The following is a 57,671-nucleotide window of genomic DNA, read 5'->3' as shown; positions in this document are numbered from 1 at the left end:
ACGCCGCATCAGGCGCAGCAACCACCAGGGCGGCGACGCGTTTGGGCAAACGCGTCGCCGTTCAGCTCCTGTGAAGCAGGAGCGTCAGGATGGGGGCCAGGTACGCCACCATCGCGGTGGCGAACCTCCACTTCTCCAGCCTGACCTGGTGGCGCCGCTCGACACGACGCTCCTCCCGCTCGATCGCCCTCGCCAATCGCTCCGAGGGCTGTTCCGATCGGGACAATGCAGATTCCTCCGCTTCTACCAGTGGACCCGGACACCGATTGAGAGCCGGGGGCTGGGGCCGACGGCATGCTGGGTGACGGCACACCTATCGGTGGCGGTAGAGGAGAAAATCTTCACCAGGGACGAAGATTACCCAACTGACCCTCCGTTGGGGAAATGAAAGCGGCCTGAGGGCGGAAGAATCTGTAAGGGGCCCGGTCGGGCGGCCGAACCGCGCGCCCATCGATTGAGACCTCTTCAGAAGAATGGGCCGGCGGACCGGGGCGACGGTGGGCAGGGCCCCGGGCCTGACGGGCAGCCGGCGGACGGGGCGCACCCAAACCGGAGCGCGGGCCGGGCCGGCCGGACCAGGGCGACGTCCGCAGCAGCGGCCGACCAGCCTCGCTCACATCGAAGAGCACGCACCTGCGGGCCGCGGGCAGCGCCGCGCGAAGCCCAGCACCGGCGGGTGGACGCGGCGTCACGGCGGCCCGGCCCGGTAGTCCACCCCAGACCATCAGCCCAGCCCAGGCCCACTACGGAGGGTGGACCACCCACAACCCGGGACCGACCCCGCCCTGCCAGCCCCGCCCGACGAACCACCCCGCCCCAACCAACCCCAACAGCTCCTCCTCCCGGCCGTCCCTGCTCAGGCGGTCGCCCCGGGGCGCTTCAGGACGGGGCAGAGCTCCGCGTGCAGAACCAGAACCTCCCACCACGGGTCGTCCAGCTTCTTCTTGCCGAGCAGCTTCCATTCCTTCGCCGTGGGCAGCGGCAGCCACAGCGGACCGAGGTCCTCCTCCTCCCGGACAGCGGCGCAGGCCGGGCCCTGCGCGTCCCGCATCGGCGCCTGCTCCCGCAGCTCACCCTCGGAGCCGAACGGTCCGCCGAGCGGCCCCGTACACGTCCAGCACGGCGCTCGTGCGCGGCACGGGTCACCTCCAGCTGCTCCTGGTCCTCCCGGAGCGCCTGGGCCGCCTCGCGCTCCTGGTGGCAGGGGTGACAGGTCCCGCCCTTGCGGTCCGTCCAGTAGCCGTCGTCCTCGGTCCAGACTCGTTCCCGCTCCGGAACCGCGCCGCAGTCCACGCAGGAGTCCGACTCAGCGGGAGTGGGAGGCAAGGCTGAGCAGCAGGTGGGCGGATTCCGGGTGCTGGAAGTCGGAGTGGGCGCCGGAAGGGTTCAGCCGGGCAACAAGGCCACCCCGGTACACGTGGCTGGCGTCGACGTTGACGATCGGGTGGTCGAGTTCGACGTGCGGGTACGGCGCGTCAGCCGGGCGGAGCCGGGTGCTGAAGTGAGGGACCGGGGCGGAGCTGGTACCGGAGTGGCCGATGCCCGGCAGGCCCTCGGCGCGCAGGTGCCAGAAGCCGGTAGCACGGTCCCAACGGGAGTGGGTCAGAACCAGCGGGCCGCGTAGCGGGGCGCCGGCCCGGCCGGGGCCGAGGAACAGCCGGGGGAACAGCCGGGTGAAGGCGTCGCGGGGTGCAGCCATCTGGAAGACCAGGGCGCTATCGACGGTGAACGGACGGCTCAGGTCGCCGGGCCGGGAGGTCCAGCTCAGCACCGGGGGGCCGGCCGGACGATCGGCCGCGTACTGGACAGCCTCGCAGAGGAACCGGCCACCAAAGGAGTGCCCGAGCAGATGGAGGTACTGGCCGTGACGGTTGGCCAGGACGCGCGGGGCGTCTGGCCGGCCGCGGCCGGAGTCGAGGTAGCCCAGCAGGTGGCCGAGGATCCGCCCGGCCTGGCCGCGAGCGCTCATCGCGTGCGCGCGCTCCCGGATCCGCCGGTAGCCATGCAGGCTCGGCAGGCTGGAGGAAGGCCAGCGCACCACCACGCACCAGGGGCGGAACCCAGCGGTGAGCCCCGGGTAGGCGGACGGTGCGGCGTGGTGCAGCAGGGCGGCCCGGTTGATCAGCGCGGCGGCGGTCCGATCGGCGGCGTCGGGGTTGGTCTGCCAGCCGTGGACGTAGACGAACAGGTCGGTCGCCCACTCGGGGATCCGCAGGTGGCGGGCCAGGTGGTCGGCGACCCGCGCGTCCGGGACGGGCGTCGTCGTCCCGGGGACGAGTAGCCGGCCTTGCTCGTCCAGATCGACCGTTGATGGCCTTACGGAGGTAGGGGGAGTGGAGTTCACGGGTTGAGCTCCAGGATGCTGTCGATGCCGCAGTGGAGGGAGTATGCGAGCGCCAGCGGGTTGCGGTACTCGTAGGCGAACCAGCGCACCAGTTGCTGGGTGATCTCCCCGGCGGTGAACTCGCCGGTCAGGTAGTGGTCCAGGAAGGCGAAGGCGTACTCGGCGGCGAACTCCTGCGGGATCTGGAGTTGGGGCCCGAGTACCCCATCCGCGCCAAGGTCGATCAAGGCCCGACCGAGGTGGTCGAGTTCGGCCGCCGCTGACTGCCCGGTGTGGCAGGCATTCAGCAGCACGAACGGCCGGAAGACGGCATCTGGCCGGTCCTGGTGGCGTCGGCGGTGTCGGCGCACCAGCTCGGCGTCGATGTGCCGGTCATCGGAGAGCCGAACGGCGAGCTGCTCGTACGGGGAATCGTTGGCGACGAATTGGCCGTGGCACCAGAAGTACATGACGTCCTCGTCCAGCACGGCTGCGGACAGCGCCTCCAGGAGGAGGTCCGAGTCGGTGCGCACAGTGAGCTGGGAGCGATTCTCCAGCAGCTTGCGTACCTCCGGCGCCCGTCCGATGCCGGTGAGCTGGTCGTCGGTGTTGAGGCTGGTGACGGGCTTGGCGCGGGCGGAGTTGGGCGGCTGGATCGGCGGGTAGGCGGCGTTGGTCTGCTCGATCTGGTGGCGGTGGCCGAGGAAGTCAACCCAGGGGTCGGGCTGGCCAGTGTCCACAGCGAGCATCGGCCATGGCAGATGGAGGTCGGAGTCGAAGCTGATCCGCAGCGAGCCGTGTTCGGTGAGGGTGGCGGTGAGGTACTCCCGGAAGCGGACCAGGCTGCGGTCCGTCCCGTCGAACATGGTCTCCATGAAGTAGCGTCCCTCCTCGGCGAGTTCGGCAACCTTGCGCTCGGCGACGACAGCGTACGGAGTGAAGTCGACAGCGGTGGCGAAGGGGTACGGATCGAGCGGGTCAGGGTCGTAGCCGATCAGCCGGTCGCGCCAGACAGAGCGCAGCCGGGCGGCCTTGGCGAGCAGTGCCGACGCGGGAACGGTCAGTCGCGCCCGGTGCATGCGGGTGGCGGGGGTGCGCTCGCCCGGACGGAAGGCACTGATGTGCAGCTCGTCACCGTGGCGGCGGAGGGAGACAACGAGGTCCAGCGGCGCCATGCCCTTTGGTTGGCCGGTGTCGGCCGGGCCCGCCTGCTGAGGCAACCGGGTGTAGTCGGCAGAGGGGTTCTGCCGGACGAGGACATCGAGGTCCAGGGACACGTCGATTACTCCTGCTCCTGGAATGCGATGGAGGTGGGCTCATCCACGGTGGCTGATTGATCCGAGGCGACGGGGACGTCCAGGACGGCGGAGAGGTCCTGGAGGACGGCGCCGTGCCCCTGGTCGAAGACAGTGATCCGGACAGTGTGCGGCCCGGGCGCGGCGGGGGTGAGCGCGAACCGCGCGGGCTCGCCAGCGGGGGTGTAGTTCGTGGCGGATGGGTCGAGAGCCGCGTCCGGGGTCACTGCGGCGACTAGGTACAAATCCGGCAGGGCGACTGGGTCGGCGGTGGCGTCGGCAGATTCGAGGCGCAGCTCCAGGTGGGTGGTGGCACCCACGGCCGGATCGGTGGTGAGGGTCAGGCGCGGCTGCCAGGCCGGGTGGCGCAGCGTTGGTTCAACGGCGCGGTGCATCGCGCCGCGGGAGCGGCGGGGGCGCAGCGCGGCGGTCGGCGTGGGAGCGGTCTCGCTCGGAGCGAGCCGCAGGTGGTGGTCGGGCGGGGATCCACCGGGGAGCCCGCCCAGCACGCTACGGGCCTCGGCGGCCAGCGGGTGGCCGGCTCCCATCAGTGCCTCGCGGCCGACGCGGACCGCTTCCAGCAGCGTCCGGGCGGCATCCCGGCGGCCGGTGGCGGCGAGCGCCTGGGCCAGGTCGACGGCGAGGGTGGGATACAACGGCAGGGGTCCGGGGCGGATGGCGCCGACGCTGACGGTGAGGTCGTCGGCCTCCCGATGGCCAGCCAGCAGCGCGGTAATGGATGCGACCCCCACGACCGGAATCTGGTCGGTGATGATCCGCTCATACACCCGGACGGCCCCGTGGGGGTCCCCCGCGCTCAGCCTGGCGTGGGCGAGGGCCTGCCGGACCTTCAGGGTAAGGCTGCTGCGCGGTCCCCGGCTCCCGGAGCAGGTCTCCGCCAGTTCCTCCAGGCGGACGACGGCACGTAGCGGACGGGGGCCACCGGCCAGCAGGAGTGCCTGGGTGAGCCGGGCGGTGACCGTCGCGTGGTCCGGGTCGCCGAGAGCTTCGGCGGCAGTGGAGACCAAGTAGCCGGCCAGGGCCAGGGCCGCCTCCGGCTTTCCGCTCAGGTTCTGGGCGAAGGCGAGCAGGCAGCCGGCGTGGATCCGGTCCGGCAAGCCCACCGCGACCGGCTCGGCCGCGTCGTGCGTCATCGGAGACAGTTCGACGGCGGCGACGCCGGGGCGGCCGTCGAGGATCAGGGCCTTGGCGCGGTCACGCCGAATCCTCCGCACCAACTGATGATCGGGCGCGAGCACCTCGACAGCGAGGGCCAGTGTCTCGTCGTAGTACCTGACCGACTCAGTATGCTGGCCCGCCTCGAAGAGGTTGAGCGCGATGCTGTCCCGGACGTCGAGGGTGTCCGGGTGGCCGGCTCCCAGGATCCGGCTGCGGTCCGCGAGGACGGACCGGTAGAGCGAGTTCGCGCGCTCGTAGTCCCATCCGTGGCGGAGCGCGTGGCCGCTGCGCTCCTGGGCGGCGAGTGTGGCGGGGTGGCCGGGACCGTTAATCCGAATGTGGTCGGCGACGAGCGCCTGCCGTTCGGCGGCGTCCCGACGATGGCGGCCGCTGAGCCGGTGGGTGTAGGCGAGTTCGGACCGGTCATTGAGAGTGTCCGCATGGTCCGGGCCCTGGACCCGGGCCCGGACGGCGATCAGCTCGGTGAAAAGGCCAGCGGCCCGGTCGAGTTCACCAGTCGAGCGGATGTCCCGGGCCAGCCTGGAACGGGTGAGCAGGCTGTCGGGATGCTCCGGTCCGTAGATGCGGGCGTAGTCCGCCGCGAGCAGTTGCCAGTCGATGATGGCCTGAGGGAACAAGCCGGCAAACCCCCGGCTGGTGGCGAGAACGCTCCGGGCGGTGAGCACGCTCGGATGGTCGGGACCGAAGATCCGGGTGCGGTCGTGTACCAAGGCCTCGCTGAGGCGGATACTGAGCAGGTGGTTGCCCGAGCCCTGGTGGACCATCGCAAGGACTAGGCGGGCATCAAGGCTGTCTGCGTGATCGGGGCCCTGGATCCGATCCTGGTCAGCAACCAGGGCCTCGCCCAGGCGCAGCGCCTGCCGGAAGTCGCCGGCCAGTCGGCAGGAGGAGACCTGGCACGCCCGGGTGAACAGGGTGTCCGGGTGCTCGGCGCCGAGCACCCGTGTGCGGTCGGCCGCCAGGTCACCGAAGAGCTCGCTCGCAACGCCGTGATCACGGGCCGTGTCATGGGCCAGGGCGTGCCACCAGCGAGTGGTGAGAGTGGCGTGGTGGTTGGTGCCTTGAACCCTTGTACGGTCAGCGATCAGGCTCAGGAACGCCTCCGTGGCAAAACGGTGGTGGCCTGCCTGGGAGTGTGACCGTGCCAGCTCTTGGCGGATCTCCAGTGTCTGCTGGTGGTCCGCCCCATCAACGCGGGTGTGATCGGCCGCGAGGGAGGTGAACTCGGCGAGGGCCTGTGAGTGTTCGCCGGAAGCCTGCCGGATCGAGGCAAGCTCACGACGGCAGCGCAAGGTACTCGGATGGTCCGGCCCGAATACCCGGGTGTGATCGATGACGAGTTCCTCGATCAGCGCGGCGGCCCGGCGATGGTCACCGGCTAGCCGACAGGTGAACGCCTGCCAGACACCGACGTTGAGGGTGCCCGGATGGTTGGGGCCAAGGGCTCGTGCGAAGTCGTGACCGACTTCCTCCAGCATGGCTACCGCCTGCCGGTGGTCGCCGGCGTTCCGACGGGCGAGCGCGAGGTTTAGTCGAGCGAAGAGCGTGTGGGAGTGGTCGGGGCCCTGGATCCGGGCGCGGTCCGTGACGAGCGCTTCGAGCAGGCTGGCCGACCGACGGTGGTTGCGCGCGTCTCCGTGGGCGGTGGCCAGCCATTGGCGGGCGGTCAGGGAGTCGGGGTGCTCGGCGCCCAGGAGGCGGATCCGGTCGGCCACCAGGGACTCCGCCAGCTCGACGGCTCGCCGGTAGTGGCCAGCGCCCAGGCAGGCCGGCAGGCAGTTGAAGCGGGCATCTAGGGTGCCGGGGTGATCGGGCCCGTTGATCCGGACGTGGTCGGTAACCAGGGCTTCGTAGAGGTCCAGTGCACGGCGGTAGTCGCCCAGCACCTGATGGCTGTGACCGATCCAGAAGCGCGTGTTGAGGACATCGGGGTGGTCAGGCCCCTGGAGGCGGGTACGGTCAGCCAGCAGCGCCTCGAAGAGCGCCAGCGCCTCACGGTGTCGGCCGAGGTTCCGGTGGGCGGCCGCCAGCCACCAGCGCGTGTTGAGGACATCGGGGTGGTCAGGCCCCTGGAGGCGGGTACGGTCAGCCAGCAGCGCCTCGAAGAGCGCCAGCGCCTCGCCGTAGTCGCAGGCGTTGCTGTGGATCGAGGCCTGCCACCACCGGGTGGTGAGCACGTCCGAATGGTCCGGGCCGAGGACCCGCTGCCGGTCGACGACCAGCCGGTCGCACAGATCCGCCGCCCGCCGGTGTTCGCCCGCCTCGTCGACGGAGCGGGCTAACCACAGCCGGGCGTCGAAGGTCTCGAAATGCTCGGGACCGTTGACGCGCAGCCGGTCAGCGGCCAGTTGCTCCCGCGCGGCGAGGGCCTCGCGCGGGCGGCCAGCGGCGTGCATAGCGCGGGCCAGACCGGAGCGTTCCTCCAGGGTGTCGGGGTGGTCGGGGCCCTGGAGCCGGACCCGGTCGGCCACCAAGCGTTCCAGTTCCTCGACTTCGAGGGCGGGCAGTCCCGCGACGCGCAGCGCGAACCCCAGGAAGCTGCGCTCCTCCAGGGTGTCGGGGTGGGCCTCGCCCTGGACCCGGGTACGGTCACGGATCAGAGTCCGGTGCTGCTCGACCGCGAGGACGGGTGCGCCCGCCTCCCGGTGGGCGCGGGCCAGGCCGCTGCGCGCGTTGAAGGTGTGCGGATGATCGGGACCGAGCACCCGGCCGTAGGAGAGGACGACCTCCTCGAACTGGGCGACGGCGAGGGCAGGGCGGCCAGACTCGCGGTGAAGCAAAGCCAGTCGCTCGCGGGCGTAGAGCGTCTGTGGGTGGTCCGGCCCCTGCACCCGGGTGCAGTCCGCGACGAGGGCCTGGTAGGCGGCGATCGCCGCGAGGTGGTCGCCCGTGTCGGCGTGGGCGGCTGCCAGCCAACGGCGGCTGTTCAGGGTCTCCGGGTGGTCCGCGGCCAGCAGGCGGGTGCGGTCGGCGACCACCTGCTCGTACCGGGCGATCGCCAGCCCGTGCAGTCCCGCCGCGAGTTGCGCGAACGCGAGGCCGCTGCTGCGGGTCACCACCACCGGGTGGTCCGGCCCGAGCACCCGCTCTGTGTCCGCCACCAGCCGCTCGTACTCGGCGACGGCCTCCCGGTGCTGCCCCGCCATCTGGAGGGCGTACGCCAGGCTCGCCCGGCTGTGCAAAGTGTCGGCGTGGTCCGGCCCCAACACCCGGGCCCGGTCGGCGACAACACCCTGGAACTCCTCCACGGACAGGGCGTGTCGACCAGCCCGGCGGTAGCCCTGGGCGAGCGTGTGCCGGTCGGCAAGGGTGGCGGGGTGGTCCGCGCCCTGGGCCCGGGTGCGCCGGGCAACGACGGCCCGGCACAGCTCCACGGCCCGCACGGGATCGCCGGTCTTGGCCTGCAGCCGGCCGAGCCGCCCGAGGGAGGTGAGGGTGTCCGGGTGGTCCTCGCCGAGCAGCCGCCGCTGCCCGTCCGCCATCGCCTCCACCAGCCGGACGGCATACACCCGTTGCGTCTGGTCGGTGAGTTCGGCCGCTGCCAGGCCGTACAGGGCGATGCTCTCAGCGGTCGGCTTCGGCGACGGACCGCTGTCGGCCAGTTCCCGGACGTGCGGCAGCAGCGCCCGCCGCATCTCAGGACCGGCTTCCGGCCAAAGGCAAGATGCCACCCGCGCTAGGTGCTGCTCGGCGCGACCCCGGAACTCGGCCTCCCGCAGCACTGCCTGGAGCAGTCGGTGCACGGTGACGGTCTCACCGAGGGTGATCAGGTGGTAATCGGCGAGGAGCCGCAGCGCCCGGTCGACCTCGTCGGGCCGGCGCGAACCGAACGGGGTGAGCACCTCGCGCGGCAGTGCCTCGGGGGCATACCAAGCCAAGGTGCGCAGCAGCTCGACGGCGAAGGGGGCGGTGTGCTGGACGGTCCGCAGGGTGGTGTGCCACAGCCGGGCGACGGTGGACTCGGCACCGGGCCCCACCGGCCCGGTGGCGCGAAGCAGTTCGCGGTACGCGGCGAAGGAGGTGCCGGTCTGGTGGACGTAGGCGCCGGCCTGGGCGAGGGCGATCGGCAGGTGGCCGAGCTCGTCGGCGAGCACCCGGGCCTGGTCCCGTGCGGCCGGATCGACCGTCGAGTCGTGGTAGGCCGTCCCGCAGAGCAACTGGGCGGCCTCGGGGCCGTCAAGGACGTCGACGCGGACTGGGCGGATCCCCGGGTGCCAGCCGCTCGCCCGTCGGCTGGTGACCAACTGGTGTCCGCAGCCGAGCAGGCGGCCGACGTAGGGAGTGAGGTCGGCCGGATCCTCGGCGTTGTCGTAGACCAGCAGCCAGCGGTCGTGGGCGCGCAGCCAGGCAATGGCCCACTCGACCTGCTGGCTGGGCGGAGCGGTGAGGGCCCAGGAGGGGTGAAGGTGGACGGCGAGCCCGGCGAAGGCCTCGGCGAGCTGCTCGGCGGACTCGGCGGTGAGCCACCAGATCAGCCGGTAGTGACCGGCGTTGGCATAGGCGTGGTGCAGGGCAAGGCTGGTCTTACCGACACCGCCGAGGCCGTGCAGAGTGGTGGCCTGGGTGACCAGTCCGCCGCCGTCCGCATGGGCCAGGGCATCAGCGACGGCGCGCGCCTCGCGCTCCCGGCCGATGAGCCGGCCTGCGGCGCGAGGCGGCAGGTTGGGCGTCGGCGTGGTGGCCTCGACGGTCTGTGCGGCGCGCGCGGCCCCGGTCGGGAGGACTGCCGTGTGCGGGTCTCCATCGGCGGCCGAAGGTGAGCCGGGGCGGCGACGCTGTTCGTAGGGTTCAGGGTCGGGCATGCCACTCTCAGGGCGGACATGTCCCGTCACGGACATCGACACTACGCGCACTCCCGCCCCCGTGACCTGCTCTGCACGCCCACCGTAGTGGAGGCCCTGCACGGTGTCAGCGGTTCTCCACAGAGCGGGAGCAGAACCGGAACTCCTAGTAGATCGTCAAGCGGTCCGGAGAAGCGAGTTGCGGGTGGCTGATGAGCGGGTGCTGTGCTTGTAGACCTGACGGGCGATGGAGTGTGTACTCGGTCCGGTGGCGGCGACGTTGCCCTGCGCGAAGTCCAGGGTGTCGAACTCGATCCGGGCGACCGCGGCGGAGACCTGCTCGCGGTTATGGCCGGCGGAGGTCGGTCACCAAGGAGGCGCATGCGCCTCTCTCCTTCACGAAGCAGTGCAGGGCGTCCCGCGCCTCGGGCCGTCCCCGTGGGTGGTGGTGCTACTGGTCGCCTTCGCAGTCGTGGTCAGCCTCGACCCAGTCGCCGTCGGCGAACTGGGTCTCCAGGGACCAGCCGCAGGAACCGCATTCGGCGCGCCCCTCCCAGCCGATCTCGCCGCCGTGGTCCTCCTCGCAGTCGTGGTCGGCGTCGACCATGGTGCCGTCCTCGAAGAGCTCGTCCCCGCCGTCGCCGCAGCTGCACTCCCACTGTGCGTACCAGGTGGTGTGGGTGGTACTCACTCGTCTCCTTGGAAGAAGCGGGCCGCCCCAGCCGGGGCCAGGGACGGCGGGGCGTTGGGGTCAGCCGACAGCCAGTGCCGCAGAGGACTCCCCGGCGCCGAGGTAGGCACCGGTCACCTCGGCCAGATGCTGGGCGAGATCGTCCGCCCGCGCGCGGTCCGTCACCGGGTCCGGGTCGCTCTGGCCGTATGCGTCGGCGAGAGCGATTGAGGTGTCGAGGTCAGCGGCGTACTGCACCCAGGCAGTCGTACAGCCGGGCGGTGGTCTCCAGGTCCATCCGCACCTCGCCCCGCACCCGCCACAGCCGGAACGTCTCCGCGGTGTGGCGCAGCAGGGCGCTCACGTGGCTGGCCGGCATCATCAGCTCGCCGTCGGCGTGCCGGTAGTGCCCGAGCGGGAACCGCTCCTCGTGCTCGTCCATGGTGGGTCCCCTTCGGTCGTGTTCCTCGGCGGCGGTGCAGTGTTGGTCAGGTATGGAGGGCGTCGAGCAGGGCGGCCTGCTGGGAGCTGAGCTTGCCGTCGAGCTGGGCCTTGTCCTGCTTGCGCAGCCAGGCGCCGGGCCGGAAGGTCGGGTCGCCTTCGCCGCCGGTGCGGTTGGCGGGACCGGTGAGGGTGCCGCCGGCGGCGAGGTAGGCGAGCAGGCGGCGGTAGGAACGGTTCCAGTCCGGGTCGATGCGCCACATCGCGTCCAGCGCGGTGAGCTTGGCGTCCTGGGCGGCTGTGAGCTTGGTGTTCTTGCGCTGGCGTCCGATCCAGGCGCCCACGGCGTGGCCGTCGAGCTTCTCGGCGGCCGGGATCGCCAGGTGCCCGTGCGTCTGGGCCCAGGCGCGGGCGTGGGCGTAGCCGTGGTCCCAGGAGCGGGCATGCTTGTCCCAGATCATGCCGAGCTGGTCGAGTTCGTGGATGCGGACCGGGGCGAGCAGGCCGGCACCGTGGAGGTAGCGCTGGCGGTCGAGCCAGGAGATCAGCGCGCCGTCGCGGGTCTTGTCGGTGGGGTCGAGGTGGTGGTGCCCGGTGTGGAACGCGGCGGCCAGTTGATACATGCGCTGCCACTCGGTGGCGCGCGGGTTGAACGCCCGCAGCTTCACCGTCTGGAGGATCTGCGCGGCGTGCTTGCGGGCGTTGATCCGCAGCCACTCCACCGGCGACTCCTGGGCCGGCTGCTCGGCATCCGCGGCCTCGCCGGACTCCTCGTCCACCTCCGACTCGGTGACGTCGTCGTTCTCCCCCACCCGCTTGGTACGCAGCTCGGTGATCCGGCCGACTGCCCGGGCGTCGTGGGCCGCCAGGGCCCGCAGGACGCGCCAGATGGTGCGGAACGAGCTGGCCTCGATCTCGTCGTCGGCCTCCGCCTTCACGGCCTCGCCCGCGTCCTGGATCTCGGCCGGGTCGGCGGCCGTCGAGTCGTCGCCGATCTCGGGGGTGGGCAGGTAGACGGGGATGATGACCCAGGACACCTTGCCCTGCCGGTAGGACTGGCGCAGGGCCCGGCCGACGGCCTGGACGACGTCGATGACGCTCGACTTCGGGTCCGCGAAGACGATGGCGTCCACGGCGGCCACGTCGATGCCCTCGTTCAGGAGCCGGCTGTTGCAGATGATGCAGCACTCCTCACCCTCCTCCCCGGGCCGCTCGCCGGTGGAGGCCGAGAAGGTCGCGAACGCCGCACGGCGCTCCGAGAGGCGGTCCGAGCCGGCCACCGCGAGCGCGGTCACCCGCTCCGGCCGGTCCTTGTCGGGGAGCAGTTCCGCTGTGGCGTTCATGGTCGTGGCGAACTCCCGCGCCGCGGCGACCCGGGAGTGAAAGGTGATGACCCGGCGCAGCTGCAGGTCGGCGACGGCGCGCAGCACCGCGATCTGCAGCGCGAGCCTGAGGAGTTCCTCGTTGGTGCGCTGGGATCGGAGGTCGGCGACGGCGGGCAGGTTGAGGAGTTCGCGCAGGTCCTCGTCGGTGACGACGGGTACCAGGACGCGGTAGTCGGCGAGGTAGCCGTGTTCGATGCCCTGTTGCAGTGTCCAGGTGTAGACGGTCTCGCCGTAGATCGAGGTGTCCGTCATGGAGCAGAGCGCGGGCAGCTGCTCCGCGCCCTGGCCGTCGGTGTCGGCGGTGAGGTCGGCCAAGCCGGCCTTCGCGCGGATGTCGTCGGCGATCTTCGGGGTGGCGGTGAAGTACAGCCGCCGCTGCGCGGGGACCTTCTCGTCCGCGTGGACCGCCGCCCACGCCTTACCTTCGGAGCCCGCGGTCCGGTGGGCCTCGTCGATGATCACGACGTCCCAGACGGGCAGGCCGAAGTCGCGGTGGGCCTGGACGATGCGCTCCAGAGAGGCGTAGGTCGCGTAGACGGTGACCGGCTCGCCCGCCTTCTCCTGGGCGACCAGGTCCGCGATCCGGGCGGCCTGCGTGGTCACCTGGGCCTCCACGCGGCCGCCGGCCTCCGCGCTCTCCAGCGCCTCCGCCCGCGAGCACGCCGCCACGGCCAGGCCCCGACGGCCGCCCTTGAGCGGCCAGGCGGCGGCGGTCTGCTCCAGCAACTCGATCGTCGGCACCAGCACCAGCACCCGCCCCTTCGCCGCGAGGCGGCGGGCGCAGCCGGCGGCGATCAGGGTCTTGCCGGAGCCGGTGGCGGCGACGACGGTGGCGCGGCCGCCGTTCTTGACGGCCTTCACCGCGGCCGCGACGGCGTCCTTCTGGAACCAGTGCAGCGGCAACGGGTTGACCAGGACGGGCGGCTCGGGCTGGGCGGGCAGCGAAACCGGGCCGCGCAGGCCGGCCGGGACGTCCTCGATGGCAGTGGTGGTGGTCGTGGTGTCCACGGCGCGGGGTTCTCCCTCGGATGCTGAGACGGCTCGTCTGGGTGGGTGAGTGATGTGGCAGGGTCCGGGGTGGGCGGCCTCTCCCCGGGGCCAGGTCATGGTTGGGGAGAGGCCGACCGGGGACTACTGCTCGGGGGGCACCCAGCCGCGGACTTCCAGGTACGCGATGTCGGCGTCCTCCACCGCGCGGCCGGTCTCCACCAGCCACTCCTTCATGGCCTCGGTGACGTCGCCGTGGTGCTCGGCGACGCGCTGGGACCACTCGGCCGCGTCGAAGCCGCCGGACGAACTGGAGCCGTAGGTGCGCTCCTCGGTGCCGTCGGAGCGCGGGATGAACCCCCGGCGCAGCCCCGGCGAGTCCTTCTCCGAGCCCGCGCTGTAGACGTACTGGTCGGCCTTCATTCGGACGGTGAAGGCCAGGCGGCCGCCGGCCTGGCCGGTCTCGTGCACCACCGGGGCGAGGTGGGAGGCGCCGGACTTGATGGCCTGCTTTCCGGCCCGGCCAGCCATCGAGCCGCCCGCCTCGCCGACGACGTCCTTGCCCCGCACCCGCGCCTTCTGCCCGGTCTTGGTCCGGCGGCGGGTGGTGTTCGCCTCGGCGATCCCGGACAGGGCCTCCTCGTCACGCTCGCCGCCGCGCACCGCCCGGACGACCTGGCACAGCGCGCTGACGAACGCCTTACCCTTGCCCTTGGTGAAGAACTGCGAGACCAGGGACGCGTCGCGGCCCAGCATCTTGGCCACCTGGCGCTTGGTGTAGCCCTCGTCAATGAGCTGCTGGGTGAGGCGCGCGGCCTCGTTCGGCTGGTTCGGATCGGCGGGGCTCACTGGTCAGCGCCCTTCTCAGCGGCGGCGAGTTCGGCACGGCCCTGGCCGCGCAGCTGCAGGTACTGCTCCTGGCTGGTGGGGTGTGGAACTGGTCCGGTGAGGTGGCCCTTGAGGAGGTAGTCGCCGGGCTCGCCCCGGTAGGGCCACATCTGGCGCTCGGTCAGGGCGATGCCGTCGGTGCCGAAGTAGACGACCGTGCCGGGCTCGGCGTGGAGGGCGCCGGCGTGGCCGATGACCTCCTTGCCCTGCCGGTACTTCATGTCCAGCAGCGCCGCCCGCGCCCCGGACCACACGTAGGCGGCCCACTCCGGGTGGGCGTAGGGGTCGCGGGAGAAGCCGGCCTGCCGCTGCCAGGTGACGACCTGGTCGTCGTGGCCGAGGATCTCCACCCCGGCCGGGAGCGCCTCGCCGAGCGGGGTGGTGCCGGAGACCAGGCGCGGGCGCTGCGCGAAGCCCCCCAGGCCGAACAGCAGCACCGACCGGACCGCGCGGGAGGCGAGGTAGGCCGCCTGGCGCTGGCGCTCGTCGCCGTGCAGCTTCGACAGGTTGGTCAGGTCCGCCCACGCGGCCTTCAACCGCTTGCCCCACTCGTCCAAGGGCTTGCCGTCCTCGAACAGCAGGCCGCCGAGGATCTCGACCTTCCACGGCATCAGGTGGTTGGACAGCGCCAGGTGGATCTGACCCAGGCGCGCTCACCGGTCACCGGCGCGGGCAGCAGGCCGACGTGGTTCCAGCCGGCCGGGACGGTGACCCGGACGTTCCAGTGCGAGCAGGACATCAGCGCCTTCGTCTGCTCAGCCTCGGTCATCGCGGCGAACGCCTGCGCGGTGATCCGGCGCGGGGTGCCCACCGGGGACTTCCACACGTGCTTGGCGTAGGCGAAGGTGCGGTCGTACTCCACCAGCGCGGGCAGCTGCTCCGGCACGCGCGGCGGCAGGATCAGCTCGGTACGGCCCTGGCCACCGGTCGCGTGCAGCAGGCCGCGCAGCTCCTCCGACAGCACCGGGTAACCCCCGGCCCACTTGCCGGTCGTGGGGGTGGTGCGCGACCACAGGTCCCGGCCCGTCTGGCTGGGGGAGCCCATCAGCACCGCGTCGTCCCAGTGCCGGCGCAGTGCCTGCCACAGCAGCCGGAAGGCGTCCCGGCAGGTGACGACGTCGGCATCTGCCGGGTCGAACCACTCCCCCATGCTGCGGATCTCCGTACTGCCGCTGTCGGGAGCGGCGGCGGGGGCGTAGCAGCCGACCGGCTGGCGCTGGTGGACGAAGTGCCCGGCCAACTTGTCCCGGCCCGACCCGACAGCGGTCGTCCACCGGGGCGACGGGGTGTTCAGCCAGGCCGCGACCGCGTCCTTGAGCGTGGAGTAGCGCTCGGCGCCGTCGTGCCACGGGGCGCCGGCCGTGATGTAGATCCGCTCGGTGCCGGGCGCGGTGGCCAGGACGGCGTCCAGGATCTCGCCCGGGGTGCGGGCGCCGAGGTCGAGGCGCACCACGCGGTCGCGCACGGCCAGCACACCGGCCGCCGCGTCCAGGAACACCGTCGAGCGGGCCTGCTGCGTGAAGTTCGGACGCTTGGAGACCAGGCCCGTGGTCACCGCCTCGAACCGGGCACCCGCCGGTCCCTCCGGGACGGTCGGCAGCTCACGCGGACCGACCGCCTGGGCCACCGGACGCACCGGGGCGGCGACCGCAGCGGCCGCATCCTGCCCGGTGGCTCTGGTGATCGACGCGGTGGTGGGGTCCGAGGTGGCCTGTACGCCGGGTTCTGTCTCCCCGGCGACCGGGACGACCTGCGCAGCACGAGCGGGCTCGGCCGGGGCGGGCTGCTCGGCGACGACCTGGTGGTCCTCGACCGGGGCCGGGACCGGCTGCGCGAGGACGGGGGCGGGGCGGGTCAGCGCCGGGGCGACCGCGACGGCGGGCTCGTCGACCGGCTCGGTCTCTGAGGCCGGGGCCGGGGCGGTGGCGGCCTGGTCCTCGACCTTGGCGGCGCGGACGGCGACCGGAGTCGGGTCCAGCAGCGGCGCGATCCGCACCACCTCACCGACCGACAGCCCGTGGCCTTCGCGACGGCCGGCGCCTGGGCGCCCTCGTACCCCGCCAGCCCGGCGACCCGGCGCGAGCGCTGGGCAGTGAGCTTGTCCAGCTCCTTCTGCGCGGCGGCGACGGTCTTCTCGGCGGCCGTGATCTCGGTGCGCAGCTCGCGCAGAGAGGCGAGCTCTGCGGCGTACGTCTTACGGTCCATCAGCGGGTCACTCCCCCTCAGCGGCGTCGGCCGGATCGACGGTGGTCGTAGCGGTAGTGAGCCGGTCGGCAGTGCGGGTGGGAACGTAGGCGATCGGGCCGCCCGAGACCGACGGCAGGCGGGTACCGAGCAGCAGACCCGCCAGCCGGGCGTCCTGCGGGTCGGTGGGGTCGGCGGCGTTCGCGGGGGCGGTGAGGTCGGTCAGGTAGCCGGCCAGGCGCGCCTTCGGGAAGCGGTAGCGCCCCGCGGTTCCGACCGCGCCGTCGGCCTCCCACTCCTGAAGGCCGGTCAACACCGCGACCACGAACCCGGCCACCGTCACCGGCAGCACCCCGCCCGCAGCCACCCGGGCCGGGTCGCACCGCCACCAGCCGGACAGCGCGGCCAGCAACTGCGCCTCGTCCAGGCCGGTGCCGAAGCCGATCCACTCGCGGTCCGCCTCGTCGACCCGCGCCGGGGCGTCCGAACGCAGCACCGCGACCTCCTGAGCGCCGAGCACGGACAGGTCCGCGACCGGCCGGGCCTGCAACTGCTGGAGAGCGGCCAGCGGGAACACCTGCCGGCCCCGCTCGCGCACGCCCGGCACCACACCGGTGGCCATCAGCTTCTTCACCGTCGGGATCGAACACCCCAATGCCGACCCGGCCTGCCCGGTCGTCACGAACACACCCACAACCCCCTACGCCTATTCACCTAACTTGAAACGCTAGCGCGACTCTACGCCCCCCTTCGACACCATCCACGCCTTTTCAGTAAGTCGTACAAACATGCCCGATGGCTGCCCTCCCTCCGCTGTCGGTGCCGAGTGAGACCGCGGTCGGCCGATCAGCGAAAGCCGGATGCCAGGCAATCCCGCGGTCTGCCATGCTCCGTCCAAACCGCACCCGCATCACGTACCTAACAGTCCTGCACCGGGAACAACTCGACGGCCGGATAAGGCTGATGGAGTCAGGAGGGGATGCCGATCCCACATGCGGCGGCCATGGAGCTCAGGCGGTCTGCGTGGAGCGTGGTGAACAACCGCGCGCCCTCGGCGTCGCCTTCCAGGCGTCGGTAGCGTGCGGCGGCGAGCAGGTGGGGCCGCAGCCGGGCGGGGACGCGAAAGACCTCCGTCGTGGCGGATCGGCCGATGCGTCCCGGGCCGCACGTGACTGCCATCGGCAGCGCCAGTTCATCGCCATCGGGGGTGAGGTCCTGCAGCCGCGCGCCGCGCAGACGGTGCGCTGACGCGTGGGTGATCCAGGCCGCGACAAGCGCCCCGGCCTGAACCGGGTGCGCGGTATGGCGGCGGATCCTCTCCAGGACCACGGTAGGAGGCAGCACGGCGGCGGGAAGGTCCCAGCCCGGAATCAGAACCCGGCCCCGGGTGCAGGGCGGCGTGGCCGGGGCACATGGCGTGCAGGCGGCGGGTTCGTGGAAGGCGTCACGGGCCGCGCGATGGTGTCGACGACCCGATGATCGACGCTGTTCAACAGGAGTTCCAGGTCGCGGCTGAGGACGGGGGCGTGCCAGACGAGAGTGAGGGCGGCGCCGGTGCCGGCGTGCAGGTCGAGCAGGTACCGCACGCTCGGACGTAGGTGGGCTCGCAGGACGATCACATGACGGATGCCCTCGGCCCACATCCATACACGCACCGCGTGCTCCGCCTGTGCCAGGCCCTGCGCCCGCAGGCCGACCACCGATCTGCCGAGCGCGGTGAGGTGGTCGTGGAGAAGGACCGCGGTGCGGGCTGTGCCCACGGTGGGATGGACGGTGATGCGGCCGGCCCGGGGCTGGTGGGCAGCCAGCGCGGCGGCGATGAAGCGGGCGTCGTCGCCGCGGTCGAGGATCACTGTCACCGGCGGCAGGGCGCGCCGTTGCGGTACCGGCAGGACCGTTGCGGGGTCCACCAGTTGGTCGACGGCCAGGTCGCGCGCCGTCATGGCGAGCGGTCCAGTACGCGGCCGGCACCCCTCGCACGCGCCCGAATCCGCGCGCAGCCCGGCGTCGAAGGGCCTGCCCTGGTGTGCGGCGCCGCGCGTGGAAGGAGGGCGGTGGTTCACAGCCAGCTGAAGGCCCAGCCGAGCACCTCGCGGTCCACCCGTTCCCGCCCGGTGCGCTCCAGGCCGATGCGCACGTGCGCGGTCAGCTGGGCCCAGGCGCGGAAGTTGCCGTGGGCGGCGTGCTGGTCGGCGCAGGCGATGTCCCCCGGGTCGGCGTCGACCCACAACGGGTGGAACAGCGGGATGACCGAGCCGACCTCCTCGGGCGTGAGGCGGGTGAAGTGCTGCCAGATGAAGATGCGCGAGGAGAGCATCGGTTCGCAGCGCAGCACCTGGTGGCAGCCTTCGCCGCCGACGAAGACGATGGCGAGTTGGGTGTAGGGGTCGTCCCAGAGGTAGCGGAAGTACTCGAAGGCCTCACCGCTGAGCCACTGGGCCTCGTCGACGACGAGGGTACGGGGTTTCAGGGCGAGGGCCTCGCGCAGCAGGGCGTCGAACTCGCTGGGGCCGCGGGGCGGGGTGCCGGGCAGATTACCCCCACCCGGGCGGTGTGCGCCGACCGGGTGGGGGTGATCCCTTCAGGAGGTTACTCAACTGGCCGTGCCGATTAGCACAGCCAAGGCTTCTTTGACTTCTTCGTCAAAGAGCATGATTGCCGCGAGTTCGCCGACTTTTACTGGCGCCATCCCGATGGGAGAATCTCTTCCATCGAGAACCGAGAAGAATTCATCCCACCCTTGGTAAGAGTTTCGAATTTCATCCATCGAGTATCGATAGCTATAGATATCAAGCAGCTCGCGGGCCGGCGGGAAAGTAACCCCGATAAGTCCTTCGGAATCGACGGCGAGCGCTGCAGCAAGCCGCCCCACACTCTCCATTTGATGATGACGTCGGAAATTTGTCAGCAATTCCGCCACTTTGCTTGCGCTTATGAATTTCTTCATCGCTTCCCCTTCCAGACCGCCTCTGCCTCGCCGGTCAGCGCGCCCTCAACTTGCACTTCAAATTCGGACCTATATTGCACCCACGGTTGATCATTTGAGTGAACGTGCGGCATCCCGCCGGGAAGCTTCGCCGTGAGCACTACGCCATTTCCAGATTGGCCACTGATCGCCCTGCGATAGGCGACCTGGGGTGAAGTGGTCCAACTGACGTAGGGACTGTCAGTTTGACCGGCATGATGGTCCTCAGCTGAGAAACTGCCGCCTCGGGGTCGTGCCACGCCTTCAGTCGCTTCGTCAAATCCAGGATGCGCATTTCCTCGAAGGTCATTCTCCGGGACTCCCCGGTAGAGAGTGATTCCGCCACCGCAATTGTGGACGAGGACCGGCTTATCGCCAGCCAGCACATAGTACGTATGGAGGGTGCTGACGGTGAGGTCGCGGGCTTCGGTGGGGGCGGCCTGGTAGTTGCGGGTGGACCGGACAGTGGCGGGGGTGCCGTCGGAGGTGAGGAGGGCGTGACCGGGCTGGAGGTCGGCGGCTTCGGTCCAGCGGTTGGTGGTGGTGTCCCAGAAGGGGTGGTGCTGGGTGGCGGTGAGGGTCGTGGGCGGGGCGCGCGGGGCTGTGTCGGAGGTGAGGGTGAGGTCGGTGAAGAGGGTGTCGTCGGGGGTGACGATGGTGTTGGTGACGGTTTCGGCGGAGGTGGTGTTGGTCTGGGGGTCGGTGGCCAGGACTTGGTCGCCGGCGGTGATGTCGCCTATGGGCTTGGTGTTGCCGTCGGCGAGGAGGACGGGTGTTGTCGGCGGGAAGCTGTGTGGGACACCTATGGGCATCGGGCATGCCGCGGCTACCGCGTCTTCGGCTTCCTTGGCGGCCTTGGATTCGCGGCGCCAGGTCTTCAGTCCGTCGAAGAGTTCGCCGGCTAGGGTCTTGATGGATTTGGCGAGCTCGTACGCCTTGTTCCAGCGGAAGGCGTACTTGGCGAGGAGCTTCGTGAGGGGGCCACCGCTGAGCATGCTGGAGACGACGTTGAGCGCGGTCTCGCCGCAGGCGCCGAGGTCACCTGTGGTGACGCAGTCGAGGGCGTCGGTGATACCCAGCTCGTCGGCGACGATCTTGGCCAGCTTCTTGCCCGCGTTGAGGACCTTGTCCTTCGCGTCGGAGGCCTTCTTGGCGCTGGTGTTGGTCGGGTTGGAGGGGTTTCCGCTGCCGTTGCCAGAACCGCCGCCACCCCCACCGCCACTACCGGTGCCGGCGGTACCGGTCTCCGTGGTTCCGGACGACTCCTTCAGCGAGTCCGGTACCAAGTAGTTCGCGGTGCTCTCTGCCGCGTTGGCCATGGTGATGGTGCCGGCGGGGCCGCAGGCGTAGAGGGTGCCGCATTCCTCGGACCGCAGGCCGTTCGGGTCGGACTTGTTGACCGGGTCGTTCTCGGAGTAGGCGTAGCCGTTCCACTGTTGCGGGTCGCCGGCGTCGAGGATCGGGTCGAGGCTGAGGAAGCGGCCGGTGGTGGGTTGGTACTGGCGTGCGCCGAGGTTGGTGAGTCCGGTGACGTCGTCCTTGGTCCCGCCGACGAAGCCGTGGTCGCCGGCCCAGAGGGAGGGTTGGGTGCCGCGGGGGTTGCCGAAAGGATCGCTGGGGCGGCGGGACTCCACGAGGGTCTTGGCGTTGAGGGCCAGGGTGCCGCTGCCGTGGTGGTCGGAGAACTGGTAGGTGAGTTCGTTGCCGCCCTGGCGGACGAGGGTGGTGCCGCCCGGTATGGAGTAGTAGCGCGAGCCGTTGAGGGTCTTGGTGACGGTGTTGTAGACGAGTTCGTCGCCGTTGCCGAGGTTGATGGTGGTCTTGCCGGGGTTACGGCGGATGAGTTGGTTGCCCTCGGCGTCGTACAGGTACGTGGTGGCGCCGTGGCCTGTCGTGGTGAGCGACTCGAGGCGGTCCTCGCCGTTCCAGGTGAGCGTGGTGGTGCCCGCGGTGTCGGTGATGGCGGTGGTGTGGCCGGCCGCGTCGTACTGGGTGGTGCTGGTGGTCGGGGTGCCGTCGCCGTCGCGGTTGGTGGAGGCGAGCAGGGCGTGCGGGCCACCGGTCCCGCCGCTGGTGCCCGGTGCGGTGGGGGTGTTGCGGGTTCCCGGTGTCGGGAAGCTCTGGGTGGTGGTGACGTCCTTCGCGGTGTCGCCGCCAGGGTCGTGGGCGACCATGGCGGTGCGGTTGCCGGTCAGGTCGTACTGGTAGCTCTGCCAGTACGGGGCCGAGCCGCCCACGGTGGTGGGGTACGGGGCCTGGGCTCCGCTGGTGGGGGTGGCGTTGGCGCAGCGGCCCTGGCCGCCGACTGCGGGGTTGGGTTCCTGGTGGAGGGTTCCGGTGTCGGTCCACGCCGTGGTGAGCCGGCCGAGGTAGTCGTAGCTGAAGCACTGCAGGTCGGTCGCGGAGGGCGTGTTGTTGGGGATGGTGCGGACGGCGGTGAGGCGGCCGACCTGGTTGTAGGCGTAGGTGGTCTGCTGGACCGAGCCGGTGGTTGCGGTCTGCTTGTCGACGAAGTGGCTGAGTTGGCGGCCGGTGGACTCGTCGAAGGTGTTGGTGGTGACGATCTGGGTGCCGTACGGGTTCATGGTGGAACGGATGTTCCGGCCGTAGGCGTCGTAGTCGGACTGGACGTCGTAGGCGATGCCGCCGAGGCCGCCGATGTCGTGGATGAGGCCGTAGGCCTCGTAGTTGTAGGTGACGCTCTCCGCGAAGAGGTCGCCCATCGCCGGCAGGCCCTGCTTGGTGGGTGCTCCGGTGATGGGGTTGAAGACGGCCTGGTAGGTGAAGGTGAGTGGGTTCGCCTGCCCGACCTCGCTGCCGGGGATGGTCACCGTGGTCTTGGTGGGTCGGTAGGCGGTGTCCATCGCGGTGACGGCGGTGGTGTAGGCCGCGCCGCTCTGTCCGCCGACGTAGCGGGTGGAGGACGCTGGCTTCCCCTTGGCGACGGTGTCGTAGGTGAAGCCGGTCAGGCGGTTGGCGGGGCTGACCGAGTCCTTGTAGGTGCCGGTCCTGCGGCCGAGGAGGTCGTAGGTGCTGACGATGCTCTGTCCGCGGGCGTCGGTGGTGGCGGAGACCCGCCCGGCTGTGTCGTAGCTGGTGGTGCTGGTGCCGGCGTCGGGATCGCTGGTGCTGGTGCGCCGGCCGCGCTGGTCGTAGGCGTACGTCCAGGTGTTGCCGGCGGCGTCCGTGCGCGAGGCCTCGGTACCGAGGTTCGAGTAGGTGTAGGAGGTGACGTCCGCGTCGGCGGGGTTGCCGGTCGGCGTGGGCGTGCGGTACTGCCACAGCTGTGAGGTGCGTCCGCGCGAGTCGGTGACGGTGCTGGTCGCCCGGCCCCCCGTCGGCGGGGTCACGTCGACGCGGTCGGCGCCGGGGTAGGAGGTGCTGGTGGTGGTCTGCAGGACTCCGAATGCCCGGAACTCGCTGCTGACCACACGCCCCATGCCGTCGTAGACGTTGCGGGTCTGGTTGGGGACCTTGGCGTCGTCGGGCTCGAATCGGGTTGTGCTGGGCGGGTTGAGGTTGTTGTAGTAGGTGTTGTTGAGACGGGCCGTGCGGCCGTGGGTGTCGTAGTAGGTGTCGGTGATCATCCGGCCTGCGTAGGCGGAGATCGCCGGGTCGCTCTGTGTCTGCACGACGCGGGCGAGGCCGTCGAGGATCTGGGCCGACTGCTGGTACGTCTTGTCGGCTCGCAGGGTTTCGGTGGTGATGGACGACGTCGCGTCGTTGGTGATCCGGTAGGTGAACTTGTAGTCGGCGGGTTCTGCGGTGGTGCGCCCGGCCTGCCAGACCGCTGTCAGGCGGCCGAGAGCGTCGTAGGTTTGGGTGACGGTGCGGCCGTTGGCGTCGGTCGTGGTGAGCGGCAGGGAGCGGGTCGGGTCGAGGGTGACGGTGGAGGTCCAGCCGGTCGTCGCTTCGGGGGTACCGACCGGGGCGGGGGCGGTGATGGTGTTCTTGTTGGGGAGTTCGCCCGGCGCGTTCGAGGTGTAGGCGGTGGTGGTGGCGGCGCCGTTCGGATGGGCCGTGTCGGTGGTCGTCGGATCCGTCACGGTGGTGGGTCGGCCGTAGGCGTCGTAGGCGCTGCGGCCGGTGGTCGTCCATTGGGCGGTACCGTTGGCGTCGTACTTCTCGAGCACCTGGATGCTGGTGGCCGAGGCCGTGCTGCCGAGGCTGCGATAGGGCTGGTCGTCGAAGAGCGTGCGGCCGCCGGAGACGGTGTTCGCGGCGGTGGGCGTGGCCTCGCACGGGTTCTCACCGGAGACGGTGAGGGTCTGGGCCACGGCGTTGAGGACCGGTGATGCGGGGTCGCCGGCGTACTCCGTGCGCACGCACACGTCGGGGTTGCCGTCGGCCTGCTGCAGCACCATCGCGGGACGGTAGGGCACGTCCTTGTCGATGAAGGTGGTGTCCGTGGTGGTGCGCCAGCTGCCGTCGACCTTCTTCGCCTTGGCGGTAACGGTGCTCTGCTGGGGCGCTGCGTAGCGGGCCTTGAGGGCGGGCAGGGCTGGGCCGCGGCTGTGGGTCGCGGTCGTCCTGGGTTCACCGCCGTCGGGGTTGGCGCTGGTGTTGACGCTGCTGGCGGCGGGGGTGTTGGACGTGGCGTCGGGATAGGTGTCGGATTCGAGGACCTGTCCGGAGAGCCAGTCGTGGTCGGTGACCGGGCCGCTGGTGGGGCCTTGGGCGCTGCGGGTGCGCGGGTTGCCGGCGGCGTCGATGTCGCCTTGCATGCCCTGGTGGTAGTAGGTGGCGGTCTTGCTCTGCGGGCCGTCCTCGGTCGAGCCGGTGATGGCGGTGACGGAGACGAACCCTCGGAACTGGTCCCATGTGCGGACCGCGTTGTCCACGCCTTCGGCGTCGTTGCGGTGCCATGCCGCGTCACCGTAGGTGTAGCTGGTGGTCTGGGTGAGGGATCCGCGGACGAAGTTGGACCGCGGGTCGACGGTGACGCTCTTGACGGGGTAGCGCAGGAACCAGTCGTCTACGGGGGCGTCGGCGGGGTTGGCGTTCGGTTCGTACCACTTGACGTTGTAGCAGGCCAGCGTGTTGCTGTCCGGCGAGCTGGGCATGGCGTGGGCGTTGCGGGAGCACGACTGTTGGATGTAGTCGACGCCGATGGTGCCGCCGGTCTCCGTGGTGATGAGCTGGATCCGCGGGCGGAAGAAGTCGGACCTGGCCGGGATGAGTCCGTCGACACGGTTGCGCAGGGGTGTGGCGGCGAATGTGACGGGCTTCAGGGTGACGGGGTTCTGGCCGCTCTGGGTGCTTTCGCCTGTGCGCTGGATCGAGGCGAGCCAGGGGATCCGCAGCTCCTCTACGGGGGCGTTGGGGTCTTTGTTCGGGCGGTCGGGGTAGTCGTGGGGGTCCTCGAAGCTGTGTGTCAGCCGGTAGGAGTCGACCGGGCGGTACGCGCCGTTGATGCGGACCTTGGTGGTGATGGCGTTCAGCCAGCGGGTGGTCCAGAAGCTGGGGCCGGAGTTGGCGCAGGCGTCGTTGGCGGAGCACTGCTGGTCGGTCGGGACGTCGGGCCAGTTGCCGGCGTTGGCGGGTGTGCGTTGCTCCGGTCGGCAGGCGTCGTCGCCGGCGAGGCAGCGCTCGCCGGTGTCGAAGACGATCTGTGCAGCCGGCTGGTGAGTGCCGTTGGCGGCCAGTTGGTCGGTCAGGCGCTCGCCGTAGCCGACGGACTGCAGGGTGCCGGCGCGTGTGTATTCCGTGTTGGTGCCGGTGCCGTTGTTCTGGCCCGCTCCGCGTGCATAGAAGTTCGTCTCGGGGGCGTACGTGTAGGTGGTCAGGTTGCCGTGGACGTCGACGATGTGGTCGAGGTTCCAGCGCCAGGCGCTCTGGCACCATGAGGCGGAGCCCTTGGCAGGGTCGTAGCAGGGGTCGCCGGGCTTGGGTGAGTAGACCGGAACGGTCCAGGCCGATCGGTTCTCGGGGCCTGTGGTGGTCGGAGCTCCCTGGTCGTCGGGGAGGTGGTTGAGACCGAAGTAGAAGGTCGTGCCGCTGGTGTCCGTGACCTTGAGGTAGGAGCCGTTCCAGGTGCCGTTGGCGGCACCGGTGAGGAACTGGACCTTGGTGCCGTCGTCGGACTGGAGCCGCCAGGTGCACTTCGACAGCTCGTTGCGGGGGTCGGAGGTGTCGCATGAGCCGTCGTCGGCGACGAGCTGGCCGGTGTGACCCGCGAGGGACAGCGTCAGGTTGGCCCCGGTCCAGCACTGGTCCCCGGACTTGTCGATGCCCGCCTTCGAGCAGGGCTGGTAGGAGCGCTCCACGAAGCCTGAGCCGAGGTCCCAGCCCTCGCCGATCCAGGACGCCTGCGAGTTGGTCGCCGAGGTCTTGCCGTCCACGGACGAGGAGTCGTAGGAGAGGCCGACCTGCGGGGCCCCTCCGCCGAGGCTCGGGGGTACCTGGACGGGGTAGTTGTAGGTGAAGGAGCCCGACGATCCGCCGGCGGACCATGCCTGGCTGGGTGCCAGGCTCGTGGCGCTGTACGTCCCCGCGCCGCCGCCGGCTGATCCCTGCAGTGCCAGGACCATCGCCGGTGCCGCTGCCGGCGCGCCGGCAGCGGATGCGGACAGGCTCTTCGCCAGTGGGGACGTGCTGGGCGCGGCCGAGGGGAGGTCGACGTCGGCAACCAGCTTCTTCGTCTGCGGGTCGTAGTGGGAGGCGACGGGGGTGCGGGTGCGGCACTGCTGCGCGGCCGGACTGGTCAGCGCGCAGGCCGGCATGGCGGCCAGAGTCGCGCGACTGGCCCAGTCGCCGCCGTACGCGGGGGCGAGTGCGACCGGGTCGAGGCTGACGCGTGCCGTGGTGGCGGCGCGCTGGTCGGCGGAGGAGAGGGAGATGAGCGCTCCGCTAACCCCGGCGGCCTCCGCTGTCCTGGTGTCGGCGACCGCGACACTGACCTTCGGGCTCGTCGCACTGTGGGAGCGGGCGGCGGGGGCGGGGTCTGCGCCGCCCGCTATGGACGAGAGCCAGACCGGGAGGTCGCCTGCCCTCGACGGGGCTGCGGCGGCCGGTTCCTGGAGCGTGTTGCCGCGGCCGTCGGGGCGCGCGGAGGTCGTTCCGGTGGCGGGTGGCGGTGCCAGCTCGACCGTTGCCGCACCTGTGGGGGCGGTCTTGCCGCTCTTGTCCGCAGGCCGGTTCGCGGTGTCGCTCTTGGCACGGGCCGGCGCGGGGACGGAGGCGTTTGTGCCGGTGACCGACAGAGTGGCGGGGAGCGGGGTGTTCGGCGGGGACCAGACTCGCTTGTAGTCCGGTGCCGCGGCGAACGCCACTCCCCCGGCGGGGACCACCAAGGAGGCGACGACCGCCAGGGTGCTGAGCATGGCGGTTCGCGAGCGTCGCAAGTAGACGGCCCGTCGACGGGCCGAGCGAGCACGGTGAGAGAACACCGTCACCCTCTCCGTTGGTGACCGCGCCCGGGGACACGGCTAGTTGATCAAAGGCCAGTCGACCTTATGGGTCGCCTACATTCCATGTCGAGGAGTCGATAAAGACTCATCCCTGGTGATTTAGATCACCTGCTGCGCGAACGGTACGAACTGGTGCCAAATCAGCACATCGCTGAATGCGCTGCATTGACGGCCGCTCATGAGAGGCGGGAGGTTGCGTCTGTCCTGTGCGCAGTGCCAGCCCGGCCGTGTCCGCACCACCTCCTCGTCGGGAAGGCTTCGCCGTGCCCCCGTTCCCCAGCCCACGTTCCGCCTTGCGCCCCCTGGCCCTGCGTCTTCCAGCGCTCGGCCTCGGGCTCGCGGTGTGCGTCGGCCTACCCGTGCCGTCGGCGCACGGGGCCCCGCAGCCGGGATCCAAGAGCCTCGCCGAGGTGATCGCGGAGGCGGACGCCGCGCATGCCAAGATACGGCCACCCCAGAATGCCGCCGAGAAGGCCATCGCTCAGGCGAAGGCGACCGGCAAGGCGGTACCGGTCGACTCCCTGACCGACGACTACAGCGAGACCGTCGCCACGCCGCAGGGGCACCTGCAGAAGACGCAGCACCTGGAGCGGCAGCGGGTGCGGCAGAACGGCGCGTGGGCCTCTCTCGACGCCATGCTGGTCGCCGATCCGAAGGGCGGCTTCCACCCGAAGGCGTCCGGTGCGGACGTGCACCTGTCGGCCGGCGGCCCGGGGGCCCTCGCGACCCTCACCAGCTCCGACGGCAAGCAGATCACGCTTCACTCGCCCTTTCCGCTGACTCAGGGGGCGGTGGACGAGGACGGCGACGGCGTGCTCTATCCCGAGGTGGCGCCGGGCATCGACCTGAAGGCCACGGTCACCAAGTTCGGTGGCCTCGGCACCGTCCTGGTCGTGAAGAACGCCGCCGCCGCGGCCAACCCGGTACTCCGGTCGGTGACCTTCCCCACCACCACTACCGGTGTGGCCATCACGTCGGACGCCGCCTACAATCTCACTGCCACGGCCGAGGACGGCACGCCCCGTTGGCACGCCCCCGCTCCACGGATGTGGGACAGCTCCACCGCCCCCTCGACGCCGGTCCCCCGGTCCGCTCCCGCGGCCACGGTGGTCCGGGCCACTCTGGACGGCGGTGCCGCCGCCGCGCAGACCGCCGCGCCTGGTGAGCCGGAGGCACCGGTTACCAGCACGGTCGACGGACCGGGCAGCAACGCCCGGGTCGCGGTCATGCCCACCACTGCCAGCGCCAACGGCATTACTCTGAACCCTGATCAGGACATTCTCGCCCATGGCGAGGGGCCGTGGTTCATCGACCCGGGTTGGATCTACGACGACCGCAGTGCCAACGGCTGGACGTGGATTCAGTCCGCCTACCCGGACACGAACAACTACCTGAAGACCGTGACATCCCAGGAGCCGTACAACCGGCCGGGCGTCGGCCGGCAGGACTACCAGGTGAAGACGGGTATCGAGCGGGCCTTCTTCCAGATCGACACCCGCGGCTTCGAGGGCACGATCGTCAACTACGCCGTCATGACGATGTGGCAGGCGAAGTCCTCCAATTGGGACTGCAACAAGCAGTATCCGCTCAACCTGTTCGCCGTCGACCGTCCCATCGGCTACGACACGACGTGGAACAACGCGCCCAGGCACCTCGGCGGCCAGGTCGGAGACACCGCCTGGGTCGCCGGATCCGGAAATGCCGGCTGCCCCAATGGCATCGACTTCAAGTACAACGTGACCGACGCCTACCGTGCGTGGGCCGGCGGGACACCCAGCATGGCCTTCACCGTCGAAGGTGACGAGAGCGACAAGCTCGCCTTCAAGCGCCTCGACTACCGGCCGGCCGTGATCGTCGAGTACGACCGCGCGCCCAACACCCCCACCAACCCCTACACCTACCCCGCGCCGCGAACGGTCTCCCCTGACCAGAGCATCCAGGGCTGCGACGGCAACGGGTGGGGCTGGCTGGGAGCCGGATCGGACCTGGGCAACGTCACGCTCAACGCGACCGTCAGCAGCCCCGTCCAGCAGCAGCTGTACTCGTGGAGCCACATCTGGGACTACACCCTGCCCGGTGTCCCGGACGTCGCGTCCGACTACGCCGGACCTGTCGGAAGCGGCAGCAACGCCGCGTACCAGGTCCCCGCAGGCGTCATCAAGGACGGCCACGTCTACGGCTACAGCATCATGGCCAGCGACCAGCTGGTGGGCATGTCGGCATCCACCCCGACCTGTCATTTCGGAGTCGACCAGACCCCGCCCACCGTCAGCCTCCCGACGCTCGACCAGCAGCTGTCCGACGAGGCGCTCTCGACCCAGTTCCCGCCCTCCGGCAACGGGCAGAGCACCGCGCTGCGCGCCGGCCAGTGGGGCTCCGTCCCCTACACCCCGGTCGACCCGAACCCCTCAGGCGGCCAGACCTCCGGCGTCGTCTGTGCCCGCTGGAGCCTCGACCCGCAGTTCGAGGGCGCCTCCTGGCAGTGCGGCGGATCGATGCCGTCCAACGCCATCCCGGTCTTGCCGACCGCGTGGGGCACCAACATCCTCTACATCCAGGTGGAGGACAACGCCGGCAACGTCTCCCCGGCCGCCCAGTACGCCTTCTACGTCCCCTGGAACCCCGACGGCCCGCAGCCCGTCTTCGGCGATGTCACCGGTGACGGTGCCGCCGACATCCTCACCGCCGACCAGTCGGGAAACCTGCGCACCTACAGCATCCCCGGCAACACGGTCGCCAAGAGCCCGACCGCCGCACTCGCCGCAGTCCCCAGCGACACCCCGAACCGGCAGACCTGGGCAACCGACGCGGTCCAGTACAGCCACCGCGGTGCCCTCACCGGCGGCAAGCACGTCGACGACCTCTTCGTCCACGTCAAGGACGACCCGAACCTCTACGCCTACGGCAACCCCGGCAACACCCGTTCCACAGGCCGCTACAACAGCAAGATCCCGCTCAACCGGCCGAGCTGTGTGGCGCCGCCCAACGACTCCGCCTACTGCACCAGTTATGCCGGTGACTGGTCCCGCACCCTGCGCGTCGCCGCACTCGGCGACCCTGCCCACACCGACCTCGACATCAAGCTCGAATTCAAGAACAAGACCGGTCTGATCACCACCGAGGCCACCAGCGACGGCAGTGACGGCGCTCTGTGGTTCTTCCCCGCCACCACGACCAACCAGCTCGGCCAGCCCGTCCGCCTCGCCTCCACCGGGTGGAAGGACATGGAACTCCTCACTCCAGGAGACTGGGCGGGCCAGAGCCACCCCGGGCTGTGGGCACGCAACCTGCGCCCGGCGGCCGAGGACCCGACCTCCGGTGAACTGAACGCTTACACGTTCACCACCGGTGCCCTCGACGTCGTCGACCCCGACTTCGGGGACCCGATCCTCGACGAGAACGGCGACCCGCTGGTCGTCCCGACCCTGACCGGGATCGCCGGCAAGACCTACATCGGTGGCGTCCCGGTCGCCACCTGGCCGGTCCTCGGCTCCGACGGCGACCTCCTCGGCAACGGTGCTCCCGGCCTGTGGGGCCGCAACGCCGACACCGGGGACATCCAGATCTGGTGGGGACATCGCACCGGAGACTCCGCAAGCCCCGGCATGGGCTGGGACGTGGGTCCGGAGTCGATCGCCAACATCCGGGCAACTCCGGACTGGTACGGCCTCGACCGCAAGAACACCCTCCACACCGACGCCGGCACGCCGGTCCTGGACAGCAACCTGGCAAACGCACTCGTCCCAACCGCCAACCCCGGCTTCACCGCCGACCGCAACGGCGTGAGCGACAGCGCCTCCACTTTCGGCGCCAGCTACTACCGAAGCTCCCAGGCACCGGGCATCGACACGCTCCGTAGTTACAGCGTCTCCGCCTGGGTCAGGCTCGACAGTGCCAACGGCTACGGCACCGTGCTCTCACTCACCGGCAACGACCGTAGCCCGTTCTACCTCCAGTACTCCGCCGCTGTCGGCGGCTGGGCCTTCGTCGCCCCCTACGAGGACCAACGCTCCACCGGTACGTACTACGTCGCCGGGGCCCCCGGGCAACCCCAGCTCGGCCAGTGGACCCACCTGGTGGGCAGCTACAACGCCGAGTCCGCCACCATGACGCTCTACGTCAACGGCCGCGCCGTCGGCGCCACCAAGAACCCCCACCCGTGGCGAAGCGGAGGGACACTCACCATCGGCGCCGCCACCACCGTCTACTACCCGGCCGAGGACTACTTCCACGGAGCCGTCAGCGACGTACGGGCGTACCCCTACGCCCTCACCGACCCCCAGGTCAGCAACCTCGCCATCAGCGACACCACCATCGCCATCCGCAGTGCCTACGACGGCGGAAAGTGCCTGGACAACCTCGGCGCCGGCATCGAGGTAGGTGTGTGGGACTGCTGGAACGGCGACAACCAGCACTTCAGGTTCAACACCGACAACCACGCCCTGATCATCCAGAACAAGTGCGTCACCGTCCGGGACGAAGGAACGGACAACGGCGTCCCCGTGGTCCTCGCCGACTGCGACAACCTCAAGGGCGGTCAGAAGTGGCTCCGCCGAGCTGACAACAGCCTCTACAACCCCCACTCCGGCCGCTGCCTCGAACTGCCCGGATGGGCCACCACCAACGGCACACGCCTGGGCATCTGGGACTGCCACCCTGACGCCAACCAGCGCTGGACGCTCCAACCCGCCACCTGACCCATCACCACCAGGGGGCCCCTCGTCGCAACAACGCGGCGAGGGGCCTGCCACGTGCGAAGGCAACGCACCCCGCACCCCCATCGACCCCGAACCGTCCGACCTGCCCGGCCAGGGCGAACCCCGCCTCCCGCCTCACCCCAGCCCGACACCGCCAGCTGGTGGGCGCAGTCCACGCCGATGTCCGTCAGGTCGCCGTCGCGCCCCTCTCGGCCGAACAGGATGGTCCAGCCGGGGCCGGGGCGTGCCAGGACTGTGAGAGGCCGGGGCGAACTCGCGCAGCGTCTGCGCGCCTGCGGGGATGGCCCGCCGGGCGGGGACCTCCCGCGTCCGGAACCTCGGCGGCGGACGCACCGAAGATTCTTCGGCACCGGGCGGTGTGAACGGCCCACTTAAGGCATGAATCGCAGCAAGATCTCCTGCCCCAGGGGCACGGCCACCAGGTCCTGCCCGAGGGAGCAGGCACCACACAGCGAGGAACACGCCGCGAAACTGGTACCGATGGCCCGGCCGCCGTGCCCACGCCCACTATTGCCAGCCGGCCCGCGCCGACCGCCACGCCGCCCAACCGTGTCGACGCGCCGAGCTCCTCGGCCGCCCGGCCGGACACGCGCCCGCACCCGAGCGCTTGCGCGCCAGCGCCCAACGGCGGGCCGCCCACGCGGACCAGCATGACCGATCCCGCACCGCCCACCAGGCCGCGGCATGAACCCCGCCCACGACGACGAGCGCGCATCCTCCCCGGTAGCGCCGAACCCACCGGCGCGCTGAACGTTGTCGCCCCCGCCCAGGAAGCCGGTATACCCCGCCACGCCCTCACCCAACGCCACCTGGACCTGAAGAACGAATTCTGGAACATTCCCCCCACCGCCTGATCGTGAACGCCCTCGTCGCGGTGAACGCCCTGGCCCTCGCGCCGCCCGCCCACGCCCTGACCTCTCCCCCAGACCGGAGCCCTGCCCGGCTTCCGGCAGCCGCCGGCACCCGCGTCAGATCATCCAACCGCCCGTAGACGCCAGTACGAACGCCACGGCGAACACCGCCTGCAGGCAATGGCGCGCCGAGCGGTGGCCCACGGCCAGCGGGATCTCCACCTGGGACAACCACCAGCGCGTCTAGAGCGGTGGCGTCTACGGCAACGGCGACAACCAGCTGCCCGGCGGGGCCTACTACGCGTACGACATCCCCACCGCCCCCAGAAGCCAGTACGTCCCCGTCACGAACCGCGGACCGACACGGCTGGCGCGCTCCACCACCGGAAACGTCCGCCTCACCCGCGACCACTCCACGGGCTTCCGCCAGCCGACACACTGCTGAACCGCGTGAACCGCCCCCGGGTCCGGGCACGGCGCCGGACAGTGGGCGACAGCCTGGCCGTCCGAGCCAGGGCCGGGTGCGGCGCCCGCTCGACTCCCGGCCCGGACGAACTCTTCGCGCACCGGCGGCCCCAAGAGGAACGGCCCGGGGCCCGGTGTCCGCGGCGGTCACCGGCGCGTACGATGACTATGCCAAACACATATTCACCTGCGAGCCCAGCATCGACCTGCCCGAGCACGAGCCCGCCTTCACCGCCGTCCTGCGGACCGGACCCGCCGGACCGGTCCTGGAGTGCTCCGGCGACCTCGACCTGGACCAGGCCCCCCGCCTGCGCGCGGCCCTCCACCACGCGCTCGCCGTACGCCCGGCCCCGCCGGTGCTGATGGTCGACCTCGGCGCCGTGGCCTCAATCGACTCCTCCGGCCTCAACGCCCTGCTGCTCACCCGGACCGAAACCGCCCGCGACGGAACCGCCCTCCGCCTCACCCGCGCCTCCCGCCCCGTCGCACGGGTCCTGGAGATCACCGGCGCCGACCGCGTCTTCGCCACCGGCGGCGACGCCCCCGCGGCCTGAGATCCCCGCCGGCGCGGAAGACGCCACCGCCGCCCCACCCCGCACCGGTCGTCGACCGGCAGCGCTCACACACCACGGCAGCCGCGCGCCGGCCGTGCCCGCCGCCACCGGCCCCGAGCGCCTCCCCCGCCCGCGAGAGCGGCCGGCCGGGCATACCCCGGGACTGCCGGGGCAACCGGCGGGGGCGGTGCACGGTCTGCCCCACACAGGCCGTGCACCGTCACCCGGGCCCGACCACCCACGCCCCTGCGGCCCGGCACCCGCCCGTGCGCCCGGCCGCTCCCCGCGCCCGCACACGGTGCTCCCGCGAAGACGGCCAGAGGTCGACCCGATTCGCCGCGCTTCGCCCGCCGGGGTCCGGGCCGCGCCCAGGCGGCTTCCTCCCCACGGCGCGCGCGCCCGCCGGCCATGACGCCGGCATGACGCGGCCCAGGCGACGCCGCCGACCCGAGGACACCGGGCCTCTTCGGCCACGGTGTTGACGGCCGATCAGCTAACCCCTTGCCAGACCCTACGGTGACCGTACTATGGTGCTCGGCATGACGAAGAAACGCTCCATGCAGGAGCCAACCTTCCTCCTGCTGACCGCCCTCGCCGACCGGCCCCGGCACGGCTACGCCCTCGGCGAGGAAGTCACCGCGATCTCCGAGGGCCGGGTACGGCTCGGCGCCGGCACCCTGTACGGCACCCTCGACCGGCTGCTGGCCGAAGGGCTGGTCCGGATCGAACGGGAGGAGAGCGTCGACGGACGCCCCCGCCGGATCTTCGCCCTCACCCCGGCCGGCGTCCAGGCCCTCACCGACGAGAGCGAGCGGCTGCGGGCCGCCCTGCGCGAAGCCGACCGGCGCCTGGCGACCACCCGCACCCGACTCGCCGGAGGCATGGCGTGACCGTGGACCGCACCACCCCCAACGCCCGACTGCTGCGCCGCGCCCTCGCCCTCTACCCCGCCTCCTACGGCGCCCACGAGCTGGCCGAACTCGCCGACCACGCCGAACGCCACGTGCGCGCCGCGGGCCCGCCGGCCGGACTGCGGGAGGTCGCCGACGTGGCCGGACACGGCGCCCGGGTCCGCCTCGGCCTGACCTCCCACCGGCCGATGGGCCGGGCGCTGGCCACCGCGGCCCCGCTCGCCGGCGTCCTGGCCGGCACCTACGCGGCCTGGGCCCTCTGGGGCGTCGTCCGGCTGGTCACCGACCACGGGTTCGAGTGGTTCGGGCCCTCCGGCGCCCGGACGGTCGCCGTCACGGCGATGGCGTCCGTCCCGGCGGCGCTGATGGCGGCCGCGGTGCTGGCCGGACGCTGGACGACGGCCAGGGTCCTGGCCCTGGCCACCGTCCTGACCGCCCCACCGCTGGCGGCCCTCTACCAGCCCGGGCTGAGCGACTCCGCGACCGTCCTGCTCACGGTCAACGCCCTCGTCCTGCTGGTCGCCCCGCCGGACCGCACGTCACGCCCGCGCACGCTCCTGCCGTGGGCACTGGCCATCGCGATCACCGCCGCGGACACCACCCTGATCCTGGCCGAGAGCCACATCGGAGCGCGGGTCCCGCACACCGGCTTCGACTTCACCGCCCCCCTGGTCGTCGGCGTCGCCATCGCCTGCACCACCCGCGCAGTGGGGCCCGCGGCCCTGGCCACGGCGGTCCTGGCCGGCCCCCCGCTGCTCTGCCCCGCACTCGTGGACGGCTACCCGGACCCCCTTCCCTTCATCGTGCGCCCCGTGGTCCTGTTCGCAGCCGGGTACACGGTCACGTTCCTCGCGGTACGACTGGCGCACCGGTTCACCCGGCGAAGCGAACCGAACACCCCTGACCGCTCCCACTCCACCCCCGAATCCCCCACCCGCGTGCGGGGAACCCCCAGCCGCACCGCGATACCCGACCGGCCGCGCCGGTCCTCGTCAGGCACGAGGACCGGCGCCGGCGGACCACCCGGACCACCTCGGCACGGCGGCCTCCGAGGCGGCGCCGCCGTCGGGCCCGGCCTGGCGGGCCGTCAACACCCGGCCGGCGAGGACGGGCAGCGCCCCGGCGACGCTCACCGCCCCGGTGCGCTCACGCGCCGGCCCCCACACCGAACCCGGCGAACAGGCCGCGGCCCGCCGCTCGACCCGATCGCGGACCGGACGGACGGCATCCACGCCCCGCCCGGCCGACTCCTGCCGCTCCCCGTCCAGGTACCGCCCGCCGGGGAAACGGGAACAGACGCCGCCACGGCCCACGGCCAGCACCACACCCGAGACCCGGACAGCCCCGACCGTCACGACCTTCGCGGTCTCGGCGCGGACACCGACCACGCCCACCCCGCTCACGGCCCCGACCACGGCCGCGCACCAGCCACCGGACCCGCGGACGGCCCGGTCAGCCGAAGGCCGCGACGGCCTGGTCCACGCTCTCGTAGAGGCCGAAGATCCGGTCGATACCGGTGATCTGGAGGATCTGCGCCAGATCCCGGCCCGCGCCCGCCACGGCGAACGGCGCAGCGGCCGCGGTGGCCCGCTGGTAACCGGAGATCAGCGCCGAGACCCCGATCGAGTCACAGAACGACAGGCCCCCGACATCCAGGACGAGCGGAACGGCCGCGGCCAGCGGCAGCCCCTCCACCAACCGGCTCAGCCGCGGAGCCGTGTGGTAATCGAGCTCCCCGGTGACGGTGAGGACCGTCGCCCCCGACGGATGGGTGTGAACGGCCATGGCCAACGCGAAGTCGGGCACCGTAACTCCTGGAAGGACTGGAACGGGAACCGGGGACGCCCGTGCGGTGCGCACCGGCTCGGATCGGCTCGTGCGGGACGGTCAGTGGATTCTCGCTGCGAGAAGGGCGATGTCGTCCGTCTTCGCCTTGCCGAAGTCGTCCAACAACTGGTCGCACAGCTCATCGAGCCCCTGCCCGGCGGCGGACACCGCACTCCCGAGGGCGGCGAGACTCTCGTCGAGATCCTCACCGGGCACCTCCACGAGACCGTCGGTGAGCAGCAGCAACGTGGATCCGGCCGGAACGGCGTGGGAGACGGCCGGCGGGTGCGGCAGGTTCAGACCCAGCAGGATCCCGTGCTCGGTGAGATAACGGGTGGAACCGTCGGGAAGGCGCAGCAGCGGCGGCAGGTGGCCGGCGTTGGCGATGTGGACACGTCGTCCGCCGGGTTCCACCAGCACCAGGCAGACGGTGGCGGTCATCGTCGGCCGCAGGCGCACGAGCAGCGCGTCCAGCCGCTCCAGCAGGGTCCGCGGGTCGTGCCCCTCGATCGCGTAGGCCCGCAGCGCGTGGCGCAGCTCGCCCATGACCATCGCGGCCTTGAGTGAGTGCCCGGCCACGTCGCCGATCGCCAGCAGCAGGCCGGCCGGGGTCTCGATCGCCTCGTAGAAGTCACCGCCGATCTCCGTGTGGTCGGCGGCGGGCTTGTAGCGGACGGCGAGGTCCACCCCGGCGACCTCGGGCAGCCGGTCGGGCAGGAAGGTGCGCTGCAGGGTGAGGACGAGCGCGTGCTCCTCACTACGGGCGCGCATCGCCTCCAGCGCCAGCGCGCAGGCCTGGCCGAGCTGGGAGAAGAGCCCCCGGTCGTCGGGGCCGGTGGTCGCGGGCGCCTCCACCACGAGCGCGACCGGCGGCCGGCCGTGCTTGGTCCGGGCCAAAAGCACCGCGACCTCCCCGGGCAGGAGCTCGGTGAGCCCGGCGTCCAGACGCGCGGCCAGGGCATGCCAGTCCGCGCGGGACAGGACCGCGGTCTCGGCGCCCGTCGCGTCGCCGAGCGCGTGGTCCGTCAACCGGTCCAGGAGCCCCGCGTCCGCCGTACTCAGGCGGGGGGCGGCGGTGACGCCGTCCGGGGCGGGCCGGTCGACGACCGCCACCTGCAGGGCCCGCTCGTCCGGGCTCAGGGCCAGAGCGACGGCCGGGGAGGACATCAGGGTGGCCGTGCCGGCCGCCGCTCTCGCCGTGAAGGCCTCCGCGCCGCTCACCCCGTACACGGCCAGCGTGGTCCGGTTCAGGATCGCCACCCGAGCCGCCAGCCGCTCGGCGCGACGACGGGCACGGGCGTAACGCAGCGCCGCCGTGACCGTCGCCAGCAACTCCGACGGGGCTATCGGCTCGGTGAGATACGCGTCCGCGCCACGATGCAGGCCCTGGGCGCGGTCGTCGACCTCGATGGCGGTGGCCGAGATATGGATCACCGGAACCGACGCCGTCCTGGGATCCGCCTTGATCCGCTCACAGACCTCGAACCCGCTCATGTCCGGCAACCGGACATCGACCACCGCGAGTTCGGGCAAATCCCGGTCACCGGCCGCGGCGAGCAGAGCGAGGCCCTCCGTACCGTCCGCGGCCTCCACCACCGTGTGGCCCCCGCGCACCAACCAGCTCCGGACGAGATACCGGTTGATGTCGTTGTCGTCCAGGACCAGGATGGTAGCCGCCGCGCCGTCGCCGGCCGCCCCGGCACTCAACCGACACTCCGTCCACCGACCGCCGGCCCACCGGGGGAACCACCGGGGAGGTTGCCGAGGAGGCCACCGGGAAGGTCCCCGCGATGGCCACCAGGAAGGTCACCGGGATGGCCACCGGCGAGGTCGCCGCCGGGGAGGCCACCGGCGAGGTTGCCGGGAAGGTTGCCGCCGGGATGGCCACCGGGGAAGTTCCCGGAAGGGCCACCGGGGAAGTTGCCGGAATGACCACCGGCATGGTCACCGGGGAAGTCGCCGGGAAGGCCACCGGCGAGGTCGCCGAGATCGTTGCCGGGATGGCCACCGGAATGACCACCGGCATGGTCACCGGGGAAGTCGCCGGGAAGGTCGCCGGGATCGTTGCCTCGGGCGGGCGCCGCGAAGGCGGCGGCCAGCTGGTGGGACCTCAAAGTGGCCTTCTCCAGGACGGCGCGGGCATGGACCAGCCGGTCGTGCTCCAGACCGGCCGTGCTCGCGGAAGTGATCACGACGACGGGCACGGCGCGCAGCTCCGCGTCCGCCGCCAGCCGGGCCAGGACCTGGTACCCGTCCAGGTCCGGCATGTGCAGATCGAGCAGGACGGCGTCCGGGCGCTCACGCCGGATCGTCTCCACCGCCCGGCTTCCCTCGCAGACCTCGACGATCCGCTCCGCCAGCTCACCGAGCAACGGACGCACACTCGCCCGGTACGCCTCGTCGTCGTCGACGCTGACCAGCACCGCCACGCGCCGCGGCGGGTCCTCGACCGGCGGTCCCGGCACCGGCAGCCGCACCACGACACGCGTCCCCTCGCCCGGGCCGCTGGTGAGCGTCAGACTGCCGCCGAGGAGCCCGGTCAGACGGCGGGCGTAGGGCAGACCGAGACCGGTACCGGAACGGCCCCGCTGATGCGCCCCGCGCACCTGGTAGAACTCCTCGAAGACGCGTTCCTGCTGCTCCCGCGGGATCCCGACACCGGTGTCCGCGACCGTGAGGACCAGCTCCCCGCCGTCCGGGCCCTCCCCCAGCGCCACGTCCAGCGTCACGCTGCCCCGCTCGGTGAACTTCAGCGCGTTGGACAGCAGGTTGCGAAGGACCCGGCTGAGCATCACCTCGTCACTGACGAACACCGGCACCGACACCGGGTCGGCGATGCCCAGCGTCACACCCTCACCCGCGCGCACACCCAAAGTGCCCCGCAGTTCCGCGAGCAGCGCCCGCAGATCCACCCGCGCCCAGACCGGCTCCAACCGCCCCGACTCCGCCTTCGCGACGTCCAACAGCTCGTCCACCAGCGTCAGCAGCGTACTCCCCGACGCCGAGATCAGCCCGATCTGCTCCCGCTGGTCCTCCTCCAGACGCCCCGCCCCGCTCGCCAGCAACAACCCGGCCAACCCGACCACGGAATTCACCGGAGTACGCAGCTCATGGCTGACGTTCGCCCAGAACCTGGTCTTCGCCTCACTGGCCACCCGGAGCTGACGCGACTTCTCCTCCAATTCCCCGTACAGGGCCACCACCCCGCGATTCGTCTCCTCCAACTCCTGCGACAACTCGGAATACAGCGCCACCACCCCCCGATTCGTCTCCCCCAACTCCTCGTTCAGCCGCTGCAACTCCTCACGCTGAGCACGCGACTCCCCCAACGCCGCGATCAGGTCCCTGGTCTGCGCCCGCGCGTCCTCCGACGCCGACGACCCGCCATGCGCCCCGAGCACCTCACGCGCCCGATCCATCAGACCGGCCGGCCACTCACCGGACCCCAGCAGCGGCTGCTCCACGACCAGGCACTGCGCCGCCGGCCCCTCCACCCGCCGCACCTGCACCAGACGAGCCACCGCACCCAGCGCCTCCGGACTCGGCCCCGGACCACCCTGCCAACACATCGCCACCCGCAACACCGCCGACACCCCGCCCACCACCGCGAACTCCACCGTCAACGCGGTCGCGGTCAGCAGGTCACGCCCCAGCTCACTGAGCGCGGTGGCCAGCCTGACCTGGTCCTGGTTCTCGACACCGAACACCCCGGCGACCGCCCGGCCACAGCGCCGCAACGCGAAGGTGTCCTGCTCGGTGGCGACCGAGATGGTCATCAGATGGACGGTACCCGTACCGCCCGGCACACTCACCACGCACCCCTCGCCACGAGCACACCCGCGTCGTCCCGACGCACCCCCGCCTCACGCAGCAACTGGCCCGCCGCCACCAGCGGGATATGTCCGAGCAACCCCGGCAGATCCGCCGGCCGCCACCGTTCGGTCAGCCCGTCCGAATGCATCACCACCGCACTACCCGCCGGCAGGTCCTGCTCGACCGTCCGCAGCGACGGCAGATGGTGACCGACGATACCCGGCGCCGACGGCAGCGAACGCCGGCCGCCCGTCGCCGGATCCAGGACGAACGTACTGACATTCCCGACACCGCAGAACAACACCCGACCCGCCGACACCCCGATCGACACCACCGCGACCGCGCCACCACGACCCGCGCTCAACGCACGATGGATATCCATCAGAACAGCGTCCGGCCGCGTCGCCCGCGAAGCATGGAACGCGTCGACCGCCGCCCGGGAGGCCCGGGCCGCCAACGGCCCGTGCCCGAGACCGTCGCAGAACATCAACAGCAACGCGTCGCGATCCGCGACCGCGCCCCGCTCCTCCCGCACCGACGCCGCCCGCGGCACCCCGGGCGCGTCGACACCAGCCAATGCCGCCCAACTCAGCGAACCACGAGAGACCCCACCGCCAACCGGCACCCCACCGCCACCCGCCACCCCCAGGCCGCCACCCGGCGCCGCGACCGACCGCGCCGCCCACGCGTCCCCACAGACCTCCTCACCACTGATCGCCCTCGTCAACCCCGCCACCACCGGCTCACCCGCCACCCGGGCCGCCGCCGCGGCCTCCCGCGTCCAGAACCGCGCCGCCAGCACGGTCCCCCGCCCGGGCAACGAATGCACGTCGAAGGTATCGGCCAACCGGGAGATCGCACCCAGCCCGATCCCCAGCGTGCTCGCGGACGACACCCCGTCGGTCAGCGCACGCGAGACATCCGCCATCCCAGGACCCGCGTCAACGGTCACGAACTCCAGACCGGCGTCCGTCGCGGTACGGACCACCCTCAACAACAGAGCACCGTCCACCGCATGACGACACAGGTTCGTCGCCGCCTCGCTCACCGCGAGCGCGACCTCGGCCGCCCGCTGATCACCCAGCCCGATCCGACGCGCCAACGCCGCCGCGGCACCACGCGCCGCCGCCGGCATGGAACGCTCGTCCCGAAACCACGCGACATCCTCGCTCCCCAGCAACACCGCACTCACCGGGCCCACTTGATCACCGACACCAGCGTGCCGCGGCCGACCTCGGTGTCCAGGACGAAGTCGTCGACCAGACGCCGCGCGCCACTCAGACCCAGCCCCAGCCCGCTGCCCGAAGTCCAGCCGTCGGTCAACGCGAGGTCCACGTCGGCGATGCCCGGCCCGTTGTCCTCGAAGACCGCCGCCACACCCAGACGCATGTCCCGCCGGACCAGCCCGGTCCGCATCACCCCACCCCCGCCGTAGACCAGGGTGTTACGGGCCAACTCACTCGCCGCCGTCACCAACTTCGTCTGATCGACCAGCGACAGCTTGCAACGCTGAGCCAGCGAACGGACCAACTGCCGGGCCCGCACCACATCGTCATTCGACCGGACCGCAATACACTCCTGCTCACCCTCGGGCGTAGGCACGAGACCGCTCACGACCGAACCGAACCACGACCGCCCGCCGACCGGCCCAGCATCGCCAGGCCCTTCTCCAGACTGAGCGCGGTACGCACGCCCCCCAGCGAGAGCCCGAGCTCGACCAGGGTGATCGCGACGGCGGGCCGCATACCCACCACCACGGTCTCGGCGTCCAGCATGCGGGAGATCGCGGCGGTGGTGGCGAGCATCCGGCCCACGAACGAGTCGACGATCTCCACCGCGGTGATGTCGATCACCACCCCGCTCGCACCGGTCGCCACGATCCGTGCGGCCAAGTCGTCCTGGAGGTCCAGAACGGTCTGGTCCTCCAGATCCACCTGGATGGACACCAGCAGCACATCGCCGATCTTCAGAACAGGTACGCGCTCCGTCACGGCCGGCCACCAGCCATCATCGGGTCGACACCACCACGGCGCAGCGCGTGCTTGAGCGCGTCGGCGAGCGTCGCCTTCGTGACGATGTCCCCGAACTGGATACCCAACGCCACGATCGTCTGCGCGATCTGCGGGCGGATACCCGAGATGGTGCACTCGGCGCCCATCAGCCGCGCGGCCACCACCGTCTTGAGCAAGTGCTGGGCGACCTCGGTGTCCACCGCCGGCACCCCGGTGATATCGATAATCGCCTGCTCCGAACCCGTGTCCACGAGTGTCTGGAGCAGCTTCTCCATCACCACCTGGGTGCGGACCGAGTCGAGCGTGCCGACCAGCGGCACCGCCACCACACCGTCCCACAGCTTCACCACGGGGGTGGAGAGCTCCAGGAGCTGCTCCGACTGCGCGCTGATGAGCTCCTCACGGGTCCGCGCGTACACCTCCATCGTGAACAGCGCCAGCGCGTCCATCAACTGTGACAGTTGCAGGTAGACGGTGATGTCCTGCGCCGAACTGTCCGTCGTCGGCGCCAGGATGGCCTTGAAAGCGAGAACGCTGGTCGCGGTCTCGGTGGTGGTGAAACCCTGACGGGCCCGGTTGCGCGACAGCTCGGTGAGCAGCGCGCGCACCTCCGCGAAGTCCTCGCCCTGCCAGTCGAAACCCCCCTGGCGTAGGCCCTCCACCAGGGCCGTGAACAGCTCCTGCAACTCGCGGTCGAGTTCGGCCTCACTGATCCGCCCCCGCAGCGTCCGCGACACCGCGTCCACCCAGGCCGAACCCAGGGCCTTTCGCTGCTCCGTCAAGAGCTCCACCAAACGCACCGACATTGCCTTATCCGCCACTTGGGCACTCTCCATCGATCATGCCCGACCTCACGGGCTCTCCGGCACCCGTATGCCACGGACGCGGCGGGCCAAACCTGCGTCTTCGCGCACGGGTCCGGCTCCCTCCCGCGCGGCGGGGGCGGCGCCCGCGGCGCTGTCGTCGGACGACTCGAAACGCCCGTCCGGGGCAGACGGGGGCGTCGTGGCTTCTACGATGGGGCCAGGTGCCTCGACACGGACGGGGCGACGGTCGGAGCCGGTGGCGAGAGGTGCGGATGGTCGCCGGTGCGAACCGTACGGAAGGAGAGGACGCGTCGGATGGGCCAGCCCGAAGGAGTCGAGTACGGGGCGACGGCGGGTGCCGGTGTCGACATCTTCGAAGGCGACCGCGAGGTCGGGCGCGATCTCGCGGCGGTGGACTGGACGGCGACGCCGCTGGGCGCGCCCACCGGCTGGCCGCAGAGCCTGCGCACGGCCGTGAGCATCCTGCTCTCCTCCCGGTTCCCGATGTGGATGGCCTGGGGCGAGGACCTGACGTTCTTCTGCAACGCCGCCTACCGGCGCGACACCCTCGGCCGGAAGTACCCCTGGGCGCTGGGCCGGCCGGCGAGCGAGGTGTGGGCGGAGATCTGGGGCGACATCGGCCCGCGGATCGGGACCGTGCTGACCACGGGCCGGGCGACCTGGGACGAGGCGCTGCTGCTGTTCGTGGAGCGTTCCGGATATCCCGAGGAGAGCTACCACACCTTCTCCTACAGTCCCCTGCGCGACGACGACGGCCTCGTGAGCGGCGTGTTGTGCGTGGTCAGCGAGGAGACCGACCGGGTCATCGGCGAGCGGCGGATGGCGACCCTGCGGGACCTCGGCTCGGACCTCAGCGTGGTGCGTACCGAGGAGGAGACCCTGGCCTTCAGTACCCGCCAGCTCGCCGCCAACCCTCATGACCTGCCGTTCGTCCTGACCTATCTGGCGCTGCCCGACGGGTCCGCCCGTCTGGCCGCCGCGACCGGCCTGCCCGCCGGACACCCCGCCGCCCCGGCGCTCCTGCCCCCGGGCGGCACACCCGGGGTGTGGCCGTCGGCGCGGGCGGCGCAGGCCGAACCGGTGGTCGTCGCCCTCGACGGTCCCGCGTTCGCGGACCTTCCCACCTTCGGCCGGCCGGCTCCGCCCACCCATGCCCTGGTCGTCCCGCTGCTGCGGCGGGGCGACGTGCCCTACGGCTTCCTGGTGGCGGCGCTCAACCGCTACCGGGCAGCGGACGAGGGCTACCGGGGATTCGTCGAGCTGGCCGCCGGCCACGTCGCGGCAGGGGTCGCCGGCGCCCGCGAGTACCAGGCCCAGCAGCAGCGCGCCGACGAACTCGCGGCACTCGACCGGGCCAAGACCGCCTTCTTCTCCAACGTCAGCCACGAGTTCCGCACCCCCCTGACCTTGATCATGGGTCCGCTCGAAGAGCTTCGGACCAGGCTGGCGGACGCCGATCCGCGCACGAGGGAGGAACTGGACGTCATCCACCGCAACGGGCTGCGGCTGGGCAGGCTCGTCAACACCCTGCTCGACTTCTCCCGGATCGAGGCCGGCCACCTGCGGGCCAGCTACGAACCGGTCGAGCTGGCCGCGACCACCGCGGAGCTGGCCAGCGTCTTCCGCTCCGCCGTCGACAAGGCCGGCCTGGCCTTCACGATGGACTGCCCACCGCTGGCGGAGCCCGTCCACATCGACCGGGACATGTGGGAGAAGGTCGTCCTCAACCTGCTCAGCAACGCCCTCAAGTTCACCTTCGAGGGCTCGATCGGCGTCGCCGTGCACCGGGAGGACGACCACGCGGTCGTCACGGTCACCGACACCGGCGTCGGGGTGCCCGCCACCGAGCTGCCGCGCCTCTTCCAACGGTTCCACCGGATCGAGAACACCCGCGCGCGCTCCCACGAGGGCAGCGGCATCGGACTCGCCCTCGTCCAGGAACTCGTCCAGGCCCACGGTGGCACCATCACCGCCCGCAGTCGCGAGGGCGAGGGCACGGCCTTCACCGTCCGCCTGCCGTTCGGCCACGCCCACCTCCCCCAGGACGCCCTGGCCCCCGCGCCCGCGGCGCCCGCCCGCGCGTCGGCCGCGGCCGACCCCTACCTGGAGGAGGCGCTGCGCTGGCTCCCCGGGAGCGAACGGGCCGACCCCTCCCGGTCCACCGAAGTGCCGGACCGCGCCGCACCCCTCGGCGGGCGGTCGGCCCAGCCCCGCGCCCGGGTCCTGATCGCCGACGACAACGCCGACATGCGCGAGTACCTCAGCCGGCTCCTCACCGGCCCCGGCTACCTGGTCCGGGCCGTCGCCGACGGCCTGGCAGCGCTGGAGGCGGTCCGTGCCGAGGCCCCCGACCTCGTCGTCAGCGACGTCATGATGCCCGGCCTCGACGGTGTCCGGCTCGTGGCCGCGCTGCGCGCCGACCCGCGGACCGCCGCCGTCCCCGTCATCCTGCTCTCGGCCCGCGCCGGACAGGAGGCCTCCATCGAGGGCCTCGACGCCGGCGCCGACGACTACCTGGTCAAACCCTTCGCCGCGGCGGAACTGCTCGCCCGGGTCCGTGCCACCATCGACATGACACGGCTGCGCAACCGCCACGCGCGCTGGCGCACAGCCCTGGTCGACTCCCTCCAGGAGGGGTTCTTCGTCTGCGACGAGCACGGCGACGTCATCGAGGTCAACGCCGCGTTCACCGCCATCCTCGGCCACGGGCCCGAGGGCCTGCCCTACCGGTACCCCCAGCCGTGGTGGCCCGAGCGCGACGCCGACCCCGACGCCCACCGGCTGGTGGCCGACGCCCTCGCCGAACTGACCGGCCGGGAGCACGGCACCTGCACCATCCCGGCCACCCACCGCGACGGCCGTCAGGTGTGGGTGGCAGCCGCCTTCAACCGCGTCCAGGAGCCGGAGAGCGGGCGCCGCGTCATCGTCGGCACCATCCGTGACGTCACCTCGGAGCACCACGCGGCCCAACGGGCGGCCGCCCTGGCATCGCTCGGCACGCGCCTCGCGGAAGCCGCCACCCTGCCCGACGCCATGGCCGCGGCCATGGCCGAGCTGCGACGGGTCTGGCGGGCCGACACCGTCCTCGCCGTGCTGTTCCCGCCCGACGGGGCCCCGGTGCTGACCGCCACCGACCCGGAACAGCGCTGGGACGACCTGCCGGCCGAGCGGCGCGAGACCCTCACCGCCCTGCGCACGCGCCCCGCCCTCACCCCGGTCACCGACCGGGCCGACGGCTCCGGCATCGTCCTCGAACACCCGCGCGGCACGCTCCTCCTGTGGATCGACCGCCAAGGGCCGCGACCCTTCACCGAACAGGACCGGCAGCTGCTCTCCCAACTGGCCGGCCGCCTGGCCCAGGGACTGGCCCGGGTGCACCAGATCGACCAGCAGCGCGAGACCGCGATAACCCTGCAACGCGCCATCCTCGGCCCCTCCCACCTGCCCGGCGGCTTCGCCGTACGCTACGAGCCCGCCACCCGCCCCCTGGAGGTCGGCGGCGACTGGTACGACATCGTGGCCCTCCCCGACGGCCGCACCGGCATCGTGGTCGGGGACTGCGTCGGGCGCGGGCTCACCGCGGCCACCGTCATGGGCCAACTCCGGAGCGCCTGCCGCGCCCTGCTCCTCCAGGACCCCTCGCCCGCCCGCACCCTCGCGGCCCTGGACCGCTTCGCGGCCGACATCCCCGGGGCGATGTGCACCACCGTCTTCTGCGGAGTGCTCGACCCCGCCGACGGCCACCTCGTCTACTCCAGTGCCGGCCACCCTCCCGGCGTCCTCACCCACCCCGACGGGACCACCGTCCTCCTCCAGGACGGCAACGCGCTGCCCCTCGCCGTCCGGACCGGTGCGGACCGGCCCGAAGTCCGGTGCACCATGCCGCCGCGCTCCACCCTGCTGCTCTACACCGACGGTCTGGTGGAGCGCCGCCGCCGCCCCCTGAGCGAAGGCGTCGACCGGGCCGGAACCATCCTGCGGGAAGGGCGCGCGCTGTCGGTCGACGACCTCGCCGCCCGCCTCATGGCCGCGCTCGCCCCCGACGACGGGTACGACGACGACGTGGCCATCCTGCTCCACCGCCACCCCGCCCCGCTGGAGGTGACCTTCCCCGCGGAGTCCGGGCAGCTCGCCCCCGTCCGGAACAGCCTCCGCGGCTGGTTGAACCGGTGCGGGCTGCCCGCGCCCACCGTGCAGAGCGTCCTGGTCGCGGCCGGCGAAGCGTGCGCCAACGCCATCGAACACGGTCACCGTGACGCGCCGGGCGCCCGGATCCGCCTGTCCGCCGTCGCCACGGCCGCCGAGCTGCGCCTGACCGTCGCGGACACCGGCCACTGGAAGATCCCCGGACACCGGGCCGACACCGACCGCGGTCGCGGCGTCGCCCTGATGAACGCCCTCATGCAGCAGGTCACCATCACCCCAGGCAGCGGCGGCACCACCGTCGACATGCAGCTAAGGATCGCCTGATGACCACCGCGCTCGTCCTCACCCCCGGCCACGGCCCGGGCGGCTCGCCCGTGCTGCGGGCGGCCGGCGAGATCGACCTGGCCAACGCCCACGAACTCGCCGCGGCCATCGACCGGATCCCCGAGTCCGACACGCCCCTGACCGTCGACGTCAGTGCCGTCGAGTACCTCGACAGCGCCGGCCTCACCGTCCTCTTCGCGCGTGCCCACCGGATCCGGCTGATCACGAGCCCGCTCCTGACCCCGCTGCTCACCGTCTCGGGCCTGAGCCAACTCGTCTCGGTCCGCGAGGTCATCGACCCGCCGCCGAACTGAGAGCTCCCCACGCGCGGGGGCCGTGCCGTCACGGGGGATGTGCCGCGCGCGGCTCCGCACCGGGCGCCGGCCCCGGCGCGCCCCGCCGAACGCGCCGAACGCGCCGAACGCGCCGAACGCGCCGAACGCGCCGAACGCGCCGAACGCGCCGACGGCACGGTCCCACCGTCCGTCCACGAAGGGCATCACAATGAGTCGCAGTCCAGTCACCGGAGGCACTCATGACCATGATGCTCGTCAAGGGCCGCTACGAGATCAAGAACTTCGAACCGGACGGCGACACCGTCCACTTCCTCCCCGACGACCCCGGCTTCTGGCCCGAGCTGCCCGGTGAGCACAAGGTCAAGCGGAACGCCCACGGCGGCGCCGGCCTCCGGCTGGACGGGATCGACGCACTGGAGACCCACTACCAGGGAGTCGGCCCCGACTTCGTGCACCAGCCGCTCGATCTGGGCGCCCACGCGGCCCGGGACGCCCTGCTGACCTGGCTGGGCTTCACCGACGTCACGCGCGGGGCGGACGAGAAGGTCACCTCCGCCACCCCGGACACCGTCCCCGGCTTCGTCCTCGCCAGTGGCGCCGACACCTACGGCCGCTGCATCGCCCTGGTCGGCCGGGGCACTCCGGCGCCGGACGCCAGGAGCGGGGCGATGATCAGGGTCGACGTACCGCTCCTCCGCCAGAGCGCCAACCACGAACTGCTCTCCCGCGGCCTGGTCTACCCGACGTTCTACTCGAACCTGCCCCGGGAACTGCGCCTCGACATGGCCGCGACCGCCCGGCAGGCGCAGGCCGCGAAGGCACCCGGCAGCGTCTGGGCCACGGACGTCACCCACAGCGGCGCCGAGATCGAGGACCTGAGCTCGATCACCGACCGGCTGGTCATCCTGCCCAAGCTGTTCCGACGCCTGGCCGACTACCTGCGCCTGTTCGGCCCCTCCCTCGACTCGCTCCCCGCCTACCTGGCCGGCGCGGACGACGAGTTCTTCCTCTCCGAACAGACGACCTCCACCAGAGGCCTGCACCGCGTGATCGACGTCAACGACGGCACGGTGAAGCTGCGCCCCGGCATCGAGGACATCGTCTTCGTCGAGAAGTGAACGAGAAGTGAACCGGAAGGCCGACGGCAGGCGTGCCGCCGGCATCCTCGGTCCGTGACCGCCGCGTCGGCTCGACGCCCTCGTCAGGGCGACTCGTCGGCGAGGCGGTTGCTGCGGTCGATCTCCGCCATGTGCGTCTCGGCCCAGACCCGCAGGGCGGAGAGCGGCTCTTCGAGGGAGAGGCCGAGTTCGGTGAGCCGGTAGTGGACGGCGGGGGGCACGGTGGGCTCCACCCGGCGCGCGACCAGGCCGTCGCGGACGAGGCTCCGCAGGGTGACGGACAGCATCTTCTGGGAGATGCCCGGGAAACGGCGCCGCAGTTCCGCGAAACGGAGCTCGCCCGGCGCCTCCTCGGCCAGCACCTTGACCGCCATCGACGTCCACTTGGTGCCGATCCGGTCGAGCAACTGGCGGGTCGGGCAGAGCGGATCCAGCAGATCGCCCCGCTCACCGGGCCGCCGGCCGGGTTCGCCGGGCCTCGATGTGGTCACTCCGGGCTCACCACCTGAAGGAAAAGTGCCGTCTTGGAGGAGTCAGCGTAGTTCCTTAGCGTGACCTGGTCACCATTCCTCACCACCTCTGGAGCCCTCCATGCCCGAGTTGCGGCGCGTCCCCGTCAACGGTGTCGAACTGAACGTCGCCCTCGCCGGATCGGGCCCGGCCGTCCTGCTGCTGCACGGTTTCCCGCACACCTGGGAGGTGTGGACGGACGTCATGGCCGGCCTTTCCGGCCGCTACCGCGTCATCGCGCCGGACCTGCGCGGGTTCGGCGCGAGCAGCGGGACCGCCACCGGGTACGACGCGGGAACCCTGGCCGAGGACGCCGCGGCGCTTCTCACCACGCTCGGCGTGGCCCCGGCCGCGGTGGTGGGCATCGACGCGGGTACCGCACCGGCCTTCCTCCTCGCCCTGCGCCGCCCCGGTCTCGTCCGGCGCCTGGTCGTCATGGAGGCCCTTCTGGGCAGGCTGCCCGGCGCCGAGGAGTTCCTCGCCGACGGCCCGCCGTGGTGGTTCGGCTTCCATGCCGCCGCGCCCGGCCTCGCCGAGTCCGTACTGGAGGGCCACGAAGCGGCCTACGTCGACTGGTTCCTGCGCTCCGGCACACTCGGCGACGGGGTGCGCCCCGCCCTCCGGGACGCCTTCGTCCGCGCGTACACCGGCCGCCAGGCGCTGAGCCGCGCGTTCTCGTACTACCGGGCGCTGCCCGAGAGCGCGGTACAGGTCGAACAGGCGGTCGCCGCCGCGCGCCTGACGGTGCCGACGATGGCGGTGGGCGCCCGGCCCGTCGGCGCGGCGCTGGAACGCCAGCTCCGCCCGATCACCGACGACCTCACCGGACACGTCATCGAGGACTGCGGCCACATCATCCCGCTGCACCGCCCCCGCGCCCTGCTCGGGCTGCTGCGTCCGTTCCTGACCGGCGCGGAGGCGAAAGCAGGGTGACCAGGTCCGAGGGCCGGCGTCCGATGCACGCCCCGGCCGAGGTGCCCTTCGCCCGCTCGCACATCCTCGGCCCCGCACCGGGTCAGGACTGCCGTGATGTCCCTTCTCCTCCCCCACCGGGCCGGCGGAGGCCGACGGCTCGGAGGTCAGCTCCTCGGCTCGCGCCGATGGCCCCCGTCCCCGAGGATCATGCCTGTGGGCACCCAGCGGCAGGGACCTGAGAAGACGGCCGACGGGCACTTCGTCGTGATCGACGGCCGCCGGTGGCGGGCGACGGACCCGTCCCTGCCCGAATCCACGGCCGCTCGTCTCCGACGCCACCTGATGGCGGCCCGGCGCGCGGTGCGCGCCGCCCTGGCGGCGGGGGACTCGGAGGCGGAGCGCGAGGCCCGGTCCCGCGTGCATGCGGCGAAGACGGCCCTCGGGGAACGGGGGACGCCGTGGTGGGAGCAGTCCCCCCACGAGCGCCGCGAGCGATGGGAGCGGGGCCTCGCGGACCTGGACGCCAGGAGCGAGCGGTGACGGCCACGCCCCCCGCACCGGACTCTCCGAGCACCGCTCCGAGCCGCGCCTGGTCGGGCCGGCCCGACCGGCCCAGTGCGATACTCGGGTGGTGGCGAAGGATCCGCAGAAGGTCGACCGGCTCGTCGAGCGGACCATTCTGGCTCTGCTGGAGCGTCGTGGGCCGACCTCGTCGATCTGCCCCTCCGATGCCGCCCGGGCGGCGTACGCGGGAGAGGGCGAGGGATGGCGTGCGTTGATGGAGCCGACTCGCCGGGCCGCGTGGCGGCTGGCTTCGGCGGGTGAGGTCGAGGTCACTCAGGCCGGGCGCCCTGTCACGCCCGCCGAGGTCCATGGCCCGATCCGCATTCGTCGAGCGCGGGGACGAACGACCCGCACCGAGCCGTAGGTCATCCCCGCCGTCCCGATGGTGGTGGCCGGTGAAGGGCGCCGTGCTGTCAGAGCGCGCGGACGGCTGCGGCGCGAGGGCTCCCCGCCGGGGGCTCGCCGAGTGCGGCGCGTCGCGCGCAGCACCCCGTCCCCGTGGGCCGCGCCTACGATGGCGGCCATGGCCGATCACGCTGCAGCAGGCGAGTCCGTCATCCGTATCGTCGGAGCGGCCGCCAACAATCTCGCCCAGGTGAGCGTCGACCTGCCGAAGAAGGCGTTGACCGTGGTCACCGGGGTTTCCGGGTCCGGCAAGTCCTCACTCGTGCTGGACACGATCGCCGCCGAGGCACAACGTCTGGTGAACGACTCGTACCCGTCGTTCGTGAGGAACCGCCTTCCCCACATGCCGGCGCCCGAGGTGCAGTCGATGAGCGGTCTGACGTTCACGGTCATCATCGATCAGCGCCGCTTCACCGGAAACGCCCGGTCGACGGTGGCGACGGCTTCCGACCTCGCTCCCCTGCTCAGACTCGTGTTCTCACGGATCGGCGTGCCCTCCGCCGGATACTCGCCGGCCTACTCCTTCAACGATCCGACGGGCATGTGCCCCGCGTGCGAAGGCCTCGGCACTGTCGTCGACATCGATGTCGAGGAGTTGATCGATCCGGAGAAGAACATCGACGAGGGACCTGTTCGATTCAGCCAGTTCCGCCCCGGCGTCTACCGCTGGAAGCGCTTCGCCTACTGCGGGCTGTTCGACCGGGAGAAGCCGCTGAAGGACTACACGCGGGACGAGATGCGGCTGTTCCTCTACGCGGATCAGCTGAAGCTGCCGGATCCGGATCCGCGCTTCCCCAAGACCGCCCGCTTCGACGGCGTCGTCACCCGGATGCGGGACGTGTACGTCAAGAACCGGCCGACCAAGATCTCACCGCAGGTGCGGGAGGAGCTGGACCGTCTGACGACGCACCGCGTCTGCCATGAGTGCGGCGGAGCGCGCCTGAACGCCGCGGCCCGCGCCAGCCTGATCGAGGGGCGCTCGATCGTCGACTGGTCGGCGATGCCGGTGGCCGAGCTCCGCGAACTCCTGGCGGCGCTGGAGGATCCGCGGGTGGAACCGGCCCTCGACGGGATCCGGCGGACCTTGGACGCACTGCTCTCCGTCGGGCTCGGATACCTCTCGCTCGACCGCGAGTCGTCGACGCTGTCCGGTGGCGAGGCACAACGGGTCAAGATCGTCCGACACCTGGGCAGCGCCCTCACCGACATCACCTACGTCTTCGACGAGCCCTCGACGGGCCTGCACCCCGCCGATGTGCAACGTCTCAACCACCTCCTGCTGCGGCTGCGCGACGCCGGCAACACCGTGGTGGTCGTGGAGCACCACCCCCAGGTGATCCGAATCGCCGACCATGTGATCGACATGGGACCGGGGGCGGGTTCACGGGGCGGCCTTGTGCAGTTCGAAGGTACGCCGAAGGCTCTGGCCGGCAGCGACACCGTCACCGGACGGCTGCTCTCGACGCCCCTGCCGCTCGCACGCGCGAGCCGCGAACCGCGAGCCTTCGTCCGCGTGGAGAACGCCTCCGCGCACAACCTCGCCGGCTTCGACGTCGACATTCCGCTCGGCGTCCTCACCGCGGTCACGGGCGTGGCGGGTTCCGGCAAGAGCTCGTTCGCCACCAATGAACTCCCCCGGCAGCACCCCGAGTTCACGGTCGTCGGGCAGGACCCGCTGCGCGGCGGGGTACGGTCGATGCCGCTCAGCATCCTCGGCGTCGCGGACAGCGTGCGCGAGGCGTTCAGCGCCGCCTCCGGGCTCGAACCGGCCTGGTTCAGCTTCAACTCCAAGGGCGCCTGCCCCACTTGCAGGGGCAGGGGCTACATCACCACCGAACTCGCCTTCCTCGACGACGTGGCGACACCCTGCGACGTCTGCGGGGGCGAACGCTTCAACCCCGCCGCCATGAAGGTCCGGCTCGACGGCCGGACGATCGCCGACGTCCTGAGAATGCCGGCGGGCCCCGTGGCGGACCTCTTCGCGGACCGCTCCGACATCGTGCGGACGATGGGCTGGCTCGAACGCGTCGGACTCGGCTACGCCGCCGTCGGACAGTCGCTCGACACCCTCTCCGGCGGCGAGAAGCAACGCCTCCTGCTGGCCCGGCACCTCAGCAGCTCGCCCGGCTTCGCCGAGGAGCGGATCGTCCTGGACGAACCGACGACCGGTCTGCACCCCAGCGACGTCGAACGGCTCGACCTGCTGTTCGCCGACCTCGTGGACGCCGGTGCGACGCTGGTGGTCGTGGAGCACAACCTGCGCGTAGTCGCCCAGGCCGACCATGTGATCGACATCGGCCCCGGAGCCGGGACGGACGGCGGCCGCCTGCTCTTCGCCGGCCCGCCCGCCGAACTGCTGCGCCGGACGGACTCCCTCACCGGGCGCGCGCTGGCGGCGGCCACCGAACAGCGGGCTACCGGGGCCGCGTCCCGCAGCACGGCCGGAGCCACCGCCCCCGGGTGACGCCGCGGCCGTTCCTGAGTACCGCGGGTTCGGCGGGGCGGCAGGGCGCGGGCAGCACGGTAGCGACGGCCGATCCGCCGCTACCGCGCCGTCGCCTCCTCGGCAGCAGCAGCCCCTGGCAGCGGCGGTCAGACGCCGACCGGGACGCGCACCACGAGCGCCTCACCCACCCGGTTGTGGCGCTCCTCCCAGGTCTCCAGCGCCGTCCGGCAGGCGTGATCGAGGTGGCGCAGGCCGGTCAGGTCCAGGTGGACGGTCCGGCCGGCGGGCAGTCGCTCCAGCGTGTCCAGGAGCCGGGGCAGGCGGAGGAAGGTCGCGTTGCCGGCCAGTGTCACCCCGACCGTTCCGTCCCCGCGCTCGTCGACCTCCACGTGCAGGTGCGAGGTGTCCCAGGCGCTCTTCAGCACGGAGAGCAGCAGGCCGAGCAGCACCCCCTCGAAGAGGTTGGTCACCACGACGGCGACCGCCGTGGCCATCAGGATCAAGGCCTCCCCGCGGTGCGTCCGCCACAGCGGAACGAGCGCCTTCGCCGGCACGAGCTTGGCCCCGGCGTGCACCAGGACCCCGGCCAGCGCGGCGAGCGGGATGACCGACAGCGCGGCGGGGAACAGCGCGGCGAACAGCAGCAGCCAGAGGCCGTGCAGCACGCGGGAGGCCTTGGTCCGCGCCCCGGCCTGGACGTTGGCGGCGCTGCGCACGATGACGGCGGTCATCGGGAGCGCGCCGAGGGCGCCGCAGACCGTGTTGCCGACCCCCTGGGCGATCAACTCCCGGTCGTAGTGGGTGCGCGGGCCGCCGTGCAGGCGGTCCACCGCCGCGGCGCTGAACAGGCTCTCCGCCGAGGCGATCAGGGCGAACGCGAGCACGGCGCCGAGGACGCCGACATCGCCGAGCGCCGCCAGGTCCGCGCCGCCGGGGAGGTCGATCACCCCGGCCAGACCGGCGACCTCGACCTTGCCGACGGAGAGGTCGAACAGCGCGGTGGCGGCGGTGGCCGCGGCGACGGCGGCCAGCGGCGCGGGCACCGTCCGGACCCGGGCGGGCAGCCGGGGCCAGAGCACCAGAACGGCTATGGTGCCGATGCCGATCGCGGCGGCGGTGAGCGCCCGCGTCGAGGTCACGGTGTCGAGGACCAGGCCGGGAAGGCCCGCCAGCTTGTCGAGTCCGCTCCTGGGCGCTTTCGCGTCGGCCAGCGCGTAGAGCTGCCCGGAGATCAGCACCAGGCCGATGCCCGCCAGCATGCCCTGGACGACCGAGACCGAGATGGCGCGGAACAGGCGCCCGAGCCGCAGCGCGCCCATGCCGATCTGGAGCAGTCCGGCGGCCGCGGTGATCACGCCGAGGGTGGCGAGCCCGTGTTCCTGCACGGCCGCGAACACCAGGACGGTGAGGCCCGCGGCGGGGCCGGACACCTGGAGGCTGCTGCCCGGCAGCAGCCCGGTGAGAAGGCCGCCGACGATGCCGGTGAGCAGGCCGAGTTCGGCCGGGACGCCGGAGGCGACGGCCACACCGACGCAGAGCGGCAGCGCGACCAGGAAGACGACGAGGGAGGCGGCCAGGTCTGCCCGCAGGTCGGCGGGCCGGAGGGCGGGACGACGGATCATCAGGTCCTCGGTTCGATGGAGTGGACGGAGGGCAGGCGGCCGGTCACAGCGGGAGGAAGAGTCCGGAGTCGGCCCGGTGCGCGAGCACCAGCCCGGTGTGGACCTCGTAGAACCAGCCGTGGATCCGGACCCGGCCGTCGACCAGTCGCCGTGCGATGCCCGGGTAGCCGCGCAGCTGTTCCAGCTGGGCGAGGACGTGCCGTTGCACGGGCCCGGCCACGGTCGGGTCGAAGACGTCCGTCCCGTCGGCCCGCAGAACGCCGCGGTCGGCGTTGCCCAGCCAGGAGCGGACGGCGGGCGCCAGGCTGAGGTCGTCGCCGCGCACCACCGCGCCGACGGCCCCGCAGTGCGAGTGGCCGCACACCACGATGTCGCGCACGCCGAGGACGTCCACGGCGTATTCGATGGTGGCGGTCTCACCGGAGGCGGAGTCCGCACGGTAGGACGGGACGATGTTGCCCGCGGTGCGGAGTTCGAAGAGGTCGCCGGGCGCTGCCCCGGTGATCAGGGCCGGCACCACCCGGGAGTCCGAGCAGGTGATGAAGAGCGCCTGCGGCGACTGACCGGTGGCGAGGCCGTCGAGCTCGCGGCCGGCCCGGCCGGCGCGCTCGGGGAAGGCGCGGGCACGGTCGATCAACGGTTCCATGAGGGCATGCCTCCTTCTGCCTCCCGCCACGGACGGCGGGCGGGCGATCGGGATCGGGCAGGGGACGTTCGGCCCAGGCCCCGGGCCCGGACCGGCCGTCGGGCACGGCGGAGCCGCACGGCCGGTGACCTTCGGTGATCCCCCGATGACCTGATGCATCGTCAAGCGCTAGTAAAGCACGGCCATGAAGAAGGTAAAGCCCGCGTCTGGGAGGAAAGTGCGCCGGTCCGGTTAACATCTTGTTACCGCGTCGTGCCGGAGCGGTACGGGGTGCGGGCGGCACGTCGGGCGCCGCGCCGGCGCTCCGGCGCGCGCCTCGTCGGCCGCGCACGGATGATCACGAAAAGGTAACCGGTCTGAACCCAAGTTCGGGAGTTGTTCACGCAGCCGTGCGTTGTGTGAGGCCGGGGGATCGCCGTGCGGCTCCACACTCTTCGGCGGGCGGCCACCCCGAGCACGTGTTCCCCCCGGCCGTCCCGTCCCGCACCTCCCCCCTCTCCCCACGGGAGTTCCTGTGCACATGTCCCGTTCCGTCCGGGCCGCCCTCGCCACGGTCACGCTCACCGCGGCACTGCTGCCGCTCACCGGCGTCCAGGCCTCGGCCGCCACCGGCCCGTACAAGGGCCTGCCGAACGGCACCAGGACGGCCAAGACCCTGGTGATCGGCGTCGACGGCACCCGGTACGACAAGCTGCTGACCGCCGACGCGCCCACCATCAAGTCGCTGATGGCCTCGGGCCTCACCGCGACCAGCAACCTCTACGCCAACCCGTTGGCGCCGACGCTCTCCGGGCCGGGCTGGTCCACCATCGCCACCGGCGTCTGGCCGGACAGGCACGGCGTCAAGGACAACACCTTCGCCGGCTCCCGCTTCGACCTCTACCCGGACTTCGCCACCAGGCTGGAGACGGCCTCGCCCAGCGCCTCCACCCTGGTCGCCGCCTCCTGGAACCCGATCGCCGACAACGTCTTCCACGGCATGGCGGACCTGCGGATCGACGAGAGCGAGAACGACGTCAAGACCGCCTCGGACGCCGCCGACTACCTCACCAACGGGAACCCCGACACCACCTTCCTCCACTTCGACGAGGTCGACGAGGCGGGCCACAGCTACGGCGGCACCAGCTCCCAGTACGCCGCCGCGATCCACTCGGTCGACGCGCTGGTCGGGCAGGTCGTCCAGGCGGTGCGCAACCGCGCGACCTACGCCTCCGAGGACTGGCTGATCATCGTCACCACCGACCACGGCCACACCGACGCCGGCGGCCACGGCGGGAACAGCGCCGTCGAGCGCCAGACCTTCCAGATCGTCAACGGAGCCGGCTACGCCGCCGGTTCGACCCGCTTCGACGTCAAGCCGGTCGACATCGCACCCACCGTCCTCAAGCACGAGGGTGTCGCCCTCCAGCCGGCCTGGCAGCTGGACGGCAAGCCGATCGACGAGATCGTCCCCGACGCCTTCGACGCCCTGCGCCCCGGCCTGCAGACCCGGGTGGACGAGACCGGCATCCCCGCCACCACCAAGGGCTGGACCCACACCCCGCCGTCCGGCTGGACCATCGACAACTCCAGGATGCCCAGCGGCGGCGTCACCGAGTGGCGGGGCTGGGCCTTCGCCACGGACGAGTTCTGGACGGCGGCCCAGCTCGGCCAGTCCCGGGAGACCAACGTCCGGGCCCGCAACGTCTTCGCGGTCGCCGACTCCGACGAGTGGGACGACAAGTCGCACGGCACCGGGCAGTTCGACTCCACGCTGATCAGCCCGGCGTTCCCGGTCAGCGGCACCCAGGCCACCGTCTCCTTCGCCACCGACTACAAGGTCGACGGCCCGCAGACCGGCGACCTGTACGTCGTCTTCGGCACCGGCGCCCCGCAGTTGGTGAAGTCCTACCGCAGTGACCTCAACACCTTCGAGAAGCTCCAGGTCACCGTCCCGGCCGGCGCGACCACGGCACAGCTCCAGTTCCGCTACACCGGCACCAACAGCGCGTTCTGGACGGTCGACCAGGTCTCCGTCACCTCCTGACGCACCACTCGCCCGGGACACGTCGGCCCGGAGCAGCGGGCCGCCACGGCGGAGGGGGGGGGGGGGGGGGGGGGAGACCCCCCCCCCCCCCCCCCCCCCCCCCCCCCCCCACTCCCCCCCCTTGGGGGTTGACATTTCGGGGGGCAA

General features: G+C 71.7%; 39 protein-coding genes and 2 pseudogenes. 12 read left to right on the top strand and 29 right to left on the bottom strand.

From position 1 onward, the window contains the following. Positions 1–61: 61 nt before the first annotated feature. The 19 genes and pseudogenes from ACZ4UX_RS26585 to ACZ4UX_RS26495 form a co-directional block, all read right to left on the bottom strand. Positions 62–226, bottom strand: coding sequence for a hypothetical protein (locus ACZ4UX_RS26585; protein WP_465708519.1), 165 nt, complete (start codon positions 224–226; stop codon positions 62–64). A gap of 630 nt (positions 227–856) precedes the next feature. Beyond that, entirely contained in the window at positions 857–1,051 is a 195-nt protein-coding gene (locus ACZ4UX_RS26580) for a hypothetical protein (RefSeq protein ID WP_465708518.1), read from the bottom strand. 255 nt (positions 1,052–1,306) lie between these two features. Then, complete coding sequence (locus ACZ4UX_RS26575; protein ID WP_465708517.1) at positions 1,307–2,344, bottom strand: hypothetical protein; 1,038 nt, start codon at positions 2,342–2,344, stop codon at positions 1,307–1,309. After that, positions 2,341–3,600 (bottom strand): CHAT domain-containing protein, encoded by a 1,260-nt coding sequence (locus tag ACZ4UX_RS26570; RefSeq protein WP_465708516.1) that lies wholly within the window; start codon positions 3,598–3,600, stop codon positions 2,341–2,343. Before ACZ4UX_RS26570 ends, ACZ4UX_RS26575 begins: the two co-directional genes overlap by 4 nt. Before the next feature lie 5 nt (positions 3,601–3,605). Beyond that, on the bottom strand, positions 3,606–9,620 hold the full coding sequence (fxsT, locus tag ACZ4UX_RS26565) for an FxSxx-COOH system tetratricopeptide repeat protein (protein ID WP_465708515.1): 6,015 nt from the start codon (positions 9,618–9,620) through the stop codon (positions 3,606–3,608). A gap of 430 nt (positions 9,621–10,050) precedes the next feature. Continuing rightward, positions 10,051–10,290: a hypothetical protein gene (locus ACZ4UX_RS26560; protein WP_465708514.1), complete on the bottom strand. Its 240-nt coding sequence runs from the start codon at positions 10,288–10,290 to the stop codon at positions 10,051–10,053. A 60-nt stretch (positions 10,291–10,350) separates the two neighbouring features. Further along, a complete protein-coding gene (locus tag ACZ4UX_RS26555; protein WP_465708513.1) occupies positions 10,351–10,527 on the bottom strand; it encodes a hypothetical protein in 177 nt (58 codons plus the stop codon). Then, positions 10,511–10,711 carry a hypothetical protein gene (locus ACZ4UX_RS26550; protein WP_465708512.1) on the bottom strand — a complete coding sequence of 67 codons (201 nt, stop codon included), beginning with the start codon at positions 10,709–10,711 and terminating at the stop codon, positions 10,511–10,513. The genes ACZ4UX_RS26555 and ACZ4UX_RS26550 overlap by 17 nt, the downstream gene beginning before the upstream one ends. A 46-nt stretch (positions 10,712–10,757) precedes the next feature. Continuing rightward, a complete protein-coding gene (locus ACZ4UX_RS26545) occupies positions 10,758–13,103 on the bottom strand; it encodes a helicase associated domain-containing protein (protein WP_465708511.1) in 2,346 nt (781 codons plus the stop codon). Between the two features lie 123 nt (positions 13,104–13,226). After that, entirely contained in the window at positions 13,227–13,931 is a 705-nt protein-coding gene (locus ACZ4UX_RS26540; RefSeq protein WP_465708510.1) for a helix-turn-helix domain containing protein, read from the bottom strand. Beyond that, positions 13,928–14,581 carry a hypothetical protein gene (locus ACZ4UX_RS26535; RefSeq protein WP_465708509.1) on the bottom strand — a complete coding sequence of 218 codons (654 nt, stop codon included), beginning with the start codon at positions 14,579–14,581 and terminating at the stop codon, positions 13,928–13,930. Before ACZ4UX_RS26535 ends, ACZ4UX_RS26540 begins: the two co-directional genes overlap by 4 nt. After that, the gene (locus ACZ4UX_RS26530; protein ID WP_465708508.1) at positions 14,581–15,969 is read right to left on the bottom strand and encodes a hypothetical protein; all 1,389 of its coding nucleotides are present in this window, start codon (positions 15,967–15,969) and stop codon (positions 14,581–14,583) included. The genes ACZ4UX_RS26535 and ACZ4UX_RS26530 overlap by 1 nt, the downstream gene beginning before the upstream one ends. A gap of 213 nt (positions 15,970–16,182) precedes the next feature. Then, positions 16,183–16,788, bottom strand: coding sequence for a DNA-binding protein (locus ACZ4UX_RS26525; protein WP_465708507.1), 606 nt, complete (start codon positions 16,786–16,788; stop codon positions 16,183–16,185). A 335-nt stretch (positions 16,789–17,123) separates the two neighbouring features. Next, the gene (locus ACZ4UX_RS26520) at positions 17,124–17,483 is read right to left on the bottom strand and encodes a hypothetical protein (protein ID WP_465708506.1); all 360 of its coding nucleotides are present in this window, start codon (positions 17,481–17,483) and stop codon (positions 17,124–17,126) included. A 41-nt stretch (positions 17,484–17,524) separates the two neighbouring features. Then, entirely contained in the window at positions 17,525–18,097 is a 573-nt protein-coding gene (locus tag ACZ4UX_RS26515; protein ID WP_465708505.1) for a hypothetical protein, read from the bottom strand. Positions 18,098–18,213: 116 nt separating this feature from the next. After that, on the bottom strand, positions 18,214–18,489 hold the full coding sequence (locus ACZ4UX_RS26510) for a hypothetical protein (protein WP_465708504.1): 276 nt from the start codon (positions 18,487–18,489) through the stop codon (positions 18,214–18,216). Positions 18,490–18,495: 6 nt separating this feature from the next. Then, a pseudogene (locus ACZ4UX_RS26505) lies at positions 18,496–18,642 on the bottom strand (AAA family ATPase); the annotation flags it as partial. Positions 18,643–18,747: 105 nt separating this feature from the next. After that, positions 18,748–19,101 (bottom strand): hypothetical protein, encoded by a 354-nt coding sequence (locus tag ACZ4UX_RS26500; protein WP_465708503.1) that lies wholly within the window; start codon positions 19,099–19,101, stop codon positions 18,748–18,750. Continuing rightward, positions 19,098–26,441: an RHS repeat-associated core domain-containing protein gene (locus tag ACZ4UX_RS26495; protein ID WP_465708502.1), complete on the bottom strand. Its 7,344-nt coding sequence runs from the start codon at positions 26,439–26,441 to the stop codon at positions 19,098–19,100. The genes ACZ4UX_RS26500 and ACZ4UX_RS26495 overlap by 4 nt, the downstream gene beginning before the upstream one ends. 497 nt (positions 26,442–26,938) lie before the next feature. Here ACZ4UX_RS26495 and ACZ4UX_RS26490 point away from each other — a divergent pair, with 497 nt between their 5' ends. The 4 genes from ACZ4UX_RS26490 to ACZ4UX_RS26475 all read left to right on the top strand — a co-directional run bounded on the left by ACZ4UX_RS26490 (position 26,939) and on the right by ACZ4UX_RS26475 (position 35,547). Further along, entirely contained in the window at positions 26,939–31,225 is a 4,287-nt protein-coding gene (locus ACZ4UX_RS26490) for a LamG-like jellyroll fold domain-containing protein (protein WP_465708501.1), read from the top strand. A 1,471-nt stretch (positions 31,226–32,696) separates the two neighbouring features. Then, the gene (locus ACZ4UX_RS26485; protein ID WP_465708500.1) at positions 32,697–33,116 is read left to right on the top strand and encodes an STAS domain-containing protein; all 420 of its coding nucleotides are present in this window, start codon (positions 32,697–32,699) and stop codon (positions 33,114–33,116) included. A gap of 539 nt (positions 33,117–33,655) precedes the next feature. Next, entirely contained in the window at positions 33,656–34,006 is a 351-nt protein-coding gene (locus tag ACZ4UX_RS26480; RefSeq protein WP_465708499.1) for a PadR family transcriptional regulator, read from the top strand. Continuing rightward, positions 34,003–35,547, top strand: coding sequence for a hypothetical protein (locus ACZ4UX_RS26475; RefSeq protein ID WP_465708498.1), 1,545 nt, complete (start codon positions 34,003–34,005; stop codon positions 35,545–35,547). Before ACZ4UX_RS26480 ends, ACZ4UX_RS26475 begins: the two co-directional genes overlap by 4 nt. Here ACZ4UX_RS26475 and ACZ4UX_RS26470 read toward each other — a convergent pair. The 7 genes and pseudogenes from ACZ4UX_RS26470 to ACZ4UX_RS26440 form a co-directional block, all read right to left on the bottom strand. After that, positions 35,480–35,833: an STAS domain-containing protein gene (locus ACZ4UX_RS26470; protein ID WP_465708497.1), complete on the bottom strand. Its 354-nt coding sequence runs from the start codon at positions 35,831–35,833 to the stop codon at positions 35,480–35,482. The genes ACZ4UX_RS26475 and ACZ4UX_RS26470 overlap by 68 nt on opposite strands. Positions 35,834–35,914: 81 nt before the next feature. Then, a complete protein-coding gene (locus ACZ4UX_RS26465) occupies positions 35,915–37,561 on the bottom strand; it encodes a SpoIIE family protein phosphatase (protein ID WP_465708496.1) in 1,647 nt (548 codons plus the stop codon). A 347-nt stretch (positions 37,562–37,908) separates the two neighbouring features. Further along, positions 37,909–39,666: pseudogene (locus tag ACZ4UX_RS26460) on the bottom strand (ATP-binding response regulator); the annotation flags it as partial. Continuing rightward, on the bottom strand, positions 39,663–40,868 hold the full coding sequence (locus tag ACZ4UX_RS26455; RefSeq protein WP_465708495.1) for an ATP-binding SpoIIE family protein phosphatase: 1,206 nt from the start codon (positions 40,866–40,868) through the stop codon (positions 39,663–39,665). The pseudogene ACZ4UX_RS26460 and the gene ACZ4UX_RS26455, both read right to left, overlap by 4 nt. Continuing rightward, on the bottom strand, positions 40,856–41,269 hold the full coding sequence (locus ACZ4UX_RS26450; RefSeq protein WP_465708579.1) for an anti-sigma regulatory factor: 414 nt from the start codon (positions 41,267–41,269) through the stop codon (positions 40,856–40,858). Before ACZ4UX_RS26450 ends, ACZ4UX_RS26455 begins: the two co-directional genes overlap by 13 nt. Before the next feature lie 8 nt (positions 41,270–41,277). After that, positions 41,278–41,658 (bottom strand): STAS domain-containing protein, encoded by a 381-nt coding sequence (locus ACZ4UX_RS26445; RefSeq protein WP_380385712.1) that lies wholly within the window; start codon positions 41,656–41,658, stop codon positions 41,278–41,280. Further along, a complete protein-coding gene (locus tag ACZ4UX_RS26440; RefSeq protein ID WP_465708494.1) occupies positions 41,655–42,500 on the bottom strand; it encodes an STAS domain-containing protein in 846 nt (281 codons plus the stop codon). Before ACZ4UX_RS26440 ends, ACZ4UX_RS26445 begins: the two co-directional genes overlap by 4 nt. A gap of 300 nt (positions 42,501–42,800) precedes the next feature. Between ACZ4UX_RS26440 and ACZ4UX_RS26435 the strand changes: the two genes are divergently transcribed. From ACZ4UX_RS26435 to ACZ4UX_RS26425, 3 genes are all read left to right on the top strand, one after another. Further along, positions 42,801–46,976, top strand: coding sequence for a SpoIIE family protein phosphatase (locus ACZ4UX_RS26435; RefSeq protein WP_465708493.1), 4,176 nt, complete (start codon positions 42,801–42,803; stop codon positions 46,974–46,976). Then, positions 46,976–47,290 (top strand): STAS domain-containing protein, encoded by a 315-nt coding sequence (locus ACZ4UX_RS26430; protein WP_352292881.1) that lies wholly within the window; start codon positions 46,976–46,978, stop codon positions 47,288–47,290. Before ACZ4UX_RS26435 ends, ACZ4UX_RS26430 begins: the two co-directional genes overlap by 1 nt. Positions 47,291–47,511: 221 nt before the next feature. Then, positions 47,512–48,390 (top strand): nuclease, encoded by an 879-nt coding sequence (locus ACZ4UX_RS26425; RefSeq protein ID WP_465708492.1) that lies wholly within the window; start codon positions 47,512–47,514, stop codon positions 48,388–48,390. Positions 48,391–48,473: 83 nt separating this feature from the next. Here ACZ4UX_RS26425 and ACZ4UX_RS26420 read toward each other — a convergent pair whose 3' ends face one another. Then, a complete protein-coding gene (locus tag ACZ4UX_RS26420) occupies positions 48,474–48,881 on the bottom strand; it encodes a winged helix-turn-helix transcriptional regulator (RefSeq protein ID WP_465708491.1) in 408 nt (135 codons plus the stop codon). A gap of 100 nt (positions 48,882–48,981) precedes the next feature. Between ACZ4UX_RS26420 and ACZ4UX_RS26415 the strand changes: the two genes are divergently transcribed. The 4 genes from ACZ4UX_RS26415 to ACZ4UX_RS26400 all read left to right on the top strand — a co-directional run bounded on the left by ACZ4UX_RS26415 (position 48,982) and on the right by ACZ4UX_RS26400 (position 53,248). Beyond that, a complete protein-coding gene (locus ACZ4UX_RS26415) occupies positions 48,982–49,833 on the top strand; it encodes an alpha/beta fold hydrolase (protein WP_465708490.1) in 852 nt (283 codons plus the stop codon). 195 nt (positions 49,834–50,028) lie between these two features. Then, a complete protein-coding gene (locus ACZ4UX_RS26410; RefSeq protein ID WP_465708489.1) occupies positions 50,029–50,355 on the top strand; it encodes a hypothetical protein in 327 nt (108 codons plus the stop codon). A gap of 91 nt (positions 50,356–50,446) precedes the next feature. Beyond that, positions 50,447–50,743 (top strand): DUF3253 domain-containing protein, encoded by a 297-nt coding sequence (locus ACZ4UX_RS26405; protein WP_465708488.1) that lies wholly within the window; start codon positions 50,447–50,449, stop codon positions 50,741–50,743. A gap of 159 nt (positions 50,744–50,902) precedes the next feature. After that, positions 50,903–53,248, top strand: a complete 2,346-nt coding sequence (locus ACZ4UX_RS26400; RefSeq protein WP_465708487.1) for an excinuclease ABC subunit UvrA — start codon at positions 50,903–50,905, stop codon at positions 53,246–53,248. A 128-nt stretch (positions 53,249–53,376) separates the two neighbouring features. Here the strand turns inward: ACZ4UX_RS26400 and ACZ4UX_RS26395 are convergent, their stop codons facing one another. Both ACZ4UX_RS26395 and ACZ4UX_RS26390 read right to left on the bottom strand, forming a co-directional pair. Further along, a complete protein-coding gene (locus tag ACZ4UX_RS26395) occupies positions 53,377–54,852 on the bottom strand; it encodes a SulP family inorganic anion transporter (RefSeq protein WP_465708486.1) in 1,476 nt (491 codons plus the stop codon). A gap of 43 nt (positions 54,853–54,895) precedes the next feature. Next, on the bottom strand, positions 54,896–55,498 hold the full coding sequence (locus ACZ4UX_RS26390) for a carbonic anhydrase (protein WP_465708485.1): 603 nt from the start codon (positions 55,496–55,498) through the stop codon (positions 54,896–54,898). A 520-nt stretch (positions 55,499–56,018) separates the two neighbouring features. On the opposite strand from ACZ4UX_RS26390, the gene ACZ4UX_RS26385 reads away from it, so the two are divergent. Next, entirely contained in the window at positions 56,019–57,524 is a 1,506-nt protein-coding gene (locus ACZ4UX_RS26385; protein WP_465708484.1) for an alkaline phosphatase family protein, read from the top strand. Positions 57,525–57,671 lie beyond the last annotated feature (147 nt).

The organism is Kitasatospora sp. NPDC028961, from assembly GCF_055564815.1.
Note: the sequence above shows the minus strand (reverse complement) of the source record. Positions and strands in the feature narration are given on the sequence as shown.

What these genes read in the sequence shown, in the direction of transcription:
- ACZ4UX_RS26395 (WP_465708486.1), bottom strand. Translation starts at nt 54,852, where the DNA reads ATGATCCGTCGTCCCGCCCTCCGGCCCGCCGACCTGCGGGCAGACCTG.
- ACZ4UX_RS26535 (WP_465708509.1), bottom strand. Translation starts at nt 14,581, where the DNA reads ATGCCGTGGAAGGTCGAGATCCTCGGCGGCCTGCTGTTCGAGGACGGC.
- ACZ4UX_RS26480 (WP_465708499.1), top strand. Translation starts at nt 33,656, where the DNA reads ATGACGAAGAAACGCTCCATGCAGGAGCCAACCTTCCTCCTGCTGACC.
- ACZ4UX_RS26435 (WP_465708493.1), top strand. Translation starts at nt 42,801, where the DNA reads ATGGGCCAGCCCGAAGGAGTCGAGTACGGGGCGACGGCGGGTGCCGGT.
- ACZ4UX_RS26495 (WP_465708502.1), bottom strand. Translation starts at nt 26,441, where the DNA reads ATGCTCAGCACCCTGGCGGTCGTCGCCTCCTTGGTGGTCCCCGCCGGG.
- ACZ4UX_RS26550 (WP_465708512.1), bottom strand. Translation starts at nt 10,711, where the DNA reads ATGGACGAGCACGAGGAGCGGTTCCCGCTCGGGCACTACCGGCACGCC.
- ACZ4UX_RS26425 (WP_465708492.1), top strand. Translation starts at nt 47,512, where the DNA reads ATGACCATGATGCTCGTCAAGGGCCGCTACGAGATCAAGAACTTCGAA.
- ACZ4UX_RS26385 (WP_465708484.1), top strand. Translation starts at nt 56,019, where the DNA reads ATGTCCCGTTCCGTCCGGGCCGCCCTCGCCACGGTCACGCTCACCGCG.
- ACZ4UX_RS26515 (WP_465708505.1), bottom strand. Translation starts at nt 18,097, where the DNA reads ATGACGGCGCGCGACCTGGCCGTCGACCAACTGGTGGACCCCGCAACG.
- ACZ4UX_RS26415 (WP_465708490.1), top strand. Translation starts at nt 48,982, where the DNA reads ATGCCCGAGTTGCGGCGCGTCCCCGTCAACGGTGTCGAACTGAACGTC.
- fxsT (WP_465708515.1), bottom strand. Translation starts at nt 9,620, where the DNA reads ATGCCCGACCCTGAACCCTACGAACAGCGTCGCCGCCCCGGCTCACCT.
- ACZ4UX_RS26430 (WP_352292881.1), top strand. Translation starts at nt 46,976, where the DNA reads ATGACCACCGCGCTCGTCCTCACCCCCGGCCACGGCCCGGGCGGCTCG.
- ACZ4UX_RS26390 (WP_465708485.1), bottom strand. Translation starts at nt 55,498, where the DNA reads ATGGAACCGTTGATCGACCGTGCCCGCGCCTTCCCCGAGCGCGCCGGC.
- ACZ4UX_RS26580 (WP_465708518.1), bottom strand. Translation starts at nt 1,051, where the DNA reads ATGCGGGACGCGCAGGGCCCGGCCTGCGCCGCTGTCCGGGAGGAGGAG.
- ACZ4UX_RS26400 (WP_465708487.1), top strand. Translation starts at nt 50,903, where the DNA reads ATGGCCGATCACGCTGCAGCAGGCGAGTCCGTCATCCGTATCGTCGGA.
- ACZ4UX_RS26500 (WP_465708503.1), bottom strand. Translation starts at nt 19,101, where the DNA reads ATGAAGAAATTCATAAGCGCAAGCAAAGTGGCGGAATTGCTGACAAAT.